The organism is Aliagarivorans taiwanensis DSM 22990, from assembly GCF_000429505.1.
Taxonomy (GTDB): domain Bacteria; phylum Pseudomonadota; class Gammaproteobacteria; order Enterobacterales; family Celerinatantimonadaceae; genus Aliagarivorans; species Aliagarivorans taiwanensis.
In genome coordinates this window covers 70,715-114,595 of record NZ_KE386911.1, presented here as the reverse complement: position 1 = coordinate 114,595, position 43,881 = coordinate 70,715, and the positions used below count along the sequence as shown (strand labels likewise).

At 52.8% G+C, this 43,881-nt stretch carries 39 protein-coding genes (1 of these 39 running past the window's edge); 23 read left to right on the top strand and 16 right to left on the bottom strand.

What is annotated here, in order from left to right; genetic code table 11:
- The 9 genes from tnpA to purF all read left to right on the top strand — a co-directional run.
- Positions 1-223 (top strand): IS200/IS605 family transposase (gene tnpA / locus G462_RS0120615; protein ID WP_026960655.1); only part of this gene is annotated, 223 nt, incomplete at its 5' end.
- A 170-nt stretch (positions 224-393) separates the two neighbouring features.
- Complete coding sequence (locus G462_RS0120610; RefSeq protein ID WP_026960654.1) at positions 394-1,506, top strand: 4-phosphoerythronate dehydrogenase; 1,113 nt, start codon at positions 394-396, stop codon at positions 1,504-1,506.
- A gap of 230 nt (positions 1,507-1,736) precedes the next feature.
- A complete protein-coding gene (locus G462_RS0120605; protein ID WP_026960653.1) occupies positions 1,737-4,154 on the top strand; it encodes a FimV/HubP family polar landmark protein in 2,418 nt (805 codons plus the stop codon).
- Between the two features lie 102 nt (positions 4,155-4,256).
- A complete protein-coding gene (gene truA, locus G462_RS0120600; RefSeq protein WP_026960652.1) occupies positions 4,257-5,042 on the top strand; it encodes a tRNA pseudouridine(38-40) synthase TruA in 786 nt (261 codons plus the stop codon).
- 136 nt (positions 5,043-5,178) lie between these two features.
- Positions 5,179-6,108 (top strand): acetyl-CoA carboxylase, carboxyltransferase subunit beta, encoded by a 930-nt coding sequence (accD, locus tag G462_RS0120595; RefSeq protein WP_026960651.1) that lies wholly within the window; start codon positions 5,179-5,181, stop codon positions 6,106-6,108.
- A 3-nt stretch (positions 6,109-6,111) separates the two neighbouring features.
- Positions 6,112-7,374: a bifunctional tetrahydrofolate synthase/dihydrofolate synthase gene (gene folC / locus G462_RS0120590; RefSeq protein ID WP_026960650.1), complete on the top strand. Its 1,263-nt coding sequence runs from the start codon at positions 6,112-6,114 to the stop codon at positions 7,372-7,374.
- 4 nt (positions 7,375-7,378) lie between these two features.
- Positions 7,379-7,975: an SPOR domain-containing protein gene (locus G462_RS0120585; RefSeq protein WP_026960649.1), complete on the top strand. Its 597-nt coding sequence runs from the start codon at positions 7,379-7,381 to the stop codon at positions 7,973-7,975.
- 72 nt (positions 7,976-8,047) lie between these two features.
- Positions 8,048-8,539, top strand: coding sequence for a CvpA family protein (locus tag G462_RS0120580; protein WP_026960648.1), 492 nt, complete (start codon positions 8,048-8,050; stop codon positions 8,537-8,539).
- 13 nt (positions 8,540-8,552) lie between these two features.
- A complete protein-coding gene (gene purF / locus G462_RS0120575; RefSeq protein WP_026960647.1) occupies positions 8,553-10,076 on the top strand; it encodes an amidophosphoribosyltransferase in 1,524 nt (507 codons plus the stop codon).
- A 76-nt stretch (positions 10,077-10,152) separates the two neighbouring features.
- Here purF and G462_RS0120570 read toward each other — a convergent pair whose 3' ends face one another.
- The 5 genes from G462_RS0120570 to G462_RS0120550 form a co-directional block, all read right to left on the bottom strand.
- Positions 10,153-11,112, bottom strand: a complete 960-nt coding sequence (locus G462_RS0120570; protein ID WP_026960646.1) for an alpha-L-glutamate ligase-like protein — start codon at positions 11,110-11,112, stop codon at positions 10,153-10,155.
- Entirely contained in the window at positions 11,112-12,632 is a 1,521-nt protein-coding gene (locus G462_RS0120565) for an inactive transglutaminase family protein (protein ID WP_026960645.1), read from the bottom strand. Before G462_RS0120565 ends, G462_RS0120570 begins: the two co-directional genes overlap by 1 nt.
- Positions 12,632-13,357: an ATP-dependent zinc protease family protein gene (locus G462_RS0120560; protein ID WP_026960644.1), complete on the bottom strand. Its 726-nt coding sequence runs from the start codon at positions 13,355-13,357 to the stop codon at positions 12,632-12,634. Before G462_RS0120560 ends, G462_RS0120565 begins: the two co-directional genes overlap by 1 nt.
- 154 nt (positions 13,358-13,511) lie before the next feature.
- The gene (gene cmoB / locus G462_RS0120555) at positions 13,512-14,486 is read right to left on the bottom strand and encodes a tRNA 5-methoxyuridine(34)/uridine 5-oxyacetic acid(34) synthase CmoB (protein ID WP_026960643.1); all 975 of its coding nucleotides are present in this window, start codon (positions 14,484-14,486) and stop codon (positions 13,512-13,514) included.
- Positions 14,487-14,596: 110 nt separating this feature from the next.
- Positions 14,597-15,199 carry a hypothetical protein gene (locus tag G462_RS0120550; RefSeq protein ID WP_026960642.1) on the bottom strand — a complete coding sequence of 201 codons (603 nt, stop codon included), beginning with the start codon at positions 15,197-15,199 and terminating at the stop codon, positions 14,597-14,599.
- 138 nt (positions 15,200-15,337) lie between these two features.
- Here G462_RS0120550 and G462_RS0120545 point away from each other — a divergent pair, with 138 nt between their 5' ends.
- Both G462_RS0120545 and G462_RS0120540 read left to right on the top strand, forming a co-directional pair.
- The gene (locus G462_RS0120545) at positions 15,338-17,203 is read left to right on the top strand and encodes a methyl-accepting chemotaxis protein (RefSeq protein WP_026960641.1); all 1,866 of its coding nucleotides are present in this window, start codon (positions 15,338-15,340) and stop codon (positions 17,201-17,203) included.
- Between the two features lie 241 nt (positions 17,204-17,444).
- Positions 17,445-17,861: an HIT family protein gene (locus G462_RS0120540; protein ID WP_026960640.1), complete on the top strand. Its 417-nt coding sequence runs from the start codon at positions 17,445-17,447 to the stop codon at positions 17,859-17,861.
- A 63-nt stretch (positions 17,862-17,924) separates the two neighbouring features.
- On the opposite strand, the gene cmoA is transcribed toward G462_RS0120540, so the two are convergent.
- Positions 17,925-18,659: a carboxy-S-adenosyl-L-methionine synthase CmoA gene (gene cmoA, locus G462_RS0120535; protein WP_026960639.1), complete on the bottom strand. Its 735-nt coding sequence runs from the start codon at positions 18,657-18,659 to the stop codon at positions 17,925-17,927.
- A 198-nt stretch (positions 18,660-18,857) separates the two neighbouring features.
- Between cmoA and aspS the strand changes: the two genes are divergently transcribed.
- A complete protein-coding gene (aspS, locus tag G462_RS0120530; RefSeq protein ID WP_026960638.1) occupies positions 18,858-20,624 on the top strand; it encodes an aspartate--tRNA ligase in 1,767 nt (588 codons plus the stop codon).
- A gap of 74 nt (positions 20,625-20,698) precedes the next feature.
- On the opposite strand, the gene G462_RS0120525 is transcribed toward aspS, so the two are convergent.
- From G462_RS0120525 to G462_RS23610, 3 genes are read right to left on the bottom strand one after another with little or no spacing between them, the layout of a single operon-like run.
- On the bottom strand, positions 20,699-23,155 hold the full coding sequence (locus G462_RS0120525; protein ID WP_026960637.1) for a putative bifunctional diguanylate cyclase/phosphodiesterase: 2,457 nt from the start codon (positions 23,153-23,155) through the stop codon (positions 20,699-20,701).
- Between the two features lie 17 nt (positions 23,156-23,172).
- Positions 23,173-24,381, bottom strand: coding sequence for a TonB-dependent receptor (locus G462_RS0120520; RefSeq protein WP_026960636.1), 1,209 nt, complete (start codon positions 24,379-24,381; stop codon positions 23,173-23,175).
- Positions 24,350-24,691 (bottom strand): hypothetical protein, encoded by a 342-nt coding sequence (locus G462_RS23610; RefSeq protein ID WP_051326897.1) that lies wholly within the window; start codon positions 24,689-24,691, stop codon positions 24,350-24,352. Before G462_RS23610 ends, G462_RS0120520 begins: the two co-directional genes overlap by 32 nt.
- A 349-nt stretch (positions 24,692-25,040) precedes the next feature.
- Between G462_RS23610 and G462_RS0120510 the strand changes: the two genes are divergently transcribed.
- From G462_RS0120510 to G462_RS0120485, 6 genes are all read left to right on the top strand, one after another.
- A complete protein-coding gene (locus G462_RS0120510) occupies positions 25,041-25,784 on the top strand; it encodes a YebC/PmpR family DNA-binding transcriptional regulator (RefSeq protein ID WP_026960635.1) in 744 nt (247 codons plus the stop codon).
- 3 nt (positions 25,785-25,787) lie between these two features.
- Positions 25,788-26,309: a crossover junction endodeoxyribonuclease RuvC gene (gene ruvC / locus G462_RS0120505; RefSeq protein ID WP_026960634.1), complete on the top strand. Its 522-nt coding sequence runs from the start codon at positions 25,788-25,790 to the stop codon at positions 26,307-26,309.
- 123 nt (positions 26,310-26,432) lie between these two features.
- On the top strand, positions 26,433-28,790 hold the full coding sequence (lon, locus tag G462_RS0120500) for an endopeptidase La (RefSeq protein WP_026960633.1): 2,358 nt from the start codon (positions 26,433-26,435) through the stop codon (positions 28,788-28,790).
- A 190-nt stretch (positions 28,791-28,980) separates the two neighbouring features.
- Positions 28,981-29,253 (top strand): nucleoid-associated protein HU-beta, encoded by a 273-nt coding sequence (hupB, locus tag G462_RS0120495; RefSeq protein ID WP_026960632.1) that lies wholly within the window; start codon positions 28,981-28,983, stop codon positions 29,251-29,253.
- Positions 29,254-29,341: 88 nt separating this feature from the next.
- Entirely contained in the window at positions 29,342-31,219 is a 1,878-nt protein-coding gene (locus G462_RS0120490; protein WP_026960631.1) for a SurA N-terminal domain-containing protein, read from the top strand.
- Between the two features lie 74 nt (positions 31,220-31,293).
- Positions 31,294-31,728, top strand: coding sequence for a DUF2850 domain-containing protein (locus G462_RS0120485; RefSeq protein WP_026960630.1), 435 nt, complete (start codon positions 31,294-31,296; stop codon positions 31,726-31,728).
- 130 nt (positions 31,729-31,858) lie between these two features.
- Here G462_RS0120485 and fabV read toward each other — a convergent pair whose 3' ends face one another.
- From fabV to pspF, 7 genes are all read right to left on the bottom strand, one after another.
- Positions 31,859-33,061, bottom strand: coding sequence for an enoyl-ACP reductase FabV (fabV, locus tag G462_RS0120480; RefSeq protein WP_026960629.1), 1,203 nt, complete (start codon positions 33,059-33,061; stop codon positions 31,859-31,861).
- Between the two features lie 112 nt (positions 33,062-33,173).
- A complete protein-coding gene (locus G462_RS0120475; protein WP_026960628.1) occupies positions 33,174-33,953 on the bottom strand; it encodes a peptide ABC transporter ATP-binding protein in 780 nt (259 codons plus the stop codon).
- Entirely contained in the window at positions 33,953-34,954 is a 1,002-nt protein-coding gene (locus G462_RS0120470) for a peptide ABC transporter ATP-binding protein (RefSeq protein WP_026960627.1), read from the bottom strand. The genes G462_RS0120475 and G462_RS0120470 overlap by 1 nt, the downstream gene beginning before the upstream one ends.
- Entirely contained in the window at positions 34,954-35,841 is an 888-nt protein-coding gene (locus G462_RS0120465) for an ABC transporter permease subunit (protein ID WP_026960626.1), read from the bottom strand. Before G462_RS0120465 ends, G462_RS0120470 begins: the two co-directional genes overlap by 1 nt.
- On the bottom strand, positions 35,828-36,790 hold the full coding sequence (locus tag G462_RS0120460) for an ABC transporter permease (protein WP_026960625.1): 963 nt from the start codon (positions 36,788-36,790) through the stop codon (positions 35,828-35,830). The genes G462_RS0120465 and G462_RS0120460 overlap by 14 nt, the downstream gene beginning before the upstream one ends.
- Before the next feature lie 2 nt (positions 36,791-36,792).
- Positions 36,793-38,307 (bottom strand): ABC transporter substrate-binding protein, encoded by a 1,515-nt coding sequence (locus G462_RS0120455; RefSeq protein ID WP_051326896.1) that lies wholly within the window; start codon positions 38,305-38,307, stop codon positions 36,793-36,795.
- A gap of 141 nt (positions 38,308-38,448) precedes the next feature.
- Entirely contained in the window at positions 38,449-39,477 is a 1,029-nt protein-coding gene (gene pspF / locus G462_RS0120450) for a phage shock protein operon transcriptional activator (RefSeq protein WP_026960623.1), read from the bottom strand.
- Positions 39,478-39,654: 177 nt separating this feature from the next.
- Here pspF and pspA point away from each other — a divergent pair, with 177 nt between their 5' ends.
- From pspA to leuB, 5 genes are all read left to right on the top strand, one after another.
- On the top strand, positions 39,655-40,338 hold the full coding sequence (gene pspA, locus G462_RS0120445; RefSeq protein WP_026960622.1) for a phage shock protein PspA: 684 nt from the start codon (positions 39,655-39,657) through the stop codon (positions 40,336-40,338).
- Positions 40,339-40,344: 6 nt separating this feature from the next.
- Positions 40,345-40,572: an envelope stress response membrane protein PspB gene (gene pspB, locus G462_RS0120440; RefSeq protein ID WP_026960621.1), complete on the top strand. Its 228-nt coding sequence runs from the start codon at positions 40,345-40,347 to the stop codon at positions 40,570-40,572.
- On the top strand, positions 40,569-40,934 hold the full coding sequence (gene pspC, locus G462_RS0120435) for an envelope stress response membrane protein PspC (RefSeq protein ID WP_026960620.1): 366 nt from the start codon (positions 40,569-40,571) through the stop codon (positions 40,932-40,934). Before pspB ends, pspC begins: the two co-directional genes overlap by 4 nt.
- Before the next feature lie 226 nt (positions 40,935-41,160).
- Positions 41,161-42,630 carry a TyrR/PhhR family helix-turn-helix DNA-binding protein gene (locus tag G462_RS0120430; protein ID WP_026960619.1) on the top strand — a complete coding sequence of 490 codons (1,470 nt, stop codon included), beginning with the start codon at positions 41,161-41,163 and terminating at the stop codon, positions 42,628-42,630.
- Between the two features lie 166 nt (positions 42,631-42,796).
- Positions 42,797-43,881, top strand: partial view of a 3-isopropylmalate dehydrogenase gene (gene leuB / locus G462_RS0120425; RefSeq protein ID WP_026960618.1) — the 5' portion only. The gene runs 22 nt beyond the window's last position; only the first 1,085 of its 1,107 coding nucleotides appear in the window; the start codon lies at positions 42,797-42,799; the stop codon falls past the right edge of the window.

Below are 43,881 nucleotides of genomic sequence, written 5' to 3'. Positions count from 1 at the left end.
CCCGAGCCTGAGTGTTTCAGAGTATGTAGGCTTTGTTAAAGGAAGAACCGCGATTAGGCTGTTTGCGAAGTTTCCTTACTTGAGAAAGAAGAAACTGTGGGGTAATCACTTTTGGCAAAGAGGATACTTCGTTGATTCCGTAGGGGCGAACGAAGACATAATCAGGCGGTATGTCAGGCATCAAGACAAGGTAGAGAAAGAGGAGCAAGAACGTCAGATGTGACTGGAAATGCAGTAGTATAGGTGAGCCCCCTTCTAGGGGGCCGTGTCAAAGCCACCTGCTCTGCAGGTGGATTTTTTACTATCACGCTTTCAGCGCGATTTGGCAGATTACGCTGTACCCACTCGCAGCGATTGATATGATGCGTGTTTTACCCGCACGACGATATACCGATGAAGATAGTAGTAGACGAGAATATTCCCTTCGCTCAGGCACTGTTAAAGCAACACGGCGAAGTGGTTCCAGTGGATGGCAGGAATATTGCTCCAGCGCAGCTAGCCGATGCTGATGCCTTGCTGATCCGCTCCATCACCAAAGTGAATGCCGCATTGCTTAGCCAAGCACAGCACCTTAAATTTATCGGTACTGCAACCATTGGCACCGAGCATGTCGACCAAACCCTGCTTGCTGAAAAGGGCATCACCTTCGCCTCGGCCCCGGGCTGCAATGCCCGTTCGGTGGCGCAGTATGTAACCAGTGCGTTGTTGGCGGCAGCCCAGTTCCGCCAGCAATCCCTAAAAGGGAAAAGCTTTGCCGTTATCGGTGCGGGTAACACCGGCAGTGCGACAGCGCGTTGTGCCCAAGCCTTGGGGATGAAGGTGCTGTTTTGCGACCCTCCACTTGAGCAGCAGGGAAAGCTTGCTGGCGGTATTAGTCTGCAGCAAGCCCTGCAAGCGGATGTGATCAGCCTGCATGTACCGCTTGATCAATACCCGGAGTTTCCAACCCGCTACCTAATTGGCGTCGAACAGTTGCAAGCTTTATCGCCGCAGCAAGTGCTGATCAATGCCTGTCGCGGCGCGGTCGTTGACAATCGTGCCTTGTTGGCCCAAGCCAAGGCGAGCCGGGCGCCGCTGCTGATTTGGGACGTTTGGGAGCACGAACCGAAGGTCATCACCGAGTTGGTGGAGCATTGCTTTATCGCTACGCCGCATATTGCTGGGTATAGCCTCGAGGGTAAGATGACCGGCACCAGCATGATCTACCATGCGATGTGCCAGGCGCTGAAGATCGAGCCTAACGATCTGTCCCAGCAGCTATTGCCAGAAGCGGGCCTACCAACTGTGACCTTACAACCGCCGTTTAGCCAACAGCAGGTCGCCGCATTGACCAGATTGGTTTACGATTTGCAAGGGGATGATAAGCGCTTTCGAGAGTTCGGGCTGACGCCAGAGGGCTTTGACCGACTGAGAAAAACCTATCCGGAGCGCCGCGAGTTTTCGGTATTGCAGATTAATTCAGCGTTTGAGCAAGCTTTGGCAGAGCTGGGCTTTACTTACACCTAGCCTTACCAGTACCTTGTTCTCCATGCTAAAGCGTTTTAGATCAATACCTTAAATTAAGGTTGCTTTAGTATTGCGAATATATGCCGATACCTAAGACGACGAACAGCTATTCTGCGACCTACTTTGAAAGTGCAACAGAGCGCGCTGGATTGGAGAGTTGTCGCTAGTTATAGTGATAAAGCACCGGTTAAGGTATCGGTAGAATAATTTTATTATTAAAAGGATTGGAAATGGGGCGGAAAACATCCCTCATCTTTTTAGTCGCTGGTCTGATGCTATCTGCCCAAGCTCCGGCCAGTGAGGAAGGCAGTAAGTTTTTCGTCGAGCTAGTCGGCCCAGACGAAGTGATTGGCGAAGCTGCCCCGAGCGTTTACGGACCGATACGCAACAGTGACACTCTCTGGGCGATAGCCAGCGCCAATCGTCCTTCTCCCAACATCAGTGTCTATCAAACGATGTACGCGATTCTCCAGTTGAATCCCAACTCGTTTAACGATGGCGATATTAACTCTCTGGTAAACGGTGCGTATCTGGTACTGCCGACGGTACAAGATGCCGAAACCACCAGTCATCTCGGCGCTGTCGAAGCGCTTGGTATTAAGAAGCGCGAGCCCAAGCCGGCCGTCGCGCCAACTAAGCCCGCAGCGACTCCACAGCCTCAAGTCATAAGCACACCTACGCCTGCCAAAGTCAGTTTACCTGAGGACTTGGTTCGCCTTGAGCAGCTAGAAGAGGCCAACGAAGAGCTGTCGATGCTGCGCGATGAGCTTGTTGGACGTATTGATGAGCTAGAGCGCTTACGCCGTCAAGAGCTTGATGTGCTGCAGCAGCAAATGGATGAAAGCAGCAAGCAAGTGGTGGGAATGGCCGAGGTTAACCACCGTTTGAAGATCCGCGTACAGGAGCTTAGTGAACAGCTTGAACTGCTGCGCGAAGAGCTAAGCGACAACCGCCGTACCCAAAGCCGCCTGCTACAACTATTGGAGCAGCCTCAAGCGCCACAAGCGAGTAGCCAGCCAAGCAGCGATGGTGACTTCCTCGCGTCACCGCTTAACTTGGCACTGATCATTGTGCTGCCATTGCTGCTACTGGCCACCTTGGCAACGCTGCTCTGGCGTCGCCGTGGCAACAAAGACCTAGAGCAGGAAGAAGATTTAGAAGCAGCCTCTATCAACCTAATGGAAGAGGATGAAGACGAGTTCTCCAAGCTATTTAGTGAGAGTGTTGAGGAAGACCCGCTCGATTCGGTGATGGAAGAAGATCCTGACCTGAGTATGCCGGATGCCGATTTAGGCGATCCGATGCAAGCTGGTGTGGACCTTGGTGACGACGATCTTGAACCTGAGGCCGAAGAGGCGAGCTTCGATGACTTTGTCAAAGAAGAAGATCCCGACTTGGCCATCGACCTCGATGATGACCAGGACGCCCCGCTAGAAGGTGTGAGTGACGACCCGTTCTCCACCGATGATCTGGTGCCATCTCCGCAAGACAATAGCGACCCGGTTCTAGAACCCGATTTAGCGGAAACGGACGATGATTTCGACAGCTTGTTTGATACCGGCGACAGCACCGAAGAGTCGAGTGACGACCAAGGGCTGATCAGTGCTGAGGAGTTGGCGCTGGCCCTAGACGATGACGGTAGCGATGACCTGTTTGAAGTGACCGACGAAGACAGCAGTGATTTGGATTCGCTGCCAGAGTTTGGTTCAGACGACATGGACGATGTGTCGTTTGAAGAGGCGCTCGAGCAGCAGCGTCAGATGGAAGCCGAGTTGGCTGACTCCAAGCAACAGATGCCGGAGCTGGAAAACATTGACTTATCTGACGAAGAGCTATTCTCTGCAGAGCCAGAGCCAGAGCCAGAGCCAGAGCCAGAGCCAGAGCCAGAGCCAGAGCCAGAGCCAGAGCCAGAGCCGGAGCCAGAGCCAGAGCCAGAGCCAGAGCCGGATCCGGAACCAGAACCCGAACTAGAAGCGGAGTCAGAGCCGGAGCCAGAACCCGAATTAGAAGTAGAGCCTAAGCAGGCCTTAGACCCTGAGCTGGAGCAAGCGTTCGAGCAGGCTGCGGAGCCCGGACCTGAACTGGTCGTTGAAGATGCGCTCGAAGAGCTCACCGAAGACGATGGCGATTTAGACGTCGCGCTCGACGATGCTGAGCCCGAGCCAGTTGCGCAAGAGCCGGAATTAGAGCCAGCGTTAGACGAGGAGCCTGCCGAGCCGTCGCAGCAAACCAGCGGACAAGATGATATCGATGAGCTGTTCGCCGGCTTTAACGCCGATGCCTTCAACGAAGAGGCCGTACCCGCCGATGCAGAAGTGTTACCGGGCCGCGATGAAGTCAGCGATGAGGAGTTCGTGGACATCGATACGCTTTTGCAAGATGCGGTGGGTAGCGAGCAGGCCGACGCGGACCCTTACGAGCAGCCCAATCTGGATGTAGGCATGGATGAGTTCCCGGATCTGCTCGATGATACCGAAGGCGGTGACGTGGACCAAAATGCCGAGCTGGCGTCTAAGCTTGATCTGGCGAGGGCCTATATGGAAATCGACGACCACGATGGCGCTCGCAAGGTATTGCAGCAGGTCATCGATGGCGATGACCCCGGTTTGCGCGAAGAAGCTGAGAAGTTGATGTCGCGATTTGCATAATTTAACTGCAACCAAGCAAAAAGGGCCGTATATTTCCGGCCCTTTGTTTGTTTAAGCGAGAGCGAGCGATTAATATTGGCGCTTTTTTCAGAGAGCGGATAGATGCGAGTAGCATTAGGCATTGAATACGATGGCGCCGTCTATAAAGGCTGGCAACGGCAGCGTGAGGTTAACTCGGTTCAGCAAGAGCTAGAGCAAGCGCTATCCAAAGTGGCAAACAACCCGATTGAGGTCCAGTGTGCCGGGCGCACCGACGCCGGCGTGCATGCCACCGGTCAGGTCGTCCATTTTGACAGCCCGGTAGAACGTAAGATGGCAGCCTGGACCCTAGGCATCAACGGCAACCTGCCGCGCGATATCGCGGTGCGTTGGGCCAAAGTGGTCGATGATGAATTTCACGCGCGTTTTAGCGCCACCGCTCGTCGCTACCGCTATGTCATCTACAACCAGTCACTACGACCGGCCATCTTAGGTCGTGGCGTCAGCTTTTACCATCAGCCGCTTGATGTGGCCTTGATGGAGCAAGCTGGCCAGGCGCTGTTGGGTGAGAATGACTTCACCTCGTTTCGTGCGGTGCAATGTCAAAGCAAGAGCCCTTGGCGCAACGTGCACCACCTTAAGGTGACTCGCCAAGGCGATTACGTGATTGTCGATATTAAGGCCAATGCCTTTGTTCACCATATGGTGCGTAACATCGTCGGTAGCCTGCTTAAAGTCGGACAGGGCGAGCGCCCAGTTGAGTGGATAGCGGAGCTACTTAGCCTAAAAGATCGCACTAAAGCGGCCGCAACGGCTAAGGCCGAGGGGCTGTATCTGGTGGATGTCGACTATCCCGCACAGTTTGAACTTCCCAGGGTAGCCCTTGGGCCGTTATTCTTGGATGATTAAAAATAATCCAAGTACGCTTAAAGGGTTAGACCAGTTTTAAGTAAATTTTTTAGGGCGAATGTGGTTTAATTGCCTGAGTTTGTCCCAGCAACAACGCGGTGTCGCTGACATCGTAGAGCATTTATAAAGGATTCTGATGAGCTGGTTAGAGAAAATTCTGCCAAAAAGTAAGAGCGTGTCAGTTAAACGCCGTAACATTCCTGAAGGGGTGTGGACCAAGTGTAGTAACTGTGAGCAAACGCTCTATCGCGCTGAAGTTGAGCGTAACACCTATGTGTGTCCCAAATGTGACCATCATATGCGCATTAATGCGCGTGAACGCCTGGAGCGCTTCTTAGACAGCGACGCCCAACAAGAGCTGGGTGCCCAGTTGGAACCCAAAGATAAGCTTAAGTTTAAAGACAATAAGCGCTACAAAGACCGTCTTTCTGCTGCGCAGAAAAGCACCGGTGAAAAAGACGCGCTGATCGTGATGAAAGGCGAGCTAAAGGGCCTGCCGGTTGTAGCCTGTGCCTTCGAGTTCGCGTTCATGGGCGGCTCAATGGGGGCTGTGGTTGGAGCCCGTTTTGTTGAAGCGGTAAACACCTGCCTTGAAGAGGGCCGTGCGCTAGTTTGCTTCTCCGCCAGTGGCGGTGCGCGTATGCAAGAGGCGCTGATGTCGCTAATGCAAATGGCCAAAACCTCGGCCGCACTGGCCAAGATGCGCGAGCAGGGGCTGCCCTACATCTCAGTACTGACTGACCCCACCATGGGCGGCGTATCGGCAAGCTTTGCTATGCTAGGCGATGTAAATGTGGCGGAGCCGAAAGCCTTGATTGGTTTCGCCGGGCCGCGGGTTATCGAGCAAACCGTGCGTGAGAAACTGCCAGAGGGCTTCCAACGTAGTGAGTTCCTGTTAGAGAAGGGCGCTATCGATATGATTATCGACCGTCGTCAGATGCGTGACCGCTTGGCTAGCATTATCTCGAAGTTAACCGGCCAAATCGCCGCGCCGGAGCCGTCAGTATTGGTGGAACCGATAGAAGAAGATGCCGAGGACGCACCCAGCATCAACCCGCAAGACTGATTTATGAGTAATACCAAAAACAATCAAAGCCGGTCTCTTGCAGACTGGCTTTGTTATTTAGAACAGCAGCACCATAGCGCCATTGATTTGGGGCTAGACAGAATTGCGCGTGTGGCACAGCGCGCCGATTTACACCAGCAATCGGCCAAGGTGATCACCGTGGCTGGCACCAATGGTAAAGGTTCGTCCTGTGCCTTACTTGAACAGTTGCTGCTGGCCAAAGGCTATCAGGTCGGGGTATACAGTTCTCCTCACTTGGTGGACTTTCGTGAGCGTGTCCGGGTAAACGGGCGGTTGCCGCCAGCCGAAGACTTCTGCAGCAGCTTCGAGTATATCGAGCAGCTACGTGGTGACATCTCGCTGAGCTTCTTTGAATTTACTACCTTGGCGGCGCTGGATATGTTCCGCCGACTGCCTCTGGATTATGTGATTCTTGAAGTGGGCTTGGGCGGACGTTTGGACGCCACCAACATTGTCGATGCCGATGTGGCGTTGGTGACTACCGTGGCATTAGACCATGTCGACTGGCTGGGCGATGATATCGAGCAGATCGGTCGCGAGAAAGCCGGCATCTTCCGAGAAGGGCGCCCTGCGGTGATTGCCGACCCGGAGATAGTGGGCTCGGTGGCTGAGCAAGCCGCCTCCTTGCATTGTCAGACACTGCAGGCCGGCAATCACTATCAGTTCCAGATCCGCGATGGCTATTGGTGTTATCAGAGCGCCCAACGCAGTTATGACAACTTAGTGCTGCCACAGCTGCCGTTGATGAATGCAGCCGGCGTGCTCGCGGTACTCGAACACTTGGGTATTGCGCTGAGCCATGATGAGCTCAATCACGGTTTGCAAAACTGGCAACTCGCCGGACGCTTACAGTGGCTCGATGAGGCGGTACTGGTAGATGTGGCGCACAATCCGCAGTCAGCCCAGTATCTGGCCCAACGCCTTCCTGCACTTGCCGGGGAGCGTAAGGTTCAGGCTGTGGTGGCGATGCTTGCCGATAAAGACGCAGCGGCCACCCTCGAAGCGGTAACGCCACTTATCGAACACTGGCATATTGCCGGCTTGTCTATGCCGCGCGGCGACGATGGCAGCCGCCTGGCCGAGCTGCTAGCTGGTCAGAGTGTGACCCGTTATCCATCGGTTGCCGACGCCTATCGCACAGCGAGACAGAATCTACAGCCTGACCACCTAGTCTTGGTGTTTGGTTCTTTTTTTACTGTCGCTGAAGTAATAGAATTGGCCTCAACTCCCGTCGGACACGTGTAAGCCATTGACTAAACAGTTTAAAAATCGACTTTTAGGTACCATTGTTTTGGTAGCGCTTGGGGTGATCTTCATCCCCGACGTGCTCGATGGTAGTAAAACCAGCCTGCAGGAAGAGTTCAATCCGATCCCTTTCTCGCCAGAAGTTAGCGATTTGCCACCGCTATTGATAGACCTAAACCCCGATGGCGATGCCTTAGAGCTGGCTGAACATGATGTTGAGGTTCAACCCGCGGAAACCGCACAAGCTGAGCAGGCGCAAGCGCCAATTGACGCTTTGCCAGAGCCTGAAGAGAATCAACCGCCCGAAGTAGTAGCAAGCGCTCCTGACAAGGAGCCCGAGGTGGACCTTGCCAAGCCGGCCTACATTATCCAGTTGGGCACCTTTAAGAATGCCGCCAACGTAGAGCGTTTGGTGGACAAGCTTCGCCAAGCTGGCTACCAAGCCCACTCTTATCCGCAGCCCGCGGTACAAGATGAGCTTAATCGGGTGTTTGTTGGCCCTAATGTCTCCAAGCAAGCACTTGAGGCGTTGCAGGGCGATCTCGAAGCGTTGACTGGTCTGAAAGGCTCTGTACGTACATTCGACCCGCTGTTTCGATAGTGGAAAAGTTAGCGAGTAATTCAAAAAGGTTTCTGATATTATCCCCCGCGTCTTAATCCTTAGAAGAATATTATGGCTTGGGTAGACTACGTCATACTGGGCGTTATTGGCTTATCAGCAGTGGTCAGTTTAGTCAGGGGCTTTGTTAAAGAGGCCTTGTCGCTGGCGTCTTGGGTGGCGGCGTTTTTTATCGCCAGCCGCTTTTATGCCGACCTCGCAAGCTATTTCACCGTTGTCGAAAATCCTTACTATCGCAGCGGTCTGGCCATCCTCGTATTGTTCATCTCTACCCTTGTCGTCGGCGCGCTCGTCAACTACCTTTTCTCTCAACTTGTTACCACCACCGGCCTTAGTGGCACCGATCGTGTTCTCGGCGTCTGTTTTGGCGCAGTGCGTGGGGTACTGGTGGTCAGCGCGCTGCTGTTTTTATTATCTTTCACTGCATTTCCTGAGTCGCACTGGTGGTCCGCATCGGTGTTGATCCCGGAGTTTTCGATTATCGTGCAGTGGTTTTTTGAGTTCTTAAAAGACTCATCCAGTTTTTTGCATAACTACCAATCTTAAAAGGAAAATATTCATGTGTGGTATTGTCGGTATCGTCGGCACTAGTCCGGTTAACCAAGCAATATACGATGCGCTAACGGTGTTACAGCACCGTGGCCAAGACGCCGCAGGCATCGTGACTATCACTGAGGGCAAATTCAAACAGCGTAAAGCCAATGGATTGGTAAAAGATGTGTTCCAGATTAAACACATGCAACGACTGCAGGGTGATTTGGGTATCGGCCATGTGCGCTACCCAACTGCCGGTAGCTCAAGCGCTGCAGAAGCTCAGCCCTTCTACGTAAACTCGCCGTTTGGCCTGGCTTTGGCCCACAACGGCAACCTGACCAATGCTAAAGACCTGCGCGAAGCCATGAGCAAGCGTGCGCGTCGCCACATCAACACCACATCAGACTCTGAAGTGCTGCTGAACGTGTTGGCGCACGAGCTGGACAAACTGGTAGAAGAAGAGTTCGACCAGCGTCATGTGTTTGCTGCGGTTAAAGCGCTACACCAACAGGTGCGTGGTGCGTACGCAGTGGTTGCGCTGATCATCGGGCAAGGCATGGTGGCCTTCCGCGACCCATACGGTATTCGTCCGTTGGTTATCGGCAAGCGTGTGAGCGATGAGAATCCTCAGCGTATGGAGTACATGGTCGCCTCTGAAAGTGTGGCGTTGGATGCGGTAGGCTTTGAGTTTGTGCGCAACGTAGCGCCAGGCGAAGCGGTGTATGTAAGTGAAGATGGCCAACTGTTCACCGAGCAGTGTGCTGAGAACCCAAGCTACAACCCGTGTATCTTCGAATATGTATACTTTGCGCGTCCTGACTCGACCATCGACAAGGTATCGGTATACGGCGCTCGCGTGAACATGGGCACCAAGCTGGGTGAGAAGATCAAGCGTGAGTGGGAAGACCTCGATATCGATGTTGTTATCCCAATCCCGGAAACCTCGTGCGACATCGCGCTGCAGATTGCGATGCAGCTTAACCTGCCATACCGCCAAGGCTTCGTGAAGAACCGTTACATCGGCCGTACCTTTATTATGCCGGGGCAAACCCAGCGTCGTAAGTCGGTACGTCGTAAGCTGAATGCTATCGATGTAGAATTCCGCGGCAAGAACGTGTTGCTGGTGGATGATTCCATCGTGCGTGGTACCACCTCAGAGCAGATTATTGAGATGGCCCGTGAAGCTGGCGCGAAGAAAGTGTACTTCGCCTCTGCCTCGCCTGAAATCCGCTTCCCGAACGTCTACGGTATCGACATGCCGTCGGCCAATGAGCTGATCGGCCATGGCCGCGAGAGTGAGGAGATCTGCGAGCTTATCGGTGCTGACGGTCTTATCTACCAAGATCTAGAAGACTTGGTTGATGCCTGTAAAGCCGGCAACCCAGAGATCCAAAACTTTGAGACCTCGGTGTTCAACGGCGTTTACGTGACCGGTGATGTTGATCAGGAGTATCTGAATTACCTCGACCAACTGCGTAATGACGACTCCAAAGCTGTACAAGCGCAAGAAGAAGTGGCGAACCTAGAGCTGCATAACGAAGAGAACTAATCTCGCTAGCGCTGCAGATAAATAAAAGCCCCGGCTATGAAAATAGCCGGGGCTTTTTCGTGTCAGTGCAGCGAGGCTATAAACGGCTAAATTGCTGCTTGCTGAACTCTACCCGTTCTTGCGGGCTATGCTCGATGCCATCGCGCTTGAGCTTCTCTACCATACGCAGGCGCGGGAGGATCCCTTCGCCATTAGCGATCTGAATCGCTAAGCCGGGCCGAGCATTAAGCTCCAGTAGCATTGGACCATTGCTTTGGTCTAGCACCATATCGGTACCCAGATAACCGAGCCCCGACATCTCATAGCAGCTGGCTGAAAGCTCAAGCAGTCGCTCCCAGTGGGGCACCGCCAGCTCGGAGAGCACCCGACCAGTATCGGGGTGTTCGCTGACAGGGCGGTCAAACTGTACCGCATGTAGCGCTTTACCGGTGCCGATGTCGATGCCCACTCCTACCGCGCCTTGGTGCAGGTTGGCCTTACCGTCAGAGGCGGCGGTGGACAGGCGCATCATAGCCATTACCGGATAACCTTGGAAGACAATCACCCTTACATCGGGAACCCCTTCAAAACTAAAGCCCTCGAAGCAGGGATCAAACTCAATCAGCGCTTCGATTACCGCAACATCTGCGCTACCGCCGAGCGAGAACAGGCCCGCCAGGATGTTGGAGCAGTGGCGTTTGACATCTTCTTCAGACGCGACAGAGCCGCTTGGTTTAAAGAAGTTGCCGTCTTCTTGCTTGGAGATAACCAAAATGCCTTTGCCACCTGAGCCTTTGGCCGGCTTGATCACAAAGCCGGGATGCTCGCGCAGGATATCGACCACCGAGTTAACGTCGTGCTGGGTGCGTACCGTGCCAATCAGTTGTGGCACGGTTACCTGATCGCGCTCGGCAATGATCTTGGTTTTAAGTTTGTTATCCACCAAAGGGAACAGCTTGCGCGGGTTGTAGCGGGCAATGTAACCAATGTTGCGTTGGTTCATGCCCATAATGCCTTTGCGCGCCAGCTTGAACGGGCTGGAGAAAGAACTAAACATTAATCATCCTTATTCGCCAGAGGGCTGAAGCGCCGCAGCTCAAGCAAGCGGTACCCGGTGTAGTTTCCTAGCAACAGGATGATGCCAAGGATAATGAGCTGAATGCCTAGGAAGTTAAAGGTGAGGTGGCGTACATACTCGTTGTTCATGGCCAGATAGGCCAGTACCGCCACCGCCAAGCTGCCACCGCCTTGTAGCAGCACTTCTTTCGGGCCTTCTTCTTCCCATAGCACCGACATACGTTCGATGGTCCATGACAAGATGATCATGGGGAAGAAGGTAATCTTCAAGCCTTCAGTGAGGCCGATGCTAAAGCTCAGCACGCTAAAGATGGAGATAATCCCAATCACTGTAATGATTACGGCTGATATTCGCGAGACCAACAATAAGTTGAGGTGGGACAGGTAGCCACGAATAATCAGACCGGTCCCGACTACGAGCAAGAAGCCCACCAAGCCGGTCACTAGTGAGGTTTGCATAAAGGCGACCGCGATCAGCACCGGCATAAAGGTGCCTGATGTTTTCAAGCCCACCAGTACTCGTAGCAAAACCACAATTAACACGCCAATGGGGATAAGCAGAATGCCTTTAAATAGCGCTTGCTCTTCCAAGGGCAGGCTATCGATAGAAAAGTTCAGTAAATCAGCACTTTGGATCTTCGGCGCCACCGCACTACGTGCGCTACGATCTTGCAACAGCATGGAGAAGCTTACCCGCGAGTGTTGACCACCTTGTACTTCGAGCAGGCTATTCCCATTGGATTCCCAAAGCAGGGTGTTAGCGGGGCGGCCTTGTTGGCCGGTTGCCAGATTAAAAATTTGCCATTCATATTCGTCTTGGAACACCTGAATATACTCGGTCAGTGTTTGCCGGCGGCGTCCATCTTCCAGTCGCAAACCTCGAACGATACGGGCGGGTACCTCTGCGTTATTTAACAAATCAACCGTTAACTGATTGAGTGGCTTGTAGCCCAGCAATAGGTCGATATTTTGATTAGAGCTACTAGTATCAGTCAGCGCTTTTAATAGCTCGCGGGTAAAGCTATAGGCATCCGCTGATAGCTGCCGAGTTTGCTCGATTAAGTGCTTAGCCGCGGTTTGATAGGGCTCGGGGTACTCGGTGTATAAGGTTTGTGGCGCTTCGGGCTGATAGATATCGACCGCTTTAGGGTCGACCAAAAAGTCGACTTTGTAGTACATCTCCTGATGCCCGCTAGCCTCACGCTTCGTCCAAATTGCGCGGTAGTCTCCAGGCTCATCGACAAATGAAAGGCCATACGCCAGCGATGCAGTGGTCTCGGTTAGGCGAGTAAAGCCCTGCTGGGTTGATGGCAGAGCCAAGCTGACTGATACGGGCTCGCCGACTGCGTCCAGCTCGACTTTACCTTCAATTGACCAGATCTGGCGTTTTTCGCCGGGCAGCCATGGCACCTCAAAGGTGATATGGCGGTGATAGGTCATTAGCCCGCCGATCAACATACATAGCGAAACGATAAGATAGAAAAACTTACGTGAGGCCATTAGTTGGCGTCCTCAAAACTGGGTTTAGGTTGGGAGTGACTTAAGCTGACATCGACAACGGCAATGTCCTTTAGGAAGTTGCGACCCAAGATCATCGGGTAACGCAGGTGGCTGCGATCAGCCAAGGTGATCTGGGTTTCTTCCGACAAACCGCCAAGTTTAATCAGCATGGAGATCACTGGGCGTCGGTCGATGTTGTTGGAGGAGGCTTGTTTGATCTCAGCAAAGCGTACGATAGGGCGCTCGACCTGAATCTCGTCTTGTCCTTCTTGGACTCGCAGGGTAAAGCGCACCCAGTTCTTGCCGTCGCGCTCGAAGGTGACAATGTCGGATGCACTCAGTGAAGAGGTGGTGGCGCCGGTATCAATGCGCGCTTCAAGGGCCACTGGTAACTGCTGTACGCTGACCCACTCAACTTCACCGACTATTTGCTTGTTGCCTAGCTCATAGCTGACTGACGACGGTCCACACTGGGCTTGCTCAGCTGGCACGCTGCTAGCTGTTTCGCCGTTGTTCAGTTGGTTTAGCTGGTCTTGCAACGATTGCTGTTGCTGCTGTTGGATGCCCAACAGTGAAACGGCTTCCTGACATAGCGTTAAGGTTTGTTGCTGTGCGTCACTGAGTGCAGTGAGCTGCTGGCTGGTTTGGGCTTGGTTTTCAAGAGAGGTCTGACTGGCGCAGGCGCTCAGCAGTGCAGCCGCCAACAAAGGAATGCGTTTAATCATAGATTGGTCCATTACTCGGCAAGTAACCTAAATATAAGGGTTTTTATAAGTTCATAATAGTGCGAAAAGGCGCGCTGTTACGATTTGTCACACAGAGCATAAGCCAGTCTTACAGAAATTGCTGGCTCATCACTGTTATTGGTTAACGATGTTGTCAGTCTGGGTTGGTTGCCACCAAAACGGCGCGTTTAGGCGCGGGCAAGCCTTCCACGGTGCGGCTGCGGTCGTGTGGATCGAGGAAGGTCTCCAGTGAGTCAAACTTCATCCACTCGGTGGCGCGTTGCTCTTCCAAGCTGGTTACATCCACGTCGACCACTTTGACATCAACAAAGCCGGTTTTCTCCAACCAAAGCTTTAATGCCGCGGTACTGGGCAAGAACCACACGTTGGGCATCTTGCCATAACGGCCAGCCGGCACCAGTACTGTGTTCTCATCGCCATCTACCACCAAGGTTTCCAGCACTAGCTCACCGCCTTTGGTGAGCTGGTTCTTAAGCTGGAACAGGTGATCAATTGGCGAGCGACGGTGGTACAACACGCCCATCGAAAAAACCGTGTCGAAGCACTCTAAAGCGGGTAGTTGCTGAATACCTAGCGGCAGCAGGTGAATGTTCTGGTCGTTGTTGGCAAAGTGACGCACCGTCTCGAACTGCATCAAAAACAGCGAAGAGGGGTCGATACCCACAACAAACTTTGCTCCTTCGCCACGCATCCGCCACATGTGGTAGCCACTGCCACAGCCTACATCGAGCACGTAGCGGCCTTTTAGATTGCTGATGTGCGGCAGCAGGCGCTCCCATTTCCAATCAGAGCGCCACTCGGTGTCGATATGGATGCCATGGATAAAGAACGGGCCTTTGCGCCAAGGCTCGAGGTGATGAAGCAAGCTCTCGACTTTTTTTTGTTCGCCACTGCTTAGCTCCTGGCCATTTCCGATAGTGACGGAGTCTTTTAGCTCCAAGTGTTCGGTGGTGATGTCCGGCAGCTTATTGAGCACCCGTTGCCACTTCGGGAAGTCGCCGTGGGCGTGCTCTTTTTCCCAGTTAGCCAGTTGTGCTGGCAGGGTGATCAGCCAGTGCTGCAAACGGTTCTTAGCAATAAGTTGGTAGAAGTTTGAAAAATCTAACATGGTTGTTCGGTGTATAAGGTCACTGTGTTGAGTGTAGACGTCCTGTTTTAGACGTATTCGTTTAGACGCAATTGTTCAGATGCTATGGCTTAGATGCATTGCTTTAGTCGTTACGGCGCAAAGGTAAAGCGGATCTCGCTGGAGCCATCATCGCCGGCACTGTGTTGGCAAACGTTCAAGCCGCGGCTCAGCCATGCTTGACTCGAACCATGGTGAAGCGTTAAGTTCCCGGCCCGCAGCGTAGCCTGCTGCTGAGAGCTCAGCTTGGCGCCGATCAACGATACTAGCAGCGGAGTGCGCGACTGTATGTGGCTGTCGAGCATCAAACTGTTTATCCAGTCTTGCTCTGGGTTTAGTGGAATCAATCCGAGGCTCAGGCTGCTGTTATCCAATCGACTTAGCGCTAGCAACAAGGGTTTATCCAAGGGCTTGGCTTCGCTTGATGGAAAGGCTTTGAGCCACTCAAAGCTCTCTGACCAAAGCATCTGATAATGGGTCTCTGTCTGGCGATGGCGGTAGTGAGCTATTTGATAGTCGCCACTGCTGCGCGGCTCGGTGGTGATCTGAAAAACCAGATCGGCGTCGCCCTTGTCTTCTTTAGCTTCGGGGAGGGTTCGCACGATAAAGGCTGAGGCGGGGCAATCCCAGAGTACTTCAGAGGCGGTATCGAGAGGACTAATCTGCACGGTTGCCAGGCTTGGCGTCGTTAACATTGACAAAAATGCCAGTAGAAACGCTCTGCTACAGTTAATCATGGTCGCTTAAGTCATGTTTAGGATTAGCGAATGCTAACACAGTCCAGCAGGCATAGAGCTAAAAATATTAAGTAATTCGCTGCCGGGGAGCGAACAATGAACAAATTATCTATACGTCAGCGTTTGGTGCTGTCGGTAATCGCCGTTGTGGCACTGTTGAGCCTAGTTAGCGGGGTGTTTCAGTACCGCTTGATCAAAAACAACATGTTGGAGATCACCCAATCTGACGCGCGCCAGTTATCAGAGTCGGCGGTGGATCAGATTGAAGGTTGGTTTCAATCCAAACTGGCTATTTCATCATCCATTGATGTGAACTCGGACTCTCCGCAGTTTCTTGCTCATCTGCAGCAAGCTGCCCGCAGCGGTGATTTCCGCGCCTTCTATTTTGGCAGCGAGCAGGGTGATATGATCATGGATGACCCAGACGACCCGCTACCGCCGGGCTACGATCCGCGTAAGCGGCCTTGGTATCAAGGGGCGGTTAATCAAGGCGAATTTATCTCCAGCCCCTATGAGGATGCCAGCCTGGGCGGCTTAGTGATTTCAGTTGCGAAGCGTGTCAGTGGTGGGGTCTTCGCCGGCGATCTGACCTTAGATGTGGTCACCGATATGGTTAGCTTGCTCGAAGATGAAGGGCTGTTCCCTCTGATGGTCGATGCCGAGGGGACAGTGCTAATCTACCGCGACGAAAGCAAAGTGCTTAAACCGCTCAGTGAGATTGCACCAGAGCTAAGCGGTGCCACCTTACAGCAGCTTAGTGGCAGTCATGAGCTCATCAGTACTGATATCGATGGCGAGCCGGTGCTCTTGAAAGTGTCAGTGGTACCTGGCACCGGCTGGTACTTGTTGCTGGCTCATGTTGAGAGTGCGGTGATGAGCCCAGTGCGCCAGTTTGTAGTGAGCAACATCATGTTTATTCTGCTCAGCTTCGTGGTGATTGCCTTGGTGATGTATTGGCTGATCAGCCGTTTACTACAGCCGCTGCAGCAGCTCAACGATGCGGTCAGCGCCTTGTCCTCGGGCGAGGGGGATCTCACTCAACGGGTTGATATTGAGCGCCATGACGAGATTGGCGCCTTGGCGAATCACATCAACACCTTTATCGCGCAGTTGCACAGCCTGATTAAGTCGATAGCTACCGACGCTGATCAACTGAAAAAGTCTGCAGAGTTGGCCAATCAGAGTACCGAAACCTCCAATGCCCAGATAGCTGCCCAACAATCCGAGGTGACCCAAGTCGCCACCGCAGTCAATGAGATGGCAGCGACCGCCAACGAAGTGGCGAACAACGCTGAGCAAACTGCAGAATCGGCGCGTGAGTCTGCCGAATCCTGTGAGCAGGGCAAGCGCTTGATTGGTCGCAATCAGCAACAGGTAGATAGCTTGGCTGGTCAGCTGGACGATGCTGCCAACACCGTACAAGAGCTTGAGAAGAACACCCAAGAGATCAGCGCGATCCTCTCCACCATTCAAGGCATTGCCGAGCAAACCAACCTGTTGGCCCTCAACGCTGCAATTGAAGCGGCGCGGGCCGGTGACCAGGGTAGGGGCTTTGCGGTGGTGGCCGACGAAGTGCGTAATCTGTCGCAGCGTACTCAAAGCTCGACAGAGGAGATCCGCGCCATGTTAGAGCGTTTGCAGTCCAACACCAACAGCACTGTGACCACCATGCAAGAGAGCCAGCAACTAGTACGAGTGAGCGTTGAGGATGCAGCGCGCGCCACTGAGATGTTGGAGAACATTACAGGCTCGATTAACCAAATCAGTGATATGGCGACACAGATCTCCAGCGCAGCAGAGGAGCAGCGGGCGGTCACCGAGGAAGTTGGCCGCAATACCCAAGGTATTCAAGATGCGTCATTGGAGTTAGCTGAGCAGGCTCATGCAAGCGCCCAGCGGGCAACCGATCTCGACCGTATCTCTAGCCAGCTTCACAAAGAAGTCTCTACGTTTAAGATTTGATGAACAAGCAGATAGCTTGGAAAGGGCGCCTGTTAATACTGGCGCCCTTGTTGTTTGCGGTGTAAATAAGCGTTAGCGGGCTGTTTTAGGCTGCTCTTGAAACACCATCGAAGTGGCAAAAGGATTGTTTTATAAGCCTTATTCGGAAAGTCGTGTGCTGGTACGATGCACATTTTAGTGCTGTACATTGGCCGGTGTTTTTCAGACTATAGATCTATATAGCCAATACAGAGATACCTACATGAGCTACGACCCTAATAACATCTTCGCTAAAATCCTGCGCGGCGAAATGCCCTGTGTAAAGGTCTACGAAGATGAGCACTGCTTGTCGTTTATGGACATCATGCCTCAAGCTGAAGGACACACCTTGGTATTGCCCAAAGAACCCGCTGAAACCTTGCTTGACCTTAGCGATGCGGCAGCAGCAGAAACCATTAAAGTGGTGAAGAAGATGGCCAAAGCGGTAAAACAAGCCACCGGCGCGGCGGGTGTGACCATCGTACAGTTCAATGGCGCGGAAGCTGGGCAAACTGTGCCGCACCTGCACTTTCACATTATTCCTGGCTCGTTTGCTAAGGCGAAGGTGCATGCCAAGGAGATGGTCGATCCGGCCAGCTTGCAAGAACTGGCGGATAAGATTGCTGCGGCGGTTGAGTAATAAAAAAGGCGCTGTTAGCGCCTTTTTTATGCTGGTCTTGGCCTGTCCTTAATAAGGTTGAGACTAGGCCTTAATCGCAACCAAGGATCCGAAGTTAAAACACTGGAACCAAATATCGCTGTGGGCAAACCCTGCGGTGGCAAAGCGTTGCTTGTGCTGTTCAATGGTATCGGGCACTAGCACGTTCTCCAGCGAACTGCGCTTTTGACTGATCTCTAACTCGCTGTAGCCATTGGCGCGTTTAAAGTCCAAGTGAAGCTCATCCAGTACGTCATGAATATCGCTATCTTCGAAGCGAAACTTCTCGCTGACAATTAGCAATCCGCCGGATTTCATGCCTTTATAGATCTTGTCGATCAGCACTTGGCGCTGCTCTGACGGGATAAACTGCAGAGTAAAGTTGAGCACGACTACCGAGGCGTCTTTAATCTCGGTCTGGCTAATGTCCTCGCAGCGCACCTCGACCGGCACGTCGGCTTTAAATGCGCTCAAGTGCAGCTGACAGCGCTCAACCATCGCTTCAGAGTTATCCACCGCAATGATTTCCACGCCGGGTTTGCTGGCGCCGCGGCGCATCGCCAAGGTGGCGGCGCCCAGTGAACAGCCGAGATCGTACAGTCGGCTGTTTGGCTGATGATACTGCTCAGTGAGATGGCTGATGGTGCTGATAATGTTGCTGTACCCCGGCACCGAGCGCTGAATCATATCGGGGAACACCTCGACCACTTGCTTATCGAAGCTAAACCCGCCGAGTTCAGTAATAGGCTGGGAAAACAGGGTGTCTTTGTTGTTACTCATACTTTCTACCTACATTAGACGGCGGCGATTCTAGCTGATTTTGCAAGAACACCACAAATTTGTCTGAGGCTACTGATTTTCGTGGCGGTTTCTTTATACTATCCGCTTTTATAGGTAATCATCGAGGGCGAACAGGTTCGCTCCGAGGTGAGGGTGCAATCTTGCCCCGCTTCAAAAAGATTATAACGGGATAGCTTAATGCGTAGTGTTTACTGTGGACAGGTGACCAAGCAATTGGTCGATCAGGAAATTAATTTGGTTGGATGGGTGAATCGTCGTCGTGATTTAGGCGGCGTGATCTTCATCGACCTACGAGACCGGGAAGGTATCGTGCAGGTCGTGTTTGACCCTGATCGCGCAGAGGTGTTCGAGATTGCTAACAGCCTGCGTAACGAGTTCTGCGTGAAGCTGAAAGGCCGTGTTCGTGCTCGCCCAGAGAGCCAGGTGAATGCCGACATGACCACCGGTGAAGTTGAGCTGCTAGGCCTTGAGCTCGAGATCCTCAACCGTGCCGCGCCGCTGCCACTGGACAGCAACCAAGATAACAGCGAAGAGCAACGTCTTAAATACCGCTACCTGGACCTGCGTCGTCCTGAGATGACTCAGCGCATGATGTTCCGTGCCAAGGTAACCGGTTTTGTTCGTCGCTTTATGGAAGACAATGGCTTCCTCGACATCGAAACCCCAATTCTTACCAAGGCCACGCCAGAGGGCGCGCGCGACTACTTGGTGCCAAGCCGTACTCACAAAGGTGAGTTCTTTGCATTGCCACAATCGCCGCAGATCTTTAAGCAGCTGCTGATGATGTCGGGCATGGACCGTTACTACCAAATCGTTAAGTGCTTCCGCGATGAAGACTTGCGTGCTGACCGCCAGCCTGAGTTCACCCAAATCGATATCGAGACCTCATTTATGAGCTCTGATGAGGTGATGGCGGTGACTGAAACCATGATCCGTGATTTGTTCAAAGAGATGATGGACGTTGATCTGGGCGAGTTTCCAGTGATGCCATTCTCTGAAGCCATGCGTCTATATGGTTCTGACAAGCCAGACCTGCGCAACCCAATGCAGCTGGTGGATGTGGCAGATTTGCTTAAAGAGGTTGAGTTCAAGGTATTCTCAGGCCCTGCCAACGACGAGAAAGGCCGCGTTGCAGTATTGAGCGTACCGGGCGGCGCAAGCTTGTCACGTAAGCAAATTGATGACTACGGCAAGTACGTGGGTATCTACGGCGCGAAAGGTCTGGCATGGATGAAAGTCAATGCACTGGCCGATGGCGTAGATGGCCTGCAATCGCCAATTCTTAAGTTCCTGACCCCTGAGATTGCTCTGGCAATCGTTGAGCGCTGTGGCGCGCAAGATGGCGACCTTATCTTGTTCGGCGCGGATAACGCGCGTACTGTATGCGAAGCCATGGGCGCGCTGCGTTTGAAAGTGGGTGAAGATCTAGGCTTGGTGAGCGACGAGTGGAAGCCGCTATGGGTTGTTGATTTCCCAATGTTTGAAGAGATCGACGGCAAGCTCCACGCTATGCACCACCCATTTACTGCGCCAGTAGAAGGCGTAAGCCCAGAGCAGCTGCTGGCCGATCCTGCCAACATCGACTCAAACGCCTACGACATGGTGTTGAACGGTGTTGAGCTGGGTGGTGGTAGTGTGCGTATTCACCGCCAAGAGATGCAGGCAGCAGCCTTTGAAGCCTTGGGTATCAGCGACGAAGAAGCGCAAGACAAGTTTGGCTTCTTGCTGGATGCCCTGCAATACGGTGCGCCACCGCATGCTGGCCTGGCCTTCGGTCTTGACCGCTTGGTGATGCTGATGACCGGCGCAAGCTCGATTCGTGACGTGATGGCATTCCCGAAAACCACCACCGCCGCGTGTCCGCTGACTAACGCACCAAGCGCAGCCAACCCTGCGGCGCTAGAAGAGCTAGCTCTGACGATTCGTCCGCAAGAGAAAGCGTAATTAACGTTTGCTAAAGCGACTTAAAAAGGAGGCGATTGCCTCCTTTTTTGTGTCTAGGCGTAGCTGCTTTCCGGTCAGTGGCGCGCCGACGCTGTTGGCAGCTGGGCCAGTTCAATCTGATAACCTTGCTCGTTAATCAACGATGAGGTCTGTTTGCTTCTCGCCAGCATCTCCAAGGCTTGGTCTTTGGTCACCGGCTTACCAAACAAATAGCCTTGTACCTTGTCAAAGCCATTAAATTTCAGCCAGTTGGCGTGTTCAACTGTCTCAACCCCCTCAACTAACACGTCATAGTTGAGTTGGCTCATCAACTTTTGCATGCTGAGCAAAATGTATTGGGATGAAGAGGATGAGATGGCGTTGAGCCCAAACTCTCGGTCAAATTTTATCTTGTCGCAATCGAGCTTACTCAGGTAACTGAGTGATGTGAAGCCCTTCCCAAAGTCATCGAAGGCTACTCTTATGCCGGCTGCTCGTATGTCGAAAAGTTGGCTCTGTACCTGCTGATAGTTCGTCAGTGCCGCGCTTTCAGTGATTTCAAGTTCTAATATATTCGACAGCTCGCCGGCGGATTGGAATTTCTGAATTAGACGAGTGGCGAAGCTCTTATCATCAAACTGCCGACCACTAACGTTGAAAGCAATGACTAAACCTTTCAGACCGAGATATTCCATTTCTTCGAGTAGTGCAATGCTTTTGTCGATTACCCAGTAACCAAGTGGGATAATGTGTCGACCCTTTTCTATTACATCTAAAAAGCGTCCAGGGCTTATCAAGCCTTCCTCTGGGTGGCGCCAACGGAGTAATAGCTCAAAGCCAATGATCCGTTGCTCCAACATGGAGACTTGCGGCTGCATAAACAATTCCAGTTCATCGTTGCGCATCGCCTCTTTGAACTGGCTATCAATGGTGAAAACTAAATCATTGTGCTTGGCGAGTTCGATATTGAAGTGGCTTACACAGTTACGACCTTTGCGCTTTGAGGCGTACATTGCGAGATCTGCATATTGGGTAATGAGGTCACTGTCGTAGGACGACTGTTGGGCGTTAGCCACCCCAATGCTGGGGGTCACGCTGATGGTGACGTCTTCAATGGTGATGTCGCGCGCTAACCATTGGGCGAGGTTATCAGCAAAGGCCATTACTGACTCGTCGTTATGGCCGACCAGAATCACGGTAAACTCGTCGCCGCCAAGGCGAAATGCGTGGTTATCGGAAGGGCAAAGCTGAACCAAGCGGGTTGCTAAGCGTTTGAGTAGTTGATCACCGAACTTGTGACCGAGCTTATCATTGATGGTCTTGAAGTCGTCAATATCGATGTACAGCAAGCTGAGATCGGTATTGCTTGATTGGGCTTGCTTCATCGACCTATCAAGCTGTTGGCGGAAAGAAGTTCGATTGGGTAACTCTGTTAGCTGGTCAATCAAAACCATTCTCTCCAGGCTAGCGGTGTTTGCTTCAATGCGCTGCTGCATGGTTGCGAATTTGTCCGCGAGCTCTAAAGAAATACGGTCTAACGAATCAAACTCATCGAGTAAACCACTACGTGGAGGTTGAGGTCGATAGCCTCGATTGTCGAGAATGGCAGGAAGGTGAGTGGCATGATAGCGCAGGCTGCGCAATGGCCGCTTCATGAGTAAAAAGCCTGTCACCACGCTCATTATTCCGGTCGCCAGCAATAACAATATCAAGTTTTGGTAGTGTGACAGTTTGCGTGCATGTTGCTCGCTCCAGTTTTTGGCAATGAGTAGGCGCTGGTTGTGGTTACCTTGGCTAGCCAAGGAGAATTGCTGGGTTTCAATATACTCGCCATCAACTTGAAAGCTGGCTGCACTTGAGTTTGCCTGTTTCAGCGCGTTATCAAACCAGGTGTTACTTTGGCGCTCGGTTTGAGTGGCGATGAGTATCGATTTTTCAGCTTGAGGACGGATATCGATGATCGCGACATCGATATCATCTCGCTGGGCTACATTGATTAGCGCTTCCGCTAAGTCCAGCTTAAACGAAAAAATCCCGCGTTGATTGCGGGCTGTGCGTACTGGCAGTGCGATCCAAAGCGAGCAATACTCGCGACAATCGATTACGTGGGATGGTCCTGCATTTGCTTGAACCTGCGCGGTTAGGCTATCGGGAGGCAGCAGAGTTTGCTGGAAGCAGCTTGGTATTTTGTTGTATTGGGCGATACATGCGTCAGAGATGGGAAGTAACCACTGCAGCTCAGGAAGTGCCTGCTCAAGGTAGCCATTCAATGCCTCAAAATTGTCTGCTTGGCTAAGTACCACTTGTGCTTCGAAGATATAGGTAATGCTGTCTTTGAGTTTGACGATCTGATCATTAAATTCTTCAAAATAGTTGTTAAATAAACTCGAGCGCAGTTGCTGTTCCTGGTTTTGGTAATAGGTTGCTGCGCTGTAGCCAAATAGGCACAACGCGGTAATGGCTAACACGAACAAACCAATTACCAGTTTCAGTCTGACACTGACAAAGCGGTTAGCGACGTCCAGCAACGGAAAGTGACTCAATGAACGCATCGATAGCTCCTTATCCGCTAGAAACGATAACTCAGCTCTAACGCAAACATGCGCCAGTGACGCTCTGGGTTGTATGTGGAAGAGACTGGAGGTAAATCGTTAACCGGCGGCAGCGTCGAGGTTCCCGTCAACCAGTGGTGCTCAAGGCGCACCAACAAGTCGTTGGTAGGCTGCCAACTCGCGCCAATAACTACATCATGTAAGTCCTTCAAGTTTCGTGGAATATCGCTTTCGGTAAAGTGTACTCGGTCATAGCGCAACAGCACCTGCCACTGAGGATGAACATAGGCGACACCTTGCAGGTAGAAGGCTTGCATGTCGGTACTGCCATCAAATGCCGGGGTGACAAAACCGCCTAGAGGCGAGCTACTCTTGCCATAGGTGCCCCCTTCGCGGAAGGTTAGTTCACTGGTGATCTCAAAGTAGCGCTGGGAGTACTGCACCGACAACAGGTATTGGTCAGTATCGAAATAGAAATCAACTGGCACTGGGGCAAATTGTGTTTCTGAAATAGGCAGCGGAATTACGATCTCATCTTTGAGGCTAAGCTTTAATCGACGATAGTCAAAGCCAAACAACCACGCGCTACTTGGCCGGTAGCGCAGACCAATGCTGGTGTTCCAATCTGCCTCAAACTCGCCACTTTGCTCGGGGCCAAAGAAACGGCGGCTGAAACTTTCATCTAAAGGCTCTTTGCCCACGGATGCAGAAAACGTGATCTCTTGGTTACTCTCCGTCCAGTAACTGAGATTGAAGCGCACGCCATCGGCACGCAGGTTCTGTTCGCGAAAGATATTGTGGTAGATCGACTGGGGCATAATGATGCTAGGGCGCGTGAACGGGATATCACGGGTCGCACCATAGATCCCATTGGACAGTTTAAAGCGGCCCAATTGCACGTTGGCTGACCACGACTCCGTTTCGGCCAACTGGGTAGTGAGATTGAGGTAATCAATCTCCAAGCCCGACTCAAACCAATCGCCGCTCTCTCTGGCGATGACCAAGCCACTTACTGAGAAGTAGCGATTCAAGTACCAGTAGCCGTGAAGTCCGGCTTCTAGTAGCGGGCCACTGTCGCCGCTGTCGTAGCCGTAGAAACTGTTATCTGATACGTCCAAGTAGGCGGCAGACAGAAAACCACCCCAGCTAAACTGCTGTTCAGCTCTGGCTATACCTGTACCCATGCTGAGTAGGCTAATCAATAGCAAACAGCGTGATACTTTCATCACTTACCTCCGAATCGATGTAGCCAATGGCGTTGGGGTGGGTAAGAACGTAATCGAGAAGCTGTTTACGACTGCGCGCCACAATGGGAGCAATTGCACTACCGGTGTAGATTTGACGCTCCCATATTCGGTTTAGTTGATAAGGAAACAGGTCCAAGGTATCCAGACAAAAACGCTCATGCAGGATGTCGTTTTGTGGTAGCACCACAATCTGGATGGGCGAGCCGTTGGGCCATGACTTTTGCTTGAGTGAAAAGATGTTCTTTATATGTCGCTCGGTGAGTGCAACACTGTTCAGGCTGTTGGTCACAACCCAAAGGCCACTGGTTGCGTGAGCTACCGTTGAGAGTGTTTGAAGCACTAATAAAAACAAGCCGGAGATGAGGACCGACCTTAGCGTACTTCTTCGCGACCAGCGCGTTATTATGCGTCCTTGCCTGCAAACCACAATGTATGACGTCCTTGCCACTGTGTATTGTTTATTAACACTATAGCGTAGCTTTTACGGCTGTCTGGTCTAATTACCCGTAAATAGGTGGTTTTTTCTGTGAGCCAAGGTCCGGTGCTGGAAGAGACTTATGATATAGTCGCGCCAAAAGACCGCGCACCTTACGTCTGACATAAGGAGTAACGACGGTCTACGTTCTACAGGAGAATATATGGCCGGACATAGTAAATGGGCGAACATTAAGCACCGCAAAGCCGCCCAAGATGCCAAGCGCGGCAAGATTTTTACCAAACTGATTCGCGAACTTACCGTTGCTGCCCGAGAAGGAGGCTCAGATGCCGACGCCAATCCTCGCTTGCGTGCAGCGATAGACAAGGCTTTATCGAGCAATATGACGCGCGACACCATCACCCGCGCGATCCAACGTGGTGCCGGTGAGCTTGAAGGCCAACAGCTGGAAACGGTTATCTACGAGGGCTACGGCCCGGGAGGTACCGCGGTGCTGGTCGAGACCATGACCGATAATCGCAACCGCACCGTATCCGGCGTGCGCCATGCCTTCTCTAAAAGTGGTGGTAACCTGGGAACAGACGGCAGTGTCGCGTACTTATTCTCGAAAAAAGGGGTGATTAGCTTTGCCCCCGGCATTGATGAAGAACAGCTCATGGAGCTAGCCCTAGAAGCGGGCGCTGAAGATGTGCTCGCCCATGAGGATGGTAGCGTAGATGTGCACACCGAGCCCGCAGAGTTTGGTGCGGTAAAAGATGCGCTGGATGCCGCTGGCTTTGAGTCGGTCAATGCCGAGGTGACCATGCTGCCTTCGACCTTTGCTGAACTCGATGCCGATACGGCCCCCAAGCTGTTGCGCTTAATCGACATGCTCGAAGACGATGATGATGTGCAGGAGGTCTATCACAACGGCCAGATCTCTGATGAGTTGGCAGAGAGCCTATAAGACGTGAGTATTATTCTAGGTATTGATCCCGGTTCGCGACTCACCGGCTACGGCGTGATCAGATTGACAGCTCGCGGCGTTGAGTATTTGGGAAGCGGTTGTATTCGGATTCAAGAGAAAGAGCTGCCGGCGAGGCTTAAACATGTCTACGCCGGCGTCAGTGAGATCATCACCCAGTTTAGCCCCGATGAGTTTGCCATTGAGCAGGTGTTTATGGCGCGCAATGCCGACTCGGCCTTGAAGCTCGGCCAAGCCCGTGGTGCGGCGATTGTGGCAGGGGTGAACGCCGAGTTGCCAGTGGCGGAGTATTCTGCCCGGCAAATCAAGCAAGCGGTGGTTGGCAAGGGTGGGGCAGACAAGACTCAGGTGCAGGCCATGGTGATGCATTTGCTGAATTTGTCTGCGAAACCTCAAGCGGATGCGGCCGATGCGTTGGCGGTTGCCTTGTGTCATTGCCACACCCAGCAGAGTTTAATCCGCATGGCGGGTAAGGTTACTGGTACGGTTCGGCGTCGTTTACGCTGAGTCTTGCGGAAAAACTAGGCAGTTGATGGCGAAATCAAAAAATATCGACACTCGTCGATTGAATCCTCAACGCGAGCCCCAATATACTGATTCAAGATGATTAACTAAGGTGAAGAGGAAGACATGACCTTAGAGCGTTCCGAGCGTTTTGAAATCCCCGTATTACCATTGCGCGATGTGGTTGTTTATCCGCATATGGTTATTCCGCTGTTTGTAGGCCGTGAGAAGTCGATTCGTTGCTTAGAAAATGCAATGTCTCAGGACAAACAGGTACTGCTCGTAGCGCAAAAGGATGCCAGCAATGACGATCCTCAAGTCGAGGACCTCTACGAAGTCGGCACCGTCGCCAATATTTTGCAGCTACTTAAACTGCCTGATGGCACCGTTAAGGTGTTGGTGGAAGGTAGCCAGCGAGCCCGCTTGGAAGAGTTTGTTGATCACGACGAATTTTACGTAGCCCAAGCGCAGTACCTGCTTTCTGATTTGCCCGATGAGCGCGAACAGGAAGTGATGGTGCGCTCGGCCATCAACCAGTTTGAAGGCTATATCAAGCTTAATAAGAAGATCCCACCAGAGGTGCTCACCTCGGTTTCCGGCATCGACGATGCAGCGCGCCTGGCCGATACCATGGCCGCGCACATGCCACTCAAGCTTGAAGACAAGCAATCGGTGCTGGAGATCGCCAGTGTAACCGAGCGTCTCGAATACCTGATGGCGATGATGGAGTCTGAGATTGACCTGTTGCACGTGGAGAAGAAAATCCGCGGCCGGGTGAAAAAGCAGATGGAGAAGAGCCAGCGCGAGTACTACCTGAATGAGCAAATGAAGGCCATTCAGAAAGAGCTTGGTGAGATGGACGAAGGCCAGGATGAGTTTGAGCAACTGACCAAACGCATCGAAGAAGCCAAGATGCCCGAAGAGGCCAAAGAGAAGACTCAGGCCGAACTGAACAAGCTGAAGATGATGTCGCCGATGTCAGCTGAAGCTACCGTGGTGCGTAGCTACATCGATTGGATGTTGGGTGTCCCTTGGACTGCTCGCTCGAAGGTGAAGCGCGACTTATCTAAAGCCGAAGAGGTGCTCAACAAAGACCACTACGGCTTAGAGAAAGTGAAAGAGCGCATCCTCGAGTACTTGGCGGTGCAAAATCGTGTGAACAAGCTCAAGGGCCCAATCCTTTGTTTGGTAGGGCCTCCTGGCGTAGGTAAAACCTCGCTGGGCCAGTCTATCGCTAAATCCACCGGCCGCAAGTATGTGCGTATGGCGTTGGGTGGGGTGCGTGATGAGGCAGAGATCCGCGGTCACCGTCGTACCTATATCGGCTCCATGCCGGGCAAACTGATTCAGAAGATGTCTAAGGTGGCGGTGAAAAACCCACTGTTCTTGCTCGATGAGATCGACAAGATGAGCTCAGACATGCGCGGTGATCCAGCATCGGCCCTGCTTGAAGTGCTCGACCCAGAACAAAACAACAGCTTTAACGACCACTACTTGGAAGTGGACTATGACCTGAGCGATGTGATGTTCGTAGCCACCTCTAACTCGATGAATATCCCGGGCCCGTTGCTCGATCGTATGGAAGTGATTCGCCTGTCTGGTTACACCGAAGACGAGAAGCTCAATATTGCTAAGCAGCACCTGATGGCCAAGCAAATCAAGCGTAACGGCCTGAAACCCGGCGAGATAGAGATCCATGACAGTGCGATTATCGGCATCATCCGTTACTACACCCGCGAAGCCGGGGTACGTAGCCTGGAGCGTGAAATCTCCAAGCTATGTCGTAAGGCTGTGAAGAACATCTTGCTGGACAAGTCGATTAAGAAGATCGAAATCAGCCAAGATAACCTGAAAGATTTCTTGGGTGTGCAGCGCTTTGATTACGGCAAGGCCGACGAGAACAACCGCATCGGCATGGTGACCGGTTTGGCGTGGACCGAGGTAGGCGGCGACTTGCTGACTATCGAGACCGCATCGGTACCGGGTAAAGGCAAGCTGACCTACACCGGCTCGCTCGGTGATGTGATGCAGGAGTCGATTCAAGCAGCCATGACCGTAGTACGCTCGCGTGCCGATAAGTGGCGCATCAATGCCGACTTCTACGAGAAGCGTGACATTCACGTTCACGTACCGGAAGGTGCTACGCCAAAAGATGGCCCAAGCGCGGGTATCGCAATGTGTACCGCACTGGTTTCTAGCTTAACTGGCAATCCGGTGAAAGCCGACGTGGCGATGACCGGCGAGATTACCCTGCGCGGCGAGGTGTTGCCGATCGGAGGTTTGAAAGAAAAACTGTTGGCAGCGCATCGCGGTGGTATCAAAACGGTATTGATTCCACAGGAAAACGAGCGCGATCTGCAGGAGATCCCAGAGAACGTGATTGGCGATCTAAAGATCATTCCAGTGCGTTGGATCGAGCAGGTTTTGGACGTGGCTTTGGAGCAATGTCCCGAGCGCTTCAGCGTTGATTCTGCGAAATCTTGAGTCAAAGCAAATAATTTAAACGTGTTTGTTACCTAAGGCTTGCAAGCCCATAGCAAGGGCTATAAGTTAGCCCTTGCAGGGATAGATTTGATGGACTTTCCGGTAAAGGCTAACTTAGCGGTCGTATAAGACCCACGTTTAGGGATCGACCTGCGGTAACACAAAGGAATAACTAAAAGAGGAATACAAAGTGAATAAAGCTCAACTCGTAGACAAGATTGCAGAAGGTGCAGATATCTCTAAAGCTGCTGCTGGTCGCGCGCTAGATTCTCTAATCGAAGCGGTAGCAGACTCTCTGAAAGAAGGCGATAGCGTAGCACTGGTTGGTTTTGGTACTTTCCAAGTTAAAGAACGCTCTGCGCGCACTGGTCGCAACCCTCAGACCGGTCAAGAAATTCAAATTGCTGCGGCAAACGTTCCATCTTTCAAAGCTGGAAAGGCGTTAAAAGACGCTGTTAACTAATTTTAGCTGTGGGCTAACCACAGTCTCTCAAGGCGCATCACCCGGTGCGCCTTTTCGTAAGTCATCGTTGTAAAAGAGTGAACTAAGCATGTTGGAAAAGTTCCGAGAAGGAAGCCAAGGTACGGCTGCCAAGGTTATCCTCGGTCTGGTTATCCTGTCGTTTGCCCTTGCCGGTGTTGGTAGCTACGTAGCCACACCCCAAGAGCCTTTAGCTGCCAAGATCAATGGCGAGGAGATCAGCCGCGCTGAATTCGATCAAGCCTATCAAAATGAGCGCGCCCGTATGGAAGCGCAGTTTGGTGAAACCTTCAATCACTTTGCCAGTGACCCGGCTTACATGGCTCAGTTCCGTCGCAACGTGCTTGACCGCATGATCAACGAGCGACTGATTGACCAAGCGGCGAATCGCTTGGGAGTACGTGCCAGTGACGCACAAGTGCGCGCGGCCATCCGCAGCATGCCAGAGTTTCAGGTTGACGGGGAGTTCGATACCGAGCGCTACCAATCGGCCATTTTCCGCGCTGGCTACCAACACCATCAGTTCCGTGAGCTGATCCGTGGTGACCTGAGCCGTCAGCAACTGCAATTCGCTCTGCTAGGCAGTGAATTCGCCTTGCCTGCCGAAGCCCGCCAACTGCTGCAACTGAACGAGCAAAAGCGCGACGTTAGCAGCGTAACCCTGAGCCTGAGCAAGTTCCGCAGTGAAGACCCGATCGACGATGCGCGTTTGGAAGAGTACTACCAGCAACGCAAAGACAGCCTGCTGTCTGACGAAGCCGTAGACCTTCAGTACATCTTGGTCGACGGCGACGCGCTGGTTGACGCTATCGAAGTGACTGAAGCACAAATCGAAGAGCAGTATCAGGCAACCAAGAATAACTACGTTCAAGCTGAGAAGCGTCGTGTTGCACATATCCTGTTCACTGGCGATGACGCGCAAGCGCGTGCCGAAGAGGTTCTGGTTAAGTTGGCCGCTGGCGAAGAGTTCGCAGCCTTGGCCGAAAGCGAGTCAGACGACACCTTCAGTGGCCAAAATGGCGGTGAGCTTGACTGGTTCGAACGTGGTGTGATGGACCCTGCTTTTGAAGATGCCGCCTTTGCCTTAAGCGAAGATGATGCAACAAGCGCTGCGGTTGAGTCTGCCTTTGGTGTGCACATCATCAAGCTACTCGAGGTGCAAGCCGAACAAGCATCGCCACTGGACGAGGTTAAAGACGAAATCCGTGAGCAACTGGCTAAGCGTTTGGCAACTGATAACTACTACCAGCAGGCACAGCAACTAAGTGAGTTGGCGTTTGAGCTGCCAGATTCACTGGATGAGGTTGCTGGCGAAACCGGCCTTGAGCTTATCACTGTTGACGGCTTTACCCGCGCAAATGCCCAAGGCGAGTTGGCGAGCCCAATTGTGTTTAATCAGGTGTTTGACCGCGACTTTATCGCCGAAGGCCTGAACAGCGAAGCCTTACAACTGACTGATACCAAGTCCTTGGTCGTTCGCGTCAACAAGTTCCACCCAGCAGAAGTGAAGCCACTGAGCGAAGTGAAAGAGCAGTTGATCGAAGAGCTGCGCATCGACGATGCAGAGCAAGCCGCCCAAGAGTTTGCTGCTGAGCTGGTTGAACTGTTAGCAAGCGAGCAGGATTTGGCTGAGCTGCTGGCAAGCAAATCGCTGAGCTTGGAAGAGAACACCGGTTTGACTCGTACCTCGGTAGATTATGAGCCTGCGGTAATGAACCATATCTTCTCTATGGCCAAGCCGATTGATAGCGCGGTAGTCAGCCAAGCTAGCAGCATGACCGGCGATATCATCGTGCTAAAGCTAAACAGCGTGACCGATGCCGAGTACGTGAGTGAGACTCAGCTAGACGAGTGGTTAGGCCGTCTTTCTGATAGCAAGCTAGACTCAGGTATGCGCCTGCTAATTGATGTGCTTCGTAACCAAGCGGACATCAAAGAGTTGTTATAATTAGCATTTTAAGTAATCATCAAAAGGGCGCATCACAGCGCCCTTTTTTGTCGCTATCGCTTAGGGAGAAGCAGGTGTTAACAAAACCCAAACTACAGTGGCTGATTGGTGTGGCCTCAACGGTGGTCATTCTCGCGGGCATATACTGGTTCTTTCCGACTTGGCTAGGACTACCAGAGCGGGTGCAGCACAACCCATTGGTGGGGCGCTGGCGATCAGAGGTGGAGTTCTATGGTAAGCGCGAGGTTTTGGAGTTTACTGAGACCGGCCAGATAGAGAACGGCCGCTATGTGGCGACCCAGTTTAAGATTGATGGCAATCGGGTGGCGGTGGTCTCGCCGTCGCGGGAGAACGAGTACGTGGTTGGTCCGAGCGGGGAGATGTTAACGACTTTTTACCCGAGGGTGGGAAAGGTGATCTTCCACAAGATTGTTGCCAGTGGCTCGGCGCCGAAGGCTGAGCTGGATGACAGTGTGGACCTGTTTACGCCCAGCTCTGATAATCAATAGCTACGATAACCAATAGCTCAGAGTGTCACTAGGTCAGAAGGCTCGTAGGATAGAACAGCCCTCGCATATAACATCCCACTCATAGAAAACCCGCAGCTAGCTGCGGGTTTAGCGTGACTTGATTTTCGAACTACAGAGATTCTGGTGCGAAGTCGACTTCAGGGTTCACGTCAGCTTCGTAGTCGATGCCTTCGATACCAAAGCCAAATAGCTTCAAGAACTCGTCTTTGTACTGGGCGTAGTCAGTCAGCTCTTTCAGATTGTCGGTGGTGATGGTTGGCCACAGCCCTACACAAGCGTTTTGAATATCTTCTCGCAACTCCCAATCGTCTAGGCGCAGGCGGTTGGCCTCGTCCACTTCTGCAGCGGCCTTATCTTCACGGTAGAGTTGCTGGCTGAACATACGGTAGATCTGTTCCATACAGCCCTCGTGCAGGCCCTGCTCACGCATCAGCTTAAATACCATTGAGATGTACAGTGGCATCACCGGGATCGCCGAGCTGGCTTGGGTGACCACACTCTTAAGCACCGCCACGTTGGCGCTACCGCCTTTGGCTTGTAGGCGCTGGTTGAGAGCAGTAGATGCGCGGTCCAGGTCCATCTTGGCTTTACCTAGCGCGCCTTCCCAGTAGATAGGCCAGGTAATCGAGGTGCCGATATAGCTGTAGGCGACAGTTTTGCAGCCTTCCGCCAATACGCCCGCTTTGTCGAGCGCATCGATCCATAGCTCCCAGTCCTCACCACCCATTACGGTGACAGTGTCTTGGATCTCTTGCTCGGTGGCTGGTTCTACTGACGCCTCGATGATGGTGTCTTTATTGGTATCAACGGCGGTAGCGGTATACACATCGCCGATAGGTTTAAGGCTAGAGCGGATCAGCTCGCCACTGTCTGGGTGTTTACGCACAGGGGATGCCAGAGAGTAGACCACCATATCCACTTGACCAAGGTCTTGCTTGATCAGCTCAATCGCTTTTTGCTTGGCCTCATGGGAGAAGGCATCACCATTGATGCTCTTGGCGTACAGGCCAGCCTCGTTGGCCGCGCGGTCAAACTCAGCGGCGTTGTACCAACCAGCAGTGCCTGGCTTTTTAGCGGTGCCGGGCTTTTCGAAGAACACACCGATGGTTGCAGCATCTGAGCCAAAGGCAGCAGCGATACGCGAGGAGAGTCCGTAGCCACTAGAAGAGCCTACAACCAGCACCTTTTTCGGGCCATTGCCGATCTTGCCTTGTGCCTTGGTGTAGGCAATCTGCTCTTGAACATTGGCGGCACAGCCCACGGGATGGGTCGTGGTACAGATAAAGCCACGAATACGAGGTTTGATAATCATTACTTGTCCTTAACCTGAGGTGGCCGCTTGGGCCTCCAATCATCTTGTTGGCGATTCTAGCATGCTTACCGGAGATATCAGCAAAATGCCTGTCTGATCAGAGCAGTAGCGGCTATTTTCTGAACTCGCTGCGATAGGCTTGTAGCAGGCGTTGGCTAAGTTCGTGTTGAGGTTCGTTAAACAGATCTTCAGTGGGGCGATACTCCACTGCACGGCCACGCTGCATGACTAGCACGCTGTCGCTGATGTGGCGCACCAAGGCTAAGTCGTTAGACACAAACACGTAGCTAATGGCGAAATTGCGTTGTAGCTCGAGTAGCAGGTTGACGATTTGCGAGCGCACGGAGATATCCAGAGCGGCGATACTCTCGTCGATGATGATGATTTTGGGGCTTAAGATCACTGCTCGCGCTAAAGATACCCGCTGTTTTTGCCCATTGGAGAGCATCTGCGGATAGAACTCGGCATGTTCTTCTAGCAGGCCTACGGTGCGCAGCACAGATGCGATCTTCTGTTTGCGTTCCTGCTCGTTCATTTTTGTGTTCAACACCAAGGGGGCGGATAGGATCCGTCCAATCGGCAGGCGCGGGTTGAGCGAGCTATCGGGATCTTGGAAGATCATCCGCACCAAGCGACAGCGGCGGGTGTAATCACCAAAACGTAGCGCTTCGCCATTAACGAAGATATCGCCCTTGGTGGGCTTATTGATGCCAGCCAGCAGTTTGGCCAGAGAAGACTTGCCTGAGCCGGTCTCACCGATGATTGCCAAGGTTTCGCCTGCGTCTAGCTCAAAGCTGACATCATCAATTGCCTTGACCTTCTTACGCCCCAACCAGCCGGAGTGGACGTGGATGTCTTGGCTAAGGTGGCGAACGATTAACTGACTAGCCACTAGCCATTCTCCTTCTGCTGGAAATTATTGGGGTGATGGCAGGCATATAAATGGCCTTTAAACTTTTTGAGCTGCGGCTGCACCACACACTCGCGCTGCGCTTTTGGACAACGCGGCCCAAGGCGGCAGCCAATGGGCAGATGCTGCAAGGCTGGGATAGCCCCGGGCAGGGTAGGTAGCTTGGCTTTTTTCTCCAAGTCGCGGTTGTGGGTAGGCATGGCATCAAGCAGCGCGCCGGTGTAGGGATGATAGGGCTGACCGAGCACCTGATCGTAGCGTCCCGACTCCACGATATGGCCACAGTAGATAACGCTGATGGTGTCAGCGAGATCGGCTAGTGTGTGCAAGTCATGGGTAATCAGCAAGATGGCGGTATTGTTCAGCTTGTTGAGCTTGTGCAGTAGCCGCAGGATCTGATTGGCAGTGGTGGCTTCCATGGCGGTGGTGGGCTCATCGGCCACCAATACCTTCGGCTGCGAGGCAATCGCCATGGCAATCATCACCTTTTGGCACAATCCATCGGAGAGTTCATAGGGAAAGCTCTGCATAACTGCGCGGTGGTCTTTGATGCCCACCTTGTGCAGCAGTGCCTCCGCTTGGCGCTTGCGCCATTGGAAGCGTCGCCAAAAACCACCCTTTACCTTGGAAAGCGGGATTGCCTGCTCAATCTGCTTGCCGACCTCGACCGATGGGTCTAGACACGAGCTTGGTTCCTGGAAAATCATCGCGATATCATTTTTGAGGATTTTCCGGCGTTGGCTGGGCGACAGCGAGAGCAGGTCTTGGTCGCCGAGGCGCATCCGATCTGCGCGAACTCGCCAGCTTGGTTTAGTCACCCCCAACAAGGCCTTGGCAATCAGGCTTTTACCTGAGCCAGATTCGCCCACCAAAGCTTTAATCTCGCCCTCGGCCAAGGTCAGACTCACCTTGTCCACCGCTTTTACGGTGCCAGTGGGGGTGTCAATCTCGATGGTGAGGTTGCGAATATCAATCAGTGCCATTAGTCCACTCCCTCACTCAAGGCCTTGCGAACACCATCGCTCACCACATTAACGCTCAGTGTGCACAGCATGATGGTTAAACCGGGCAGGGAGATGGTCCAAGGGGCAACAAACAACAGATCGCGCGATTGACCAATCATGGCGCCAAGCTCTGGCAGCGGCGCTTGGGCGCCAATACCGATAAAGCCCATCGCAGTGATGTACAGGATGGCGTTGGTATAACAGCGGGTCAGCTGCATGACAATCGAATCGCTGATGTTTGGCAGCACGCCGTAGCGCAGAATACGCAGGTTGGTGGCGCCATCAAGGCGCACCGCAGTGACATACTCTTTTTGCATCTCGCTTGATACCGCGATATAGGTGAAGCGAATAAACTGGGGGATTTGCGCCAAGGTAATCGCGATCAGGGTGTTTCCTAGGCCCGGGCCAAGATAGGCCACAATCATGATGGCAATCAGCAGAGTGGGGATAGACAGCGCGGTATCCATCAAGTGGTGCAGCACACTGGCTTTGATGCCACGACTCATCCCAGAGAAGATCCCCAGCGGCAGGCCAATCGCCACCGCAATAAGCGTAACGAAAGTGGCGCCGCCAACGGTGAGCTGCACGCCATAGATCAGCCGGCTAAGAATATCGCGGCCCAAACCATCGGTACCGAGAAAGTGGTCCACCGAGCCGTTGGAGTGCCAGGAAGGTGGCTGGAATAGACTTTGACCTTGAAACTCCAAGGCGTAGGGCGCAATAAACGGAGCAAACAGCGTAATCACTAGAAACAGGGCGAACACCCAGAAGCCGATCACCGCAAAGGTGTTCTTCTGAAAGCGCAGTAGCACCTTTTGTGCGTTGCTGGGGGTGATGTCTTCGGTAAATATCTTAGCGTAGGGCATACACTTCTCTGCGGCGCAAGGGGTGGATCAGGGCGGTAAATAAATCCGTCACCACGAAGGTGGTGATCACCAGCGTGGCGATGACGAGCATGCCGCCTTGAATGGCCACATAATCTTCGAAGTAGATACTGTTAATCAGCCAGCGACCAATCCCAGGCCAAGCGAATACCATCTCTAGCACCATCCCTGCGGTGAGTACGCTACCAAACTGCAAGCCTAAGCCTGGCAAGATTGGTGGCAAGGCATTGTGCAGCACATGGCGTAGCACGATGCTCAGTTTGGACTTACCCATGGTGGCAGCCGCCTTAACATAGTTTTGCTCCATGACTTTCGCAGTGGAGGTCGTTAAGTGTCTGACTAGCTCGGTGGTGGGAATGACCGACAGCACAATACCCGGCAACACAATATGGCTGAGCACGCTGTACATAGCCGGCCAGCGCTGACTCTCAGGCAGCCAGAACACGTCGAGCATGGCAAAGCCGGTGTGCTGAGGGATCTCTAACAATAGATCGTAGCGCCCGGAAATTGGGAACCAGCCTTGCAGTGACACCACGCTCATCATCAGCGGCAGTGGCAACCAAAAAACTGGAATGCTTTGGGTAATCAGGGTGCCGGCGTTAATAAACTTACCCAGAGGGCGTTGCTGGTAGACACCTGCCAAGGTACCAATTGGCACGCCGACGACAAACGAGATTGCGAACGCCACGATACACAGCTCGAGGGTCGCGGGCAGATAGCGCAGTACCTCTTCCGCAACCGGCTTACCGCTTACCACCGAGATGCCAAGGTCACCGCGCAGGTTCGCACCGACAAAGCGCCAGTATTCAGCCAACCACAGATTCGGTGACAGGTTGGCGTCGTGGGTGGGTTGAAACAGAAAGGCGATAAGGTTGATCACCAAGAAGGTGATGATCAACAGGTTCATACGCCGGATAAAGTAATGCAGCATGGTTACCTCCGGCGCGCTTCGTCAAACGAGATCCCACCGAAGGCATGCCAGCCGATATCAGTTAGAGAGTCGTTGTAAGCATACATCTTAATGGCGTGGGTCAGCGGCAGCACTGGCACCTCATCCTCAAGCAGTTCCTGCAGGGCAAAGTAGAACTTCACTCGCTCAGCCAAGCGCCCAGATTGCGAGGCCTGCTCTAGCATGTCGTCGAAGCGGCCATTACACCAGCGGCTGAAGTTGAAGCCGTTGTCGATGCCATCACAGCTGAATTGCTGGCGGAAAAAGGTATCGGGATCGGTGTTCTCGCTTACCGCTCCTATCAATAATAAGTCGTAGTTAGGTTGTTCCTGCTGCAACTGCGTGCGCAATACTGCCCAATCGAGCAGCCGCACCTCTACCTGAAAGCCTAGCTGGCTAAGATCGTTGCGGATCACCTCGGCGCTACGTTGCGGCTGCGGGTTGAAGCTGGTCGGGGTGCCCAATACCCATAGGGTTATCGGGTTTTGCCGTGCTTGCTCAACGAAATCCGCATTTAAATCTGCGCTGTACTCGCGTGGCGGCTGATTGCGGTGAGCCCAAGAGGAGGGCGATAACACGCTATTCGCTATCTGCGCGGTTTGCTGATAGACCGCATCCTTCAGGCGATATTTATCGATACTGGCGGCAATAGTGCGGCGCATCCGCACATCGGCAAACGGCGGGCGCTGAGTGTTAAAGGCCAGGTAAGAGACGTTGAGCCCGGCTTGCAGGGAGATAAGTAGGTCTTCACGCTGTTTGATCACCTCGATCTGGGTGGCGGCGGGCTGGGCCATAATGTCGCATTGGCCGGCTAGCAACTTGGCCATGCGCGCCGACGATGATGGCGTGATATCAAATACAAGCTGGCGCATTGGCGCAATGCCCTGCCAGTAGTAGGGGTGATGATAGTAGCGCAGGAAGTGGCCATCTTGTTGATTGGCGTACAAAAATGGGCCGGTGCCGATGGGCAAAAAGTCCAACTGCGAAGGGCGCAGCTCTTCGAGCAGTTGCTCCCCGTATTCCGCTGAGAGCACCACCGCAAAGTCGCTAGCCATGGAGGCAATAAACGAGGCATCCGGGCGCTGCAGATCAAAGCGGATCTGTGTGTCATTAAGCACATCAATGTTGACTACGTTGTCGGTGAAGCGGGTGGTTTCAAAGAACGGATAGCCCTCACCGATGCTGTGATAGGGGTGCGACTCATCAATAATGCGCAAAAAGCTAAACGCGACATTTTCGGCATTCAAGTCCCGGCTTGGCTCAAAATAGTCGGTGTGATGAAACTTGACGCCTTGGCGCAGCGTGAAGGTGTAGCTTAGGCCATCATCACTGCGCTGCCAGCTTTGTGCCAATCCGGGCTCGAGTTGTTGGGTGATCGGATTAATATCGATCAAGCGGTTATAGACATGTCGCGAGCTTAAGGCAATCGCTTCGTGGGAGTTCTCAACCTGAGGGTTTAGCGTGCGTGGTGCGCGTTCAGCGCAATAGATTAGTCCCATGTTCTTAATTGCTTGTGGCTGTTCACAACCTAGCAGACTAAGACCAAGACACATCACTGTGCAGCGAAGTAATACGTTCATTAAGGGGAGTATGATTCTGAATTAGGTCTAATTTACCACTATGCGCGGCGCGATCCAACTTTAAGCTTTTGTTGGTAAATGGTGTTTTTTTAAAAGCCCGCGCAGTTGGTGATAGCTCAAGCCTAAGCTATGCGCCGCTTTGGTTTGCTGATAACGGTGGGTGGTTAGCGCCAGCTCGAGCCAACGTCTTTCTTCATTTAGCATATGCTGGCGCAGATCAAATCCCGGTTGCAGTGCCCGCTCGGCAGTTGATCCTAAGGCTGTTTGTTTCTGCTTTGCTGAACTTCCCGGTGCAGTGGCTTTCAGCTCGCCCGGTCGCCAAGGGGAGTCGAAGGGGTCGAACTGGATACTGTCGGCATCTAGGGTGCTATCGGGCTGATGCACCACTGCACGTTCGATAACGTTTTTAAGTTCTCGCACATTGCCTGGCCACTGGTAGCTGGCAAGTTTGTCGATGGCATTCGGCGCTAGCGCTATCTCACTCAGCCCTATTTCGTGGGCAATATTCGCGGCAAATTGCAGCGCTAGCTGGGGAATATCGTCGAGCCGCTCACGCAGCGGGGGGAGGGTAATCACGCTAAACGCCAACCTATCAAGCAAATCGGCACGAAAGCGGCCTTGTTCTACCAAGGCCGGCAGGTCCTCGTTGGTGGCGCCAATCACCCGAACATCGACATGAATCGTGTGATTGCTACCGACTCGCTCGAAGCTGCCGTATTCGAGCACCCGCAGTAGTTTTTCTTGGGCACTGGCGGGCAGGTTGGCTAGCTCATCGAGGAAAAGCGTGCCGCCGTCAGCTTGCTCAAAGCGCCCACTGTGTTTTTGGCTGGCACCGGTAAACGCACCGGCTTGATGGCCAAACAGCTCGGATTCAATAAGGTTGGGATTGAGTGAGGCGCAGTTGAGTGACAAATAATTGCTGTCCCAGCGCCGACTGAGGAAGTGTAGCCGCGCCGCAATCAGCTCTTTACCGGTGCCGCGCTCGCCAATCACCAGCACCGGCCGCTCCAATGGCGCATATAGCGAGACTTTATCGAGCACTTCTAGAAAGTGGCTGCTGGAGCCAATCAAATTTGGCGAATCATCCAAGCTATTTAGACCAAATAGTGAGCATATAGACCAATATAGTCACTGCTCGCAATTTAGACAAATAACCAATCCTCTACAATTCAGTGACTTACATTTTTGGCCCGGTATTCGCTTTATGGCATGTGTTACAGAGTACTATCGAGCACTAACATCAGGCTAAATCGTCAGGAGTTTACCATGGGAATGTTTTCTAGAATTGCAGACATTATTAACGCCAATGTTGGCGCGCTGTTGGACCGGGCAGAAGATCCGCAAAAAATGCTACGGCTGATTATTCAAGAAATGGAAGACACCTTAGTGGAGGTGCGTGCCAGTACCGCCAAAGTACTGGCCGATAAAAAGCAGCTCGCCCGGCAAATCGACAAGGCTCAGGGCGTGCAACAGCAGTGGCAAGAAAAAGCTGAACTGGCCATCCAAAAGGGCCGTGAAGACTTGGCCAAAGCGGCGCTTATCGAAAAGCAGCATCTGCAGCATACCATCGATGCCCTTAACCATGAGATGACGGCTGTGGAAGACAGTCTCTCGCAGCTGCAAGACGAAATTGAGCAGCTCGAGCAAAAACTGAATGAGTCACGCCAGCGCCAAGCCGGCCTGTTAGCTCGTCAGGCATCGGCGCAAAACCGGGTCAATGTGCGCCAACAGTTGGATACTGAGCGCTACGCGAAAACCCGGGAGAAGTTCGAACAGTTTCAGGCGCGTATCGACCAGTTGGAGGCGCAGGCTGAGAGTTACCGAGTCGATAAAGGTGCCAGCGACCTAGACCGCCAGTTCCAAGACCTTCAGGCCAGCGCCGAGGTGGAGCAAGAGCTGGAATCACTGCGCAAAAAGCACCAAGACAAGCATCAAGAGAAAGGGGAATAATTAGCTATGAGCGCTTTGTTCATCGTACCGTTAATTATCTTTATGGGGCTGGTGGCTCCACTATGGTTGGTTCTTCACTACCGCAGCCAGCGTCGGGTTGAACGTGGCTTGTCAGAGCAAGAGCGGGAGCGTCTGGATCAGTTGAGCCAACGGGCCCGCCAGTTGAGTCAGCGCCTAACCACCTTGGAGCAGTTGCTCGACCAGAACGTGCCCGACTGGAGGGATGAGCTATGAGTAAATTGTTCCGTGACACAGCGAACGGTAAGCTTGCTGGGGTGTGTGCTGGTATTGCTCGCCGCTTTGAGATTGAGACCTGGGTAGTGCGCATCTTGGTGGTGACCTTAGGCCTGTTTAACCCATGGATGATGCTGATTCTCTATGGCGCGGCGGCCCTGTTTCTCGACAAGCTGCCCAATTCCTACCAAGAACCCGCCCCCCAAGTGAAGTCGCGAGCCTGGCAGAAAGGGGAAGACCCCCATAGCGTACTAGGTCAGTTAGAAAGTGAGTTTTCTAACATTGAAAATCGCTTGCAACAGCTGGAGAAAGTAGTGACCCGTCGTGACTTTGAAACCCACCGGCAATTTCGCGATCTGTAAGTCTGCTCTTCACGCAGTGATAGATGTGCTCCCGTTGTATCATGGGCGTTAGAGCCCCCGCTATCACGGGAGTTTACAGCTAAGGCTAATGTTAAATTTTTTGGCCTACTGTAAAACTTTGATTAGACTTAAGTCACATCTAAATCATTCTCTGCAATGCTTCTAGTCGTAGCGCGCTCAGTAGCTAAGCTTATCCAGAGACAGTGAAGGAGCACGCCCCACTAACATGCGTATCGAACTTGCCTGCCAGCACAGTACCGAAGTATTCGGCTTGGTAATCAGCTTGCTGAAGAAGCATCAGTTGACTCTGATGGCGATGCAAACCGCCGCAGACGAGCGCCTCTACCTACAGATAGACGACCTCGATACGCCACTTACCCAGACCCTGCTCTCGGAGTTACGTTGCATCAGCGGCATTAACGATGCACGCATTGTTGCGGCGCTACCGTCTGAGATTGAAAACCGTGAAGTGCAGATCTTGCTCGATAACGTGCCTTATCCGGTGGTGCTAATCGATAAGTCTGGCTTGATTCGACAGTTTAACCACAGTTTCGAACACGCCTGTGGCGATGGCGAAGGCTGCCTGCTTGAGCAAGACATTAACCGCTACCTGCGCGGCTTTAGTATTGGTCGTTGGTTTGGAAATGGTGCAGGCAAGCGCGAGCTACACGAGCTACAGCTCAATGGCCAGCACTACTTGGTGGATATCATCCCACTTGCCGACAGCCAGCTACAGGCCAATCAGCCCGGGGCGATCATGCTGTTTAAGTCGGCGGAATGGCTTGATCAGGGCTTTGACTTGTCGCAGATTGAACGTGAGCTGAGTGAAGGGTCCTTGGTTGCTACTAGCGCAGAGATGCGAAGCATCCTCAGCAGTTTAAAGCGCTTGGTCGATCATCCCATGCCCAGTTTGTTGTTTGGTGAGGCCGGGGTCGGTAAACGCTTTTTGGCAGAGCTGCTTAACGAGATATCAGGGGGCAGCGCGCAGCGTTTTGTCTGCTTTGACTGTCGTAAGCGCAAGGGCGAACTGCTTAGCGCCTTGGCCGAAATAGTCGCCGAACAACCCCTAACGGTACTACTGCACAATGTTGACCAACTCACCAATCAAGAAGTGGAAGCAGCGCTCAATGAGCTGAGCCAGCCACAGCATGGGGTATTGCACATCTTGGTTGCCAGCCGCTTAAGCCCGGAGCAGTTAGCCAGTTTGTGGGGAGACAGCCGTTACTACGATCTGGTCAAAAACAGTATTGCCATTCCTGCGCTACGTTCGCGCCGGGAAGACATCGTGCCGCTGGCCGAGGCGTGGCTGAACCGCCACTTCGCTAAGCATCAAGAGCTAGCGCCGCCGCTCACCAAAGAGGTCAAACGCTTCTTGAGCTCCCAGTCTTGGCCCGGCAACATCCCTCAGCTCTATCAAGTGCTGCAAGAGTCGCTCAATGGTGCCCAGCTTAAACGCTGGCAGGTCAGTGATGTGAAATACCACCACGGCAGCTTAGCGGAGAACGTCAATATCGAATCGCTGCTGGAGCAGGATTACCACAGCGCCATGGGCCAGTTTGAGCACCTATTGCTCAGCTACCATTTCCCGCAATACCCATCCTCACGGCTGCTGGCGAAAAAGTTGGGCATTTCCCACACAGCCATTGCTAACAAGCTGCGTGAGCATAATATCCGCAATAGCCGCTCGGAAAACTAAGCGGTCTGTTAGCGGCTGATAAACCACTGAAAAGATATCACTCAGGTAGGCTGTAACCTGAGTGGTGTTTTGCTATGATGCTTCGACACAACATATTCTTCCCTGAAAATAGTGACGTAAAGTTCACTGGGGCGGGGAAGCTGTTTGCAATGGAGAAGCAATAACGATGAAAACCTATAAAGTTGCCTTGTTGGCGGGCGATGGTATTGGCCCAGAGGTAATGAAACAAGCCGTTAAAGTGATGCGTGCCGTTGAAGTGCGTAACCCAGACGTGAAGTTCGACCTTAAAGACGCACTGTTTGGCGCGGCTGCCTATTTCGAAACAGGTAAATCTTTCCCCCAAGAGACCATCGATATCTGCGACGAAGCAGATGCAATCCTAAAAGGCACCATTGGCCTGTCTCACGAAGAGTCGAAGAAAATCCCAGTAGACGAGCAACCTGAGCGTGGTGCCCTGCTGCCTTTGCGTCGTCGCTACAATACCTACGCAAACTTCCGTCCGGTATATCTGCCAAAAGAGCTGGCGCACTTCTCTCCGCTGAAAGCGGAAGTGGTGGGTGAGGGCGTTGATTTGATGATCATCCGCGAGCTGGTAGGTGGCCTGTACTTCGGTGAGAAAGAAGTCGGTACCGACGACAGCGGTAAGCGCTATGTACGCGAAGTACTGGAGTACGATGAAGACCAGATCCGCAATATCCTGAAAGTGGGCTTCGAGACGGCCCAGCGCCGTAAGAAGGTGCTACACAATATCCATAAGAGCAACGTGCTTAAATCCAGCGTTCTTTGGAACGAGATCCTGGAAGAAGTGGCCACCGACTACCCAGACGTAGAAGTGAAGCACATTCTTGTTGATGCCGCAGCTACCTACCTGTGTCTGAATCCCGGTCAGTTCGACGTTATGGTGATGGAAAACATGTTTGGTGACATCTTGAGTGACCAGGGTGGCGGTATCTTGGGTTCTTTGGGCCTGATGCCATCTGCTTGTGTTGGCCCTGAGAAGTCATACTACGAGCCAAGCCATGGCAGTGCGCCTGATATCGCAGGCAAGAACATTGCTAACCCATACTCGATGATCGGCTCTGTAGCGCTGATGTTGGAGATGAGCTTTGGCATGGAGCAAGAGGCCAAGAACCTGTGGCACGCTATGAAGAGCGTGTTCGCTGACGGTTACGGTACACCTGATCTGGCCAAGGGCGAAGATGCCAAGCTGATCGATACCGACACCTTCGGTGATCTGGTGGTTGAAGCGCT

Coding starts and splice junctions, on each gene's coding strand:
- G462_RS0120525 (WP_026960637.1), bottom strand. CDS start 23,155: ATGCGTTCATTGAGTCACTTTCCGTTGCTGGACGTCGCTAACCGCTTT.
- cmoB (WP_026960643.1), bottom strand. CDS start 14,486: ATGTTAGATTTTTCAAACTTCTACCAACTTATTGCTAAGAACCGTTTG.
- truA (WP_026960652.1), top strand. CDS start 4,257: ATGCGAGTAGCATTAGGCATTGAATACGATGGCGCCGTCTATAAAGGC.
- G462_RS0120490 (WP_026960631.1), top strand. CDS start 29,342: ATGTTGGAAAAGTTCCGAGAAGGAAGCCAAGGTACGGCTGCCAAGGTT.
- G462_RS0120570 (WP_026960646.1), bottom strand. CDS start 11,112: ATGTTTAGTTCTTTCTCCAGCCCGTTCAAGCTGGCGCGCAAAGGCATT.
- G462_RS0120550 (WP_026960642.1), bottom strand. CDS start 15,199: ATGTTAACGACGCCAAGCCTGGCAACCGTGCAGATTAGTCCTCTCGAT.
- G462_RS0120565 (WP_026960645.1), bottom strand. CDS start 12,632: ATGGCCTCACGTAAGTTTTTCTATCTTATCGTTTCGCTATGTATGTTG.
- G462_RS0120470 (WP_026960627.1), bottom strand. CDS start 34,954: ATGGCACTGATTGATATTCGCAACCTCACCATCGAGATTGACACCCCC.
- G462_RS0120540 (WP_026960640.1), top strand. CDS start 17,445: ATGAGCTACGACCCTAATAACATCTTCGCTAAAATCCTGCGCGGCGAA.
- pspB (WP_026960621.1), top strand. CDS start 40,345: ATGAGCGCTTTGTTCATCGTACCGTTAATTATCTTTATGGGGCTGGTG.
- G462_RS0120510 (WP_026960635.1), top strand. CDS start 25,041: ATGGCCGGACATAGTAAATGGGCGAACATTAAGCACCGCAAAGCCGCC.
- G462_RS0120460 (WP_026960625.1), bottom strand. CDS start 36,790: ATGCTGCATTACTTTATCCGGCGTATGAACCTGTTGATCATCACCTTC.
- G462_RS0120455 (WP_051326896.1), bottom strand. CDS start 38,307: ATGGGACTAATCTATTGCGCTGAACGCGCACCACGCACGCTAAACCCT.
- lon (WP_026960633.1), top strand. CDS start 26,433: ATGACCTTAGAGCGTTCCGAGCGTTTTGAAATCCCCGTATTACCATTG.
- accD (WP_026960651.1), top strand. CDS start 5,179: ATGAGCTGGTTAGAGAAAATTCTGCCAAAAAGTAAGAGCGTGTCAGTT.
- aspS (WP_026960638.1), top strand. CDS start 18,858: ATGCGTAGTGTTTACTGTGGACAGGTGACCAAGCAATTGGTCGATCAG.
- G462_RS0120520 (WP_026960636.1), bottom strand. CDS start 24,381: ATGAAAGTATCACGCTGTTTGCTATTGATTAGCCTACTCAGCATGGGT.
- G462_RS0120545 (WP_026960641.1), top strand. CDS start 15,338: ATGAACAAATTATCTATACGTCAGCGTTTGGTGCTGTCGGTAATCGCC.
- folC (WP_026960650.1), top strand. CDS start 6,112: ATGAGTAATACCAAAAACAATCAAAGCCGGTCTCTTGCAGACTGGCTT.
- G462_RS0120610 (WP_026960654.1), top strand. CDS start 394: ATGAAGATAGTAGTAGACGAGAATATTCCCTTCGCTCAGGCACTGTTA.
- pspC (WP_026960620.1), top strand. CDS start 40,569: ATGAGTAAATTGTTCCGTGACACAGCGAACGGTAAGCTTGCTGGGGTG.
- G462_RS0120580 (WP_026960648.1), top strand. CDS start 8,048: ATGGCTTGGGTAGACTACGTCATACTGGGCGTTATTGGCTTATCAGCA.
- pspA (WP_026960622.1), top strand. CDS start 39,655: ATGGGAATGTTTTCTAGAATTGCAGACATTATTAACGCCAATGTTGGC.
- G462_RS0120605 (WP_026960653.1), top strand. CDS start 1,737: ATGGGGCGGAAAACATCCCTCATCTTTTTAGTCGCTGGTCTGATGCTA.
- purF (WP_026960647.1), top strand. CDS start 8,553: ATGTGTGGTATTGTCGGTATCGTCGGCACTAGTCCGGTTAACCAAGCA.
- G462_RS0120430 (WP_026960619.1), top strand. CDS start 41,161: ATGCGTATCGAACTTGCCTGCCAGCACAGTACCGAAGTATTCGGCTTG.
- G462_RS0120465 (WP_026960626.1), bottom strand. CDS start 35,841: ATGCCCTACGCTAAGATATTTACCGAAGACATCACCCCCAGCAACGCA.
- cmoA (WP_026960639.1), bottom strand. CDS start 18,659: ATGAGTAACAACAAAGACACCCTGTTTTCCCAGCCTATTACTGAACTC.
- G462_RS0120560 (WP_026960644.1), bottom strand. CDS start 13,357: ATGATTAAACGCATTCCTTTGTTGGCGGCTGCACTGCTGAGCGCCTGC.
- fabV (WP_026960629.1), bottom strand. CDS start 33,061: ATGATTATCAAACCTCGTATTCGTGGCTTTATCTGTACCACGACCCAT.